At 54.3% G+C, this 57,671-nt stretch carries 57 protein-coding genes (2 of these 57 running past the window's edge); 34 read left to right on the top strand and 23 right to left on the bottom strand.

What is annotated here, in order from left to right; genetic code table 11:
- The 4 genes from Q8A57_RS05110 to Q8A57_RS05095 form a co-directional block, all read right to left on the bottom strand.
- A protein-coding gene (locus Q8A57_RS05110; RefSeq protein WP_305169912.1) for a uroporphyrinogen-III synthase crosses the window boundary here: on the bottom strand, positions 1-753 show its 5' portion. 36 nt of this gene lie to the left of the window's left edge; 753 of the gene's 789 nt are visible here — the first part of the coding sequence; the start codon lies at positions 751-753; its stop codon lies beyond the left edge, outside the window.
- Positions 753-1,688, bottom strand: coding sequence for a hydroxymethylbilane synthase (hemC, locus tag Q8A57_RS05105; protein ID WP_305169911.1), 936 nt, complete (start codon positions 1,686-1,688; stop codon positions 753-755). Before hemC ends, Q8A57_RS05110 begins: the two co-directional genes overlap by 1 nt.
- 89 nt (positions 1,689-1,777) lie before the next feature.
- A complete protein-coding gene (locus Q8A57_RS05100; RefSeq protein WP_305169910.1) occupies positions 1,778-2,515 on the bottom strand; it encodes a LytR/AlgR family response regulator transcription factor in 738 nt (245 codons plus the stop codon).
- 10 nt (positions 2,516-2,525) lie between these two features.
- A complete protein-coding gene (locus Q8A57_RS05095; protein WP_305169909.1) occupies positions 2,526-3,605 on the bottom strand; it encodes a sensor histidine kinase in 1,080 nt (359 codons plus the stop codon).
- 117 nt (positions 3,606-3,722) lie between these two features.
- Here Q8A57_RS05095 and argH point away from each other — a divergent pair, with 117 nt between their 5' ends.
- The gene (gene argH, locus Q8A57_RS05090; protein ID WP_305169908.1) at positions 3,723-5,123 is read left to right on the top strand and encodes an argininosuccinate lyase; all 1,401 of its coding nucleotides are present in this window, start codon (positions 3,723-3,725) and stop codon (positions 5,121-5,123) included.
- Between the two features lie 55 nt (positions 5,124-5,178).
- Here the strand turns inward: argH and Q8A57_RS05085 are convergent, their stop codons facing one another.
- Positions 5,179-5,829 (bottom strand): hypothetical protein, encoded by a 651-nt coding sequence (locus tag Q8A57_RS05085; RefSeq protein ID WP_305169907.1) that lies wholly within the window; start codon positions 5,827-5,829, stop codon positions 5,179-5,181.
- Positions 5,795-6,883 carry an NHL repeat-containing protein gene (locus Q8A57_RS05080; RefSeq protein ID WP_305169905.1) on the bottom strand — a complete coding sequence of 363 codons (1,089 nt, stop codon included), beginning with the start codon at positions 6,881-6,883 and terminating at the stop codon, positions 5,795-5,797. Before Q8A57_RS05080 ends, Q8A57_RS05085 begins: the two co-directional genes overlap by 35 nt.
- Positions 6,884-7,130: 247 nt before the next feature.
- On the opposite strand from Q8A57_RS05080, the gene Q8A57_RS05075 reads away from it, so the two are divergent.
- Positions 7,131-8,579 carry a circularly permuted type 2 ATP-grasp protein gene (locus Q8A57_RS05075; RefSeq protein WP_305169904.1) on the top strand — a complete coding sequence of 483 codons (1,449 nt, stop codon included), beginning with the start codon at positions 7,131-7,133 and terminating at the stop codon, positions 8,577-8,579.
- Positions 8,576-9,532, top strand: coding sequence for an alpha-E domain-containing protein (locus Q8A57_RS05070; protein WP_305169903.1), 957 nt, complete (start codon positions 8,576-8,578; stop codon positions 9,530-9,532). Before Q8A57_RS05075 ends, Q8A57_RS05070 begins: the two co-directional genes overlap by 4 nt.
- Positions 9,533-9,596: 64 nt before the next feature.
- On the opposite strand, the gene Q8A57_RS05065 is transcribed toward Q8A57_RS05070, so the two are convergent.
- Complete coding sequence (locus Q8A57_RS05065; protein ID WP_305169902.1) at positions 9,597-10,343, bottom strand: proteasome-type protease; 747 nt, start codon at positions 10,341-10,343, stop codon at positions 9,597-9,599.
- A 383-nt stretch (positions 10,344-10,726) separates the two neighbouring features.
- On the opposite strand from Q8A57_RS05065, the gene nirB reads away from it, so the two are divergent.
- Together nirB and nirD are read left to right on the top strand one after the other, a co-directional pair.
- Positions 10,727-13,264 (top strand): nitrite reductase large subunit NirB, encoded by a 2,538-nt coding sequence (gene nirB / locus Q8A57_RS05060; RefSeq protein WP_305169901.1) that lies wholly within the window; start codon positions 10,727-10,729, stop codon positions 13,262-13,264.
- 12 nt (positions 13,265-13,276) lie between these two features.
- A complete protein-coding gene (nirD, locus tag Q8A57_RS05055; RefSeq protein WP_305169900.1) occupies positions 13,277-13,630 on the top strand; it encodes a nitrite reductase small subunit NirD in 354 nt (117 codons plus the stop codon).
- A gap of 242 nt (positions 13,631-13,872) precedes the next feature.
- On the opposite strand, the gene cyaY is transcribed toward nirD, so the two are convergent.
- The gene (cyaY, locus tag Q8A57_RS05050; protein WP_305169899.1) at positions 13,873-14,193 is read right to left on the bottom strand and encodes an iron donor protein CyaY; all 321 of its coding nucleotides are present in this window, start codon (positions 14,191-14,193) and stop codon (positions 13,873-13,875) included.
- A 119-nt stretch (positions 14,194-14,312) separates the two neighbouring features.
- On the opposite strand from cyaY, the gene lptM reads away from it, so the two are divergent.
- The 7 genes from lptM to Q8A57_RS05015 all read left to right on the top strand — a co-directional run bounded on the left by lptM (position 14,313) and on the right by Q8A57_RS05015 (position 19,639).
- Positions 14,313-14,465, top strand: a complete 153-nt coding sequence (lptM, locus tag Q8A57_RS05045; RefSeq protein WP_305169898.1) for an LPS translocon maturation chaperone LptM — start codon at positions 14,313-14,315, stop codon at positions 14,463-14,465.
- 20 nt (positions 14,466-14,485) lie between these two features.
- A complete protein-coding gene (lysA, locus tag Q8A57_RS05040) occupies positions 14,486-15,736 on the top strand; it encodes a diaminopimelate decarboxylase (protein ID WP_305169897.1) in 1,251 nt (416 codons plus the stop codon).
- Between the two features lie 56 nt (positions 15,737-15,792).
- Positions 15,793-16,623, top strand: coding sequence for a diaminopimelate epimerase (gene dapF / locus Q8A57_RS05035; protein ID WP_305170153.1), 831 nt, complete (start codon positions 15,793-15,795; stop codon positions 16,621-16,623).
- Positions 16,620-17,315 carry a DUF484 family protein gene (locus Q8A57_RS05030; RefSeq protein ID WP_305169896.1) on the top strand — a complete coding sequence of 232 codons (696 nt, stop codon included), beginning with the start codon at positions 16,620-16,622 and terminating at the stop codon, positions 17,313-17,315. Before dapF ends, Q8A57_RS05030 begins: the two co-directional genes overlap by 4 nt.
- A gap of 17 nt (positions 17,316-17,332) precedes the next feature.
- Positions 17,333-18,247: a tyrosine recombinase XerC gene (gene xerC, locus Q8A57_RS05025; RefSeq protein WP_305169895.1), complete on the top strand. Its 915-nt coding sequence runs from the start codon at positions 17,333-17,335 to the stop codon at positions 18,245-18,247.
- 114 nt (positions 18,248-18,361) lie between these two features.
- Positions 18,362-19,072: an SIMPL domain-containing protein gene (locus tag Q8A57_RS05020; RefSeq protein ID WP_305169894.1), complete on the top strand. Its 711-nt coding sequence runs from the start codon at positions 18,362-18,364 to the stop codon at positions 19,070-19,072.
- Positions 19,073-19,087: 15 nt separating this feature from the next.
- The gene (locus Q8A57_RS05015; RefSeq protein ID WP_305169893.1) at positions 19,088-19,639 is read left to right on the top strand and encodes a 2-thiouracil desulfurase family protein; all 552 of its coding nucleotides are present in this window, start codon (positions 19,088-19,090) and stop codon (positions 19,637-19,639) included.
- 14 nt (positions 19,640-19,653) lie between these two features.
- Here Q8A57_RS05015 and glnK read toward each other — a convergent pair whose 3' ends face one another.
- The 4 genes from glnK to Q8A57_RS04995 all read right to left on the bottom strand — a co-directional run bounded on the left by glnK (position 19,654) and on the right by Q8A57_RS04995 (position 22,776).
- Entirely contained in the window at positions 19,654-19,992 is a 339-nt protein-coding gene (glnK, locus tag Q8A57_RS05010) for a P-II family nitrogen regulator (RefSeq protein WP_305169892.1), read from the bottom strand.
- Positions 19,993-20,163: 171 nt separating this feature from the next.
- A complete protein-coding gene (locus Q8A57_RS05005; protein WP_305169891.1) occupies positions 20,164-21,420 on the bottom strand; it encodes an ammonium transporter in 1,257 nt (418 codons plus the stop codon).
- A 20-nt stretch (positions 21,421-21,440) separates the two neighbouring features.
- Complete coding sequence (locus tag Q8A57_RS05000) at positions 21,441-21,779, bottom strand: P-II family nitrogen regulator (RefSeq protein WP_305169890.1); 339 nt, start codon at positions 21,777-21,779, stop codon at positions 21,441-21,443.
- Positions 21,780-21,837: 58 nt separating this feature from the next.
- The gene (locus tag Q8A57_RS04995; protein WP_305169889.1) at positions 21,838-22,776 is read right to left on the bottom strand and encodes a TorF family putative porin; all 939 of its coding nucleotides are present in this window, start codon (positions 22,774-22,776) and stop codon (positions 21,838-21,840) included.
- Positions 22,777-22,924: 148 nt separating this feature from the next.
- Here Q8A57_RS04995 and Q8A57_RS04990 point away from each other — a divergent pair, with 148 nt between their 5' ends.
- From Q8A57_RS04990 to Q8A57_RS04970, 5 genes are all read left to right on the top strand, one after another.
- Positions 22,925-23,182 carry an accessory factor UbiK family protein gene (locus Q8A57_RS04990; RefSeq protein WP_305169888.1) on the top strand — a complete coding sequence of 86 codons (258 nt, stop codon included), beginning with the start codon at positions 22,925-22,927 and terminating at the stop codon, positions 23,180-23,182.
- Between the two features lie 75 nt (positions 23,183-23,257).
- Positions 23,258-24,751, top strand: coding sequence for a YifB family Mg chelatase-like AAA ATPase (locus Q8A57_RS04985; RefSeq protein WP_305169887.1), 1,494 nt, complete (start codon positions 23,258-23,260; stop codon positions 24,749-24,751).
- Positions 24,752-24,843: 92 nt separating this feature from the next.
- Complete coding sequence (locus Q8A57_RS04980) at positions 24,844-26,631, top strand: PHA/PHB synthase family protein (protein ID WP_305169886.1); 1,788 nt, start codon at positions 24,844-24,846, stop codon at positions 26,629-26,631.
- Positions 26,632-26,709: 78 nt separating this feature from the next.
- A complete protein-coding gene (gene rep / locus Q8A57_RS04975) occupies positions 26,710-28,740 on the top strand; it encodes a DNA helicase Rep (protein ID WP_305169885.1) in 2,031 nt (676 codons plus the stop codon).
- 83 nt (positions 28,741-28,823) lie between these two features.
- On the top strand, positions 28,824-29,009 hold the full coding sequence (locus Q8A57_RS04970; RefSeq protein WP_305169884.1) for a hypothetical protein: 186 nt from the start codon (positions 28,824-28,826) through the stop codon (positions 29,007-29,009).
- Positions 29,010-29,022: 13 nt separating this feature from the next.
- Here Q8A57_RS04970 and sfsA read toward each other — a convergent pair whose 3' ends face one another.
- Positions 29,023-29,727, bottom strand: coding sequence for a DNA/RNA nuclease SfsA (gene sfsA, locus Q8A57_RS04965; protein ID WP_305169883.1), 705 nt, complete (start codon positions 29,725-29,727; stop codon positions 29,023-29,025).
- 7 nt (positions 29,728-29,734) lie between these two features.
- Positions 29,735-30,898, bottom strand: a complete 1,164-nt coding sequence (locus Q8A57_RS04960; RefSeq protein ID WP_305169882.1) for a pyridoxal phosphate-dependent aminotransferase — start codon at positions 30,896-30,898, stop codon at positions 29,735-29,737.
- A gap of 230 nt (positions 30,899-31,128) precedes the next feature.
- On the opposite strand from Q8A57_RS04960, the gene dksA reads away from it, so the two are divergent.
- The 7 genes from dksA (at position 31,129) to panB (ending at position 37,758) form a co-directional block, all read left to right on the top strand.
- A complete protein-coding gene (gene dksA, locus Q8A57_RS04955; RefSeq protein WP_305169881.1) occupies positions 31,129-31,575 on the top strand; it encodes an RNA polymerase-binding protein DksA in 447 nt (148 codons plus the stop codon).
- A 39-nt stretch (positions 31,576-31,614) separates the two neighbouring features.
- On the top strand, positions 31,615-32,502 hold the full coding sequence (gene gluQRS, locus Q8A57_RS04950) for a tRNA glutamyl-Q(34) synthetase GluQRS (RefSeq protein WP_305169880.1): 888 nt from the start codon (positions 31,615-31,617) through the stop codon (positions 32,500-32,502).
- A gap of 125 nt (positions 32,503-32,627) precedes the next feature.
- Positions 32,628-33,992 carry a sigma-54-dependent transcriptional regulator gene (locus Q8A57_RS04945; RefSeq protein WP_305169879.1) on the top strand — a complete coding sequence of 455 codons (1,365 nt, stop codon included), beginning with the start codon at positions 32,628-32,630 and terminating at the stop codon, positions 33,990-33,992.
- A 403-nt stretch (positions 33,993-34,395) separates the two neighbouring features.
- Positions 34,396-35,757, top strand: coding sequence for a polynucleotide adenylyltransferase PcnB (gene pcnB / locus Q8A57_RS04940; protein ID WP_305169878.1), 1,362 nt, complete (start codon positions 34,396-34,398; stop codon positions 35,755-35,757).
- Positions 35,750-36,259: a 2-amino-4-hydroxy-6-hydroxymethyldihydropteridine diphosphokinase gene (gene folK / locus Q8A57_RS04935; protein WP_305169877.1), complete on the top strand. Its 510-nt coding sequence runs from the start codon at positions 35,750-35,752 to the stop codon at positions 36,257-36,259. Before pcnB ends, folK begins: the two co-directional genes overlap by 8 nt.
- Complete coding sequence (locus tag Q8A57_RS04930; RefSeq protein WP_305169876.1) at positions 36,243-36,926, top strand: deoxynucleoside kinase; 684 nt, start codon at positions 36,243-36,245, stop codon at positions 36,924-36,926. The genes folK and Q8A57_RS04930 overlap by 17 nt, the downstream gene beginning before the upstream one ends.
- Positions 36,927-36,969: 43 nt before the next feature.
- Positions 36,970-37,758 (top strand): 3-methyl-2-oxobutanoate hydroxymethyltransferase, encoded by a 789-nt coding sequence (panB, locus tag Q8A57_RS04925; protein WP_305169875.1) that lies wholly within the window; start codon positions 36,970-36,972, stop codon positions 37,756-37,758.
- Here panB and Q8A57_RS04920 read toward each other — a convergent pair.
- The 4 genes from Q8A57_RS04920 to Q8A57_RS04905 form a co-directional block, all read right to left on the bottom strand.
- The gene (locus Q8A57_RS04920) at positions 37,755-38,630 is read right to left on the bottom strand and encodes a prenyltransferase (RefSeq protein WP_305169874.1); all 876 of its coding nucleotides are present in this window, start codon (positions 38,628-38,630) and stop codon (positions 37,755-37,757) included. The two genes, panB and Q8A57_RS04920, sit on opposite strands and share 4 nt — an antisense overlap.
- A 31-nt stretch (positions 38,631-38,661) precedes the next feature.
- On the bottom strand, positions 38,662-39,231 hold the full coding sequence (locus tag Q8A57_RS04915) for a ferritin family protein (RefSeq protein ID WP_305169873.1): 570 nt from the start codon (positions 39,229-39,231) through the stop codon (positions 38,662-38,664).
- Positions 39,232-39,333: 102 nt separating this feature from the next.
- Positions 39,334-39,972: a glutathione S-transferase gene (locus Q8A57_RS04910; RefSeq protein WP_305169871.1), complete on the bottom strand. Its 639-nt coding sequence runs from the start codon at positions 39,970-39,972 to the stop codon at positions 39,334-39,336.
- Positions 39,973-40,634: 662 nt separating this feature from the next.
- The gene (locus Q8A57_RS04905) at positions 40,635-41,243 is read right to left on the bottom strand and encodes a DNA-3-methyladenine glycosylase I (protein ID WP_305169869.1); all 609 of its coding nucleotides are present in this window, start codon (positions 41,241-41,243) and stop codon (positions 40,635-40,637) included.
- Positions 41,244-41,428: 185 nt separating this feature from the next.
- On the opposite strand from Q8A57_RS04905, the gene Q8A57_RS04900 reads away from it, so the two are divergent.
- Entirely contained in the window at positions 41,429-42,088 is a 660-nt protein-coding gene (locus tag Q8A57_RS04900; protein WP_305169868.1) for an alpha/beta hydrolase, read from the top strand.
- A gap of 3 nt (positions 42,089-42,091) precedes the next feature.
- On the top strand, positions 42,092-43,120 hold the full coding sequence (locus Q8A57_RS04895; protein WP_305169867.1) for an MBL fold metallo-hydrolase: 1,029 nt from the start codon (positions 42,092-42,094) through the stop codon (positions 43,118-43,120).
- Between the two features lie 5 nt (positions 43,121-43,125).
- On the opposite strand, the gene Q8A57_RS04890 is transcribed toward Q8A57_RS04895, so the two are convergent.
- The 3 genes from Q8A57_RS04890 to mpl are packed head-to-tail and all read right to left on the bottom strand — an operon-like array spanning position 43,126 to position 45,705.
- The gene (locus Q8A57_RS04890; RefSeq protein WP_305169866.1) at positions 43,126-43,740 is read right to left on the bottom strand and encodes a DUF2238 domain-containing protein; all 615 of its coding nucleotides are present in this window, start codon (positions 43,738-43,740) and stop codon (positions 43,126-43,128) included.
- Complete coding sequence (locus Q8A57_RS04885) at positions 43,740-44,348, bottom strand: flavin prenyltransferase UbiX (protein WP_305169865.1); 609 nt, start codon at positions 44,346-44,348, stop codon at positions 43,740-43,742. The genes Q8A57_RS04890 and Q8A57_RS04885 overlap by 1 nt, the downstream gene beginning before the upstream one ends.
- Positions 44,341-45,705, bottom strand: a complete 1,365-nt coding sequence (mpl, locus tag Q8A57_RS04880) for a UDP-N-acetylmuramate:L-alanyl-gamma-D-glutamyl-meso-diaminopimelate ligase (protein ID WP_305169864.1) — start codon at positions 45,703-45,705, stop codon at positions 44,341-44,343. The genes Q8A57_RS04885 and mpl overlap by 8 nt, the downstream gene beginning before the upstream one ends.
- Positions 45,706-45,903: 198 nt before the next feature.
- Between mpl and Q8A57_RS04875 the strand changes: the two genes are divergently transcribed.
- Positions 45,904-47,166, top strand: a complete 1,263-nt coding sequence (locus Q8A57_RS04875; protein ID WP_305169863.1) for a 6-phosphofructokinase — start codon at positions 45,904-45,906, stop codon at positions 47,164-47,166.
- An 88-nt stretch (positions 47,167-47,254) separates the two neighbouring features.
- Entirely contained in the window at positions 47,255-47,914 is a 660-nt protein-coding gene (locus Q8A57_RS04870) for a hypothetical protein (protein ID WP_305169862.1), read from the top strand.
- 81 nt (positions 47,915-47,995) lie between these two features.
- Here the strand turns inward: Q8A57_RS04870 and dtd are convergent, their stop codons facing one another.
- A complete protein-coding gene (gene dtd / locus Q8A57_RS04865; RefSeq protein ID WP_305169861.1) occupies positions 47,996-48,433 on the bottom strand; it encodes a D-aminoacyl-tRNA deacylase in 438 nt (145 codons plus the stop codon).
- A gap of 12 nt (positions 48,434-48,445) precedes the next feature.
- Positions 48,446-49,411, bottom strand: coding sequence for a D-2-hydroxyacid dehydrogenase (locus Q8A57_RS04860; protein ID WP_305169860.1), 966 nt, complete (start codon positions 49,409-49,411; stop codon positions 48,446-48,448).
- A 67-nt stretch (positions 49,412-49,478) separates the two neighbouring features.
- On the opposite strand from Q8A57_RS04860, the gene Q8A57_RS04855 reads away from it, so the two are divergent.
- The 6 genes from Q8A57_RS04855 to Q8A57_RS04830 form a co-directional block, all read left to right on the top strand.
- Positions 49,479-49,760, top strand: a complete 282-nt coding sequence (locus Q8A57_RS04855) for an Rdx family protein (protein WP_305169859.1) — start codon at positions 49,479-49,481, stop codon at positions 49,758-49,760.
- Positions 49,761-50,035: 275 nt separating this feature from the next.
- On the top strand, positions 50,036-52,579 hold the full coding sequence (locus Q8A57_RS04850; protein WP_305169858.1) for an efflux RND transporter permease subunit: 2,544 nt from the start codon (positions 50,036-50,038) through the stop codon (positions 52,577-52,579).
- A 111-nt stretch (positions 52,580-52,690) separates the two neighbouring features.
- Positions 52,691-54,340 carry a Na/Pi cotransporter family protein gene (locus Q8A57_RS04845; protein WP_305169857.1) on the top strand — a complete coding sequence of 550 codons (1,650 nt, stop codon included), beginning with the start codon at positions 52,691-52,693 and terminating at the stop codon, positions 54,338-54,340.
- Positions 54,341-54,427: 87 nt separating this feature from the next.
- On the top strand, positions 54,428-55,534 hold the full coding sequence (locus Q8A57_RS04840) for an S-(hydroxymethyl)glutathione dehydrogenase/class III alcohol dehydrogenase (protein ID WP_305169856.1): 1,107 nt from the start codon (positions 54,428-54,430) through the stop codon (positions 55,532-55,534).
- 15 nt (positions 55,535-55,549) lie between these two features.
- Positions 55,550-56,383: an S-formylglutathione hydrolase gene (gene fghA / locus Q8A57_RS04835; protein WP_305169855.1), complete on the top strand. Its 834-nt coding sequence runs from the start codon at positions 55,550-55,552 to the stop codon at positions 56,381-56,383.
- Positions 56,384-56,398: 15 nt separating this feature from the next.
- On the top strand, positions 56,399-57,671 hold the 5' portion of the coding sequence (locus Q8A57_RS04830) for an FdhF/YdeP family oxidoreductase (RefSeq protein ID WP_305169854.1). It continues 923 nt past the right edge of the window; the window shows 1,273 of its 2,196 coding nt (coding positions 1-1,273); it begins with the start codon at positions 56,399-56,401; its stop codon lies beyond the right edge, outside the window.

The raw sequence follows: 57,671 nt of genomic DNA, 5'->3' as shown, positions 1-57,671 counted from the left end.
AACCATGTCATCTGGCAAGGCTGAATTTGCCTCCAATACCTCACGACAACCAAGATCTCTGGCCATATCCGCCACCCGCTGACCGGGCACAAGCACAGGCAAAGCCTGTAGTTGATGGCGACTGCCAGCTACAACACAAGAAAAGAGCTGCTGCAGTAATTCACCACTATGGGCAACCACAATATCCACCTGCGACTGTTGTAGCAGGTGATTAATTTCATCAGCGTGCCGGACTGTGCCACAGCGCTCATAAAGCTCACAGCGGTCCACCTCCGCACCCCGTTGCCGCAGTGTCTGAGCCAGCACCTCGCGCCCACCCTTTCCGGTAAAGATCAGCACCTTTTCACCCGAGACAGTTTGCAGAGATGGCAACGCAAGCAGCCCCTCACTATCAGCACGCCCTATCGGGGTCTCCACTGCAAGCTGATGTTCGCGTAGTAACTCAGCCGTGCTTTGGCCGACAGCATAATATCGCACCCCGTCAGGCAACATCGGCCAGTAATTGTACAACCAGTCCAGTCCATATCGCGCCGCATTTTTGCTGATAAAAATAGCGATTTGATAATGATCAAAGTCCAATATCCGGGATTTGATAGCCTGCATTTCAGGCCGGCCCACCACAGGTGCAATATCCATCACCGGGCAGCGAAAAACTTGAGCCCCGATGCCGATGAGCTTATCAACAAACTCATCATTCGGCTGTTCAGCCCTGACCAGCAATACACTCCTGGACTGGCGAGAGGATGATGGCATCAACCGTTTCCGTAAACCTCGTTAAGAATCTCTGCCGCACCCTGGGCCAGCAAGGTTTCCGCCAGCAGGATTCCGATCGCTTCCGGATCCTCAGGGCTGCCGGTAACCTCCGCCCTTAGCACCCTGGCACCATCAGGTGAACCCACCAACCCCCGCAACCACAATTTTCCATCGGGAACGGGTATCGCATAACAACCTATTGGCACCTGGCAGCCGCCCTCTAACCTGCGATTCATGGCGCGTTCGGCGCGTACGCAGATTGCCGTTACCTCATGGTGTAGAGGTTGTAAAAGGTTCTGCAGTTCTTCGTCATCCACCCGGCACTCGATACCCACCGCACCCTGACCACCCGCGGGCAAAAAGACTTCAGGGGCAATGCGCTGTTGAATGCGATCTTCCATTTCGAGTCTGACAAGACCTGCCGTAGCAAGAACAATGGCATCAAACTCACCCGCATCCAGCTTACTCAAGCGGGTCTGCACATTGCCTCTGAGGCTTCCAACGGTGTGCTGGGGAAACCGTTCCAGAAGCTGCGTCTGCCGCCGCAGACTGGAAGTGCCCACATGACTGCCCGGAGGCAAATCTTCCAGGGATGAAAACCTGTTTGAGACAAAAGCATCACGTGAGTCTTCCCGCTCACAGATCACGCTTAAACCCAATCCTTCAGGAAATTCCATGGGCACGTCTTTCATGGAGTGGACCGCGATATCTGCCCGACCTTCCAACATGGCCACTTCAAGCTCCTTCACGAATAGCCCCTTACCCCCCACCTTTGCCAGAGGGGTATCCAGAATCTTGTCCCCACGGGTAGTGAAGGTCACCAGAGATATTTGCAGATCAGGATGTAATTGCAGCAGATGTTCTTTGACATATTCTGCCTGCCATAGGGCCAGTGGACTTTTACGGGTGGCAATACGGAGATGTCTGGAGGTCATGAATTCAGGCCTTATTGTTTGAGGCCACATGATAACAGAAGCAGCTTAATTCTCCTGCTCCACAGCCCCGGGAAAGAGCACCTTACCTGCTAGATTTGTTCTAGTAGTTTGCGCAGTGGTGCCACATGGCGGCGGCTCACCTGCGGGCGAATATCCATATTGTGCAGACGTACAAAGAACTGTCCGTCAATATTGCGCTCCAAACCCTCAATATGCGGTATAGATACCAGGGCATTGCGGTGAATTCGCACAAAGCGTCCTTCAAACTCGTCCTCGAGCTCTTTCAGGGTTTCGTCCAACAGGGCTTCGCCTTCCGTATGATAGGCTGTGACGTATTTATGGTCCGCCTGAAACAGGCGAATATCGGCCACAGCCACCAGATCGATACCGCGGCGATTCTTGGCAGCGATGTGGCTGCGCCCTTCGGACTGGAAGAAAGGGGAGTCCTGTAATTCAGAGAGCTGCGCCTTGTTAATGCGCTTGGTGCGCATGATGGCATTTTCCAGCTCCACCTGTTTGATCGGTTTCAGCAGGTAACCGATGGCCTCGGAAGAGAAGGCCTCCACTGCATAATCGTCGTAGGCGGTGCAGAAAATCACCGCCGGCGGCGGATTGAGCTCCGCCAGGTATTGAGCTGCCGCGAGTCCATCCATGCCCGGCATGCGCACATCCATAAAAACAAGATCGGGGCTCAGCTCTTCCGCTGCTCCCAGCGCCTGTTCGCCACTGCCAGCTTCACCAACAACCTCACAGCCACCGATAGACGACAACATCCTTTTCAATCGGTCGCGAGCCAGCGGTTCATCATCAACGATCAACACTCTCATCTGACAGGCCCTACCATCCTATGGGGTAGCTAATACGGGTAATATAGCAACTTTCGCTGGGTTCCGCAGTGACCTTGGCCGCGTTCCCGAAATGGGCCTTAAGGCGCTGCCGCACGTTGTGCAATGCCATTTTGTTGCCGCGGTGCTGCTGTAATGCCCGATGTAGAGCGTTGGAGACCACAATTTCAATCCGGTCGTTGATGCGCTTTACCGAAATAGACACTTCACCACCTTCCTGCAGCAGTTGAATGCCATGATAAATCGCATTTTCGAGCACCGGCTGCAACGTCAGACAGGGAATATGCACCCCCTCCCCGTAATCCCCGATTTCCCAACGGGCGGTCAGACGGTCACCTAGTCGCAGCTTTTCCAGTGACAGGTAGCGACGGCAGAGCGCCAATTCCTCCCTCAGCGGCACCAGCGTGTGAGAATCTGTCAGCGCATAGCGAAACAGATCAGACATGTCCTCCACAACACGTTCAGCTTTTTCCGGATCAGAACCGATCAGGCTTGCGATCATGTTCATACTATTAAACAGAAAGTGCGGCCGAATACGTGACTGTAACGCCTGGATTCGAGCCTCCAACTCTGCCCGCTGTTGCAATCTGAGCTGCTGCTGAAGAAACAGATATCGCAGCAAAATACCGGCAGGAATGGCCGCTAATAGCAGATACTCTACGACGTTCCAGAGATTGTAGCCGCGACTGTCCCGAGGTCCTGAATACCAGGACATGACCCCTTCTGCCACCACCCCGCAAATTAACGTCACCAGCAAAATCAACAGGAAAGAAACCAGTGCAGCCGTGACAAGACGCGTCCCGGAAAGCAATCGGTTAGAAAGACACAGCACTGCCGCGCTGAGCAATGCAATCCATAAAGACAGCAGCGAGATCTTGGCAAATGCCACCCAATCGAAATGCTGCAACCCGGTATCGGATATAGTGACCAGAAGCGCCAGCAATTCGGAAATAACCACAACCGCCAACAACCCCTGCCCTCGACACAGGTCAGGCAGAAAATGGTCTCCCTCGCTAAAGAGCATCCGCGCCGGTTTCTGACCACCGGCTTTCCACTTACTCAGCCAACCCATTCAGGCATTTCCATACTGGTCATTCGCTAACTATCCCTCTTTGCTATAATCCCGCCGTCGCCGGACTCTGCGATACTTTATCCTTCGCCACATCAGTAATAAAGGGCCTATTTAGCCATGAGCGATTCAAAAGATACCAACCTGTCCTGGGGTGGACGATTCAGCGAGCCCACCGACGAATTTGTGGCCCGCTTCACCGCCTCGGTAGACTTCGACCAGCGCATGGCCATGCAGGACATTCAGGGTTCCATGGCACACGCTGCCATGTTATCCAGTGTCGGCGTTCTCAGTGAAGACGAACTCCAGTCTATCAAGACCGGCCTGACCGAAATTGTGACGGACATAGAAAATGGCACATTTCAGTGGAGCCTGGCACTGGAAGATGTGCACATGAATATAGAGGCTGCACTGACCTCTCAAATAGGCGTCACCGGAAAGAAACTGCATACCGGCCGCTCCAGAAATGATCAGGTAGCCACCGATATCCGCCTTTGGTTGCGGGAAGAAATTGATGTCATCGCCAGGGAGCTAACGCGGTTGCAACAGGGCATTTTGCAGCTGGCGGAGAAAGAAGCGGACACTATCATGCCCGGCTTTACCCACTTGCAAACCGCCCAACCGGTGACCTTTGGCCATCATCTTATGGCCTGGTTCGAAATGCTCGAAAGGGACTACAGCCGACTGCAGGACTGCCGCAAACGCCTCAACCAGTCACCTCTCGGTGCCGCCGCACTGGCCGGAACTACGTACCCCATCAACCGACATATGACAGCCGAATTACTTGGCTTTGATGGTCCCACCCGCAACTCACTGGACTCCGTCAGCGATCGGGATTTCGGCATAGAATTCTGCGCCTTTGCCAGCCTGCTGCTAATCCACCTATCCCGTGCGTCGGAAGAGCTTGTGCTCTGGACCTCGGCACAGTTCAACTTTATTGAGCTGCCGGATCGGTTTTGCACCGGATCCTCCATCATGCCCCAAAAGAAAAATCCCGACGTACCGGAACTGGTGCGGGGAAAAACCGGCCGAGTTAACGGCCACCTGGTGGCACTGCTGATGCTGATGAAGTCCCAACCCCTGGCCTACAACAAAGACAACCAGGAAGACAAGGAACCCCTGTTCGACACTGCCGATACGGTCCGTGATTGCCTGCGAGCCTTCGCTGATATGGTGCCTGCCATTGAAGCCAAAAAAGACAATATGCGAGAGGCCGCGCGGCGCGGGTTTTCCACGGCCACCGACCTCGCTGACTACCTGGTACGCAAGGGCATTGCCTTCCGCGACTCTCACGAGATTGTCGGCAAATCCGTGGCATACGGCATTGCCAACAACCGAGATCTGTCAGACATGTCCTTACAGGAGTTACAACAGTTCTCCGATGTCATCGGACAGGATGTGTTTGATGTATTGACGCTGGAAGGTTCTGTTGCCGCTCGCAACCACATTGGCGGTACAGCGCCGGAACAGGTCCGACAGGCTATTGCAGATGCAAAAGAGCGGCTAGCTCAACGCGGGTAACAGCCAAGAATAAAAAAGCCGGTATCTGCCGGCTTTTTTTATGCTTAATGCCCTCCTACACCATCGCAATGAGCGCTTGCACCCACTCCAGAACTGCGTCTCTTTCCAGGTAAATAGCCATTGCACAGAATACGGCAATGACCAGCGGGAATGAATTCATCAAACCCTCAGGACTGCGCCATTGATACTTCATCATGGTCCAATCCCCCACCTTGTTTTCTGACAACAACCTGGGTACAAACCAACGCTGAACTTCGTTTTGAGGAAAAAACCCGTGCTTATCTGCCCCCAGCGGAAGTACGAAGTCACCGACCTTGCAGGCACCCTGTCTATTGCAGTACACATCTTCAAATGTCGTGCGGTGGCGCTGACCCGAAAAATCTATCAACTCAATATGCGAGGGGAATATACCCAAACGCATTTTTGTCATTTTTAACATCGGCCTCGCAATCAACAGCAAAGGAAGCGCCAGAAAAATACTCATCATCATCACGTCATGGGAAATAGCATCCTCATCCCACACAACTGGAAGAGCAAACACAGGTAGTAAAACCACCATCAATATCAACACATAGGGCAACCATTTTGCCGCCCGGGAGGCCTCTATCCAGATCCCAGTCGTCGGGACCGATTCCATGCCATTATCGGATTCGATGAGTGATTCGTTATCCTCAGGGATAGTCTGTTTCTGTTGACGAATTGCCACACACCAGCAACCCAAGCGCAAAAATCGCCCAACATGAATATCCCGCATAACGCCAACGCTCAATTTCTGCTCTCTTTTCATTAATCAGCGCAGCGAGAGAGGGCGTGGAAAAATCCACCTGCCGTACACCCCTGCGGTCATAGCGATAAAATGCTAATCGTCCATAGTCAGCCACCAGGATATTATCCCCCCACAACGCTAGGGAAAGCGGGTCAGCCCCAGAGGGCATATCAAGCTGGTCCAGCTCAACACCGGTATCGGTGTAGCGCACCACACGCCCGTAGGACATATTGTCCCCCATCGCCAAGACCCACCAATCCCGGTCAACCTGCACAAAGGCCGATGGCCAAATGTGCAGACTATCGGGGGTTATAGCTATTTCCGACAACACCTTACCGAAGGACTCTGTTTTGGGTGAAACAGCCACAAATCGGTGATTATTGGTGTCCGCAATCCACAGTTTATCGTTCACCAGAGCAATCTGGTTGGGAAACTTAAATCCTTCGGCCGTTGCCAGCAATTTCCCGGTGCTGTCTAGTTTTAGAATACGGTGACGGCTTGTATCGGCGAGATACACGGTATCCGTATCGCGCTCGATAAATACCCTGAAGGCACGATCAAATCCGGGCAAATCGGTGCTAAATTCCTGGCACTTTCTATCACCGAGCTGACAGCGGGCAATAAAGTTACCATCAGCTTGCTCATAATTATGATTGGTGGATCGCATCACCACATCCCACGCCTCCACGATCGACGTCGGGGCAGCTCCCAATCTCAACAGAAGGTCGCCGTTGTCAAAGAAATCGAAATTTCCGATATTGTCAGCAAATCCCTGTCCATCGAGGTCAACGACAACCTCATCACCAGAGTCGCCGTCTATCAGGAACAATTGCCGACCAAATTGGATGGCCAGATGACCATCAGGGGTATTGGTGATAAACGTTGGACGCTCTACCTCCAGCATGTGCTGATTAAAGTAGAAGTTCAGTCCGATTAGGCCACCAAAAAACAAGATGACAAGAAGTGCCACCAGCGGGTTTACCGACTTATTCATATCACATCCCTGTTGCGTTTCTTTGAGTGTCATTACTCATCACAAGCCGCATTATGAATTTATGACGCATCAAAATCCACGTCACATTGCCCTTTGACTATGCGGGCTTTTTTTGATTGGCTCATAAACACGCCTTACTAACTATTTTATGAATCTACTACTATTGGCATAGCTATTGCTATTTTGTCTCTAAGGGCTCATAACATGTACGAAGCCTTCCGTCACGCTAGGAGGTATGTGACAACCTATGAATAAAAGTTGGAAATCCTACGACTCAGGCTCATTTTTTGACGAGCTGCTTACCTCCACAGGCAACCCCCGTTTAGCAGCGAGGGGGATCATGAACTTTTTGCGAAACCTCCCTGGCGGCGAACTGGAAGAACGAAGAGCCGCAGCCGAGCTGGCCATCCGCGACATGGGCATCTCGTTTACGGTGTATACCGAAGGCGGCAACATCGACCGCAGCTGGCCTTTTGACATTATTCCCAGGGCCATTTCAGCTAAGGAATGGCACCGGGTAAGCACTGGTCTAAAACAGCGCAGCCGTGCCCTGAATTGTTTTATTGATGACGTTTACAACAAGCAAAAAATCCTTAAAGACGGGCTAATACCAGCAGACATCGTGCTTGAGTCCACCAATTACAAACCCCAATGCCAGGGCGTTTCGCCCCGATATGGTGCATGGGCCCACATCTGCGGCTCTGATCTGGTGCGGAACAAGGATGGAAAATTCTATGTTCTGGAGGACAACCTGCGCGTACCCTCCGGTGTCTCCTACATGCTGGAAAACCGTGAAATCACAAAACGCGTTCTGCCCGAGCTGTTTGAAAATTACAGCATCATGCCGGTAGATGATTATCCGACACAGCTCTACAAAACACTGGCTTCACTGTCACCACAACAGAACCGCAAACCCTGTATTGCCGTCCTTACGCCGGGCATTTACAACTCAGCATATTTTGAACATGCCTTTCTCGCCCAAAGTATGGGTGCCGAACTGGTAGAAGGAAGCGACCTGTTTACAGACGATGACGATTGCGTCTACATGCGCACCGTAGATGGCCCAGTGCGGGTTGATGTTATTTATCGCCGGATTGATGAGGACTTTATCGACCCTGAAGTTTTCCGGGAAGACTCGAAGCTCGGGGTCCCCGGAATCATGCGCGCCTGGAAAGCCGGCAACCTTGCCATTGCCAACGCCCCAGGTAGTGGAGTTGCAGACGACAAGGTAATCTATGCCTATGTGCCGGAGATGATTCGCTACTACCTCAAAGAAGAACCTCTGATGGAAAGCGTCAAAACCTACCTCTGCATGCTGGAGAAGGATCGCGAATACGTCCTCAAAAATCTCGACAAACTCGTGGTCAAGCCGGCCAATGAATCCGGCGGGTACGGCATGATGGTTGGCCCACATGCCAGCGCAGAGAAACGCCGTGAATTTGCCAAACTGATCGAAGAAAATCCTCGCAACTACATTGCCCAACCCACCCTGTCACTCTCCACAGCCCCGACCTGCATTGACCACAAAGTCGAACCGCGGCACCTAGACCTGAGACCCTTTATTCTGCAGGGCAAGGATGTATGGGTTACCCCGGGTGGCCTGACGCGTGTGGCCATGGTGAAAGGCTCGCTGGTGGTGAACTCTTCACAGGGCGGAGGAAGTAAAGATACCTGGATTGTGGAGAGCAACAAATGACTATGCTGTCTCGCGTCGCTGACCGCCTGTACTGGATGTCCAGGTACCTTGAGCGCGCAGAAAACACGGCCCGCTTTACCAGTGCCTACACCCACCTGATTCTGGACTTGCCCAGAGGTACCGAACTGGGTGGCTGGCAGGTTCTGGTGGACATTCTCGACGCCGAACCTGTTTTCAAAAAACATTACCGCGTCTTCAACGAACAGAATGTGCTGAGGTTTTTAATCGCTGACCTCAACAATTTTTCCAGTATCAATTACGCCATCAAGGCCGCACGCGAAAACGTGAGAACGACCCGCGACGTACTACCGGAAGAAACCTGGGAGCATGTCAACGAACTGCACATTATGTGCAAAGACATGGCCGAGAAATCTGTCGGCAGACGGCACCGCTACGAGTTTCTGGAGCAGATCATTTCCCGCTGCCAGATGATTAATGGCTTGCTGATGACCACGTTGTGCCGGGACCACCCCCACCGCTTTATCAAGCTGGGTCACCTGATGGAACGCGCCGACATGACCACGCGGATTGTCGATGTCGGGGCAGGCGCTATTCTCGAGCGGGAGAACAATAACCCGGCAGAAGACACCTTGCTGTGGAGCAGTATGCTGCAGTCCCTCTCTGCCATCAGCGCCTACCGGCAGAAAATTGGCCCCCTCGTTGAACCCGACCCGGCAGTCAATTTTATTTTCAAGGAACAGACCCTGCCACGAACGGTGGCCTTCTGCCTGAAGGGTATCCTCGAAGAGCTTCAGCCCTTGAAGAATAATGAAACTGCTATTGGTATTGCCGAATCAGCATTGCGCAAACTGACCCGTTTTGATGTTAAGAAAAAGAGCTATGAAGAGCTTCACCAGTTCATCGATCAGTTCCAGATCTACCTTTGCGACCTGGACGATGCTATTACCAACACCTGGTTCCTGCCAATCCCCACGGAACCACAAGAAGCCTGAACCCAAAAGCCCCCGCTGCTGAATTTACGGCAAAAGGGGGCTTTAGCCTTATCGTCTTCTAAGCTCAGATGTCTGCGCCAAAAACCAGAGACAGTGGCGGCAGCTCATTAAAGGCTCTGCGAATATTCTCGTCCCAGCTGTGACGCAACTTCACAAGATAGGGATCATTTTCCTCAAACTTATAGTAATGGGATGTATTGGAGAGGCTGTCTGTGGGGTAAAACAGCAATTCTATGGGCGGTCCCACTGTGGCATTACTGCGCATAGTGGAATCCAGTGAAACCAGCGCACAGCGCATGGCTGTTTCATGGGGTGTAGCGGGCCTGATGATCCGGTCCAGGATAGGCTTTCCATATTTGGTCTCACCAATCTGCAAGAATGGGTACTGCTCCGAGGCCGTAATATGATTCCCCTCCGGGTAAATCATGTACAACTCGGGGTCACCGCCCTTGATCTGACCTCCCAGAATAAAGGTCGCCTCGGCATTAAAGCCACCGCCGACTGCACCACCTCTATGTTTGCCCTGCTCTCTGAGACTGAGAGAGCCCACATAATCGGCAATATCTGCCACGTAACTGGCTTTACGCAGATTAAACTCCGCATCCTCTTTCAAATCGCGCTCTATCTGGGCAACCACCGCCTGACTGGTCGCCAGATTCCCAGCGGTAACCATCATCAACTGCCGATCACCATGAATGGAAAAGCGATGCAGCTTGCTGTAGGTACTTACCCTGTCAGGACCTGCGTTTGTGCGCGAATCTGAGCAGAAAACCAATCCTTCATTTAATTTAATGGCAACACAATAGGTCATGGTGACAAGGAGGCTCCAGAGTTTGGGATGAAGGATTTTAAAAATGGGCTGAAAAGAATAATTCCTCCCCCCGATAAAAGCCATATATCAAACATCAATTATCCGATCATGGCCCACAGACAGAATGTCACCAAACTGCGCCGACAAGAAGCCACGGCACCAACATAACGCACAACCGCTGGCCAAGTTGGTGCAAAAACAGATTCACTCCCGACCTTTTTTAAAAAAAACCATACAAATCAAAACCCTGTTTTGTGGCACATAAATTGCTTTATTAGATCACTACCTTTTATTGCACAACGAGGTGCGTGTCAGATAACCCCTGACGCCCGCACCTACACCAACCGGTGCAAAAGGCGTCAGACAACTGAGAGAGATGCAATATGTCACTCATAAATGTCGTCGTCATAGGCAACGGGATGGTGGGCCACCATTATGTGGAACAACTAGCCACCTCAGACGTTTCAGCCAACATTACCGTACTCGGGGCCGAACCACGTCCCGCTTACGACAGAGTCCATCTGTCAGAATTTTTCGCCGGACGCAAACCGGAAGAGCTAGCCCTGACGACCCGTGAACATTATGAAGAGCTGGGTGTCACCGCCCATTTTGGCGACGCCGTAGTCGCCATCGACCGCGATGCCAAAATTGTCACCACAGACAGTGGCCGCACTTTTTCGTATGACAAACTGGTTATGGCCACGGGTTCCTACCCTTTTGTTCCGCCAATACCCGGTTCTGACCTCTCAGACTGTCTGGTATATCGCACCATCGACGACCTGGGCCTGATTCAGGCAAAAAGCAAAAATGCCAAAATAGGTGTCGTTGTCGGTGGCGGCCTGCTCGGACTCGAAGCGGCCAATGCGCTCCAGAACCTCGGCCTTGAAACCCACGTGGTGGAATTTGCTCCCGGTCTGATGGGGGTGCAGCTCGACGGTGGCGGCAGCTCCATGCTACGCCGCAAGATTGAAACTTTGGGCGTTCAGGTGCACACCAGCAAGGCAACCCAGGCCATTGAAGAAACAAATGGCGAGGGCGATACCCGGCTGGTAATGAAGTTTGCGGATGGTGAAACCCTAGAAACCGACGTTATCGTGTTCTCTGCCGGCATTCGTCCCAGTGACCAACTGGCAAAAGATTGCGGTCTGGAAGTCGGCCCTCGCGGGGGCATCGATGTTGACTACCACTGCCGCACCAGCGATTCCGATATTTATGCCATCGGCGAATGCGCCCTATATGGCGGTATGATCTATGGTCTGGTAGCACCCGGTTACCGCATGGCAGAGGTAGCCGTGAGTCAGCTCACCGGTGAACACAATACCTTCAAAGGGGCTGACATGAGCACCAAGCTAAAGCTGCTCGGTGTGGATGTAGGCTCCATCGGCGATTCCCACGGCAAGACCCCGGGCTCCATCGCCTATACCTTCAGCGACGAACGCGCCGAGGTGTACAAGCGCATGATCGTCAGCGCAGACGGCAAGACCGTGCTCGGCGCCGTACTGGTGGGCGACTGCTCCGACTACGACACCCTGCTGCAATATTACCTGAACGGCATCGAACTGCCGGAGAACCCGGAAACCATGATCCTGCCGGCCAGCGAAGGCGGTGCACCACTGCTGGGTGCGGCCGCCCTGCCCGCCACGGCCACCATCTGTTCCTGCCACAACGTCAGCAAAGGCGACATCATCAACGCCATTGAGGGCGGCTGCTGTTCTCTGGGGGACGTGAAGTCGACAACCGCCGCCAGCACTGGCTGTGGCGGTTGCGCCGCGCTGCTGAAGAATGTGGTGGACGACGAGATGGCCGCCCGCGGCATGGAAGTGAACAAATCCATCTGCGAGCACTATAACTTCACCCGTCAGGAGTTGTTCCACATCATCAAGGTGGAGTCCATCAAGTCCTTTAAGGATCTGATCAAGAACCACGGCAGTGGCCGTGGCTGTGAAATCTGCAAACCGGCAGTAGGGTCTATTCTCGCCTCCCTGTGGAATGACTACATTCTCGAAGAGAAGCATGTGGGTCTGCAGGACACCAACGATACCTTTCTGGCCAATATGCAGAAAAACGGCACTTACTCCGTGGTACCCCGGGTACCCGGCGGCGAAATCACCCCGGACAAGCTGATTGTGCTCGGCGAGGTCGCCAAGAAGTACAACCTCTACACCAAGATCACCGGCGGTCAGCGCATCGACCTGTTCGGCGCCCGTGTCGAAGAGCTGCCGGAAATCTGGAAAGAACTGATCGACGCCGGCTTTGAGACCGGCCACGCTTACGGCAAGGCGCTGCGCACTGTGAAATCCTGTGTCGGCAGCACCTGGTGCCGCTACGGCGTACAGAACAGTGTCGGTATGGCGATCTACGTTGAGGATCGTTACAAAGGGCTGCGCTCTCCCCACAAGCTGAAATCCGCGGTTTCCGGCTGTACCCGGGAATGTGCGGAAGCACAGTCCAAGGATTTTGGCGTGATCGCCACCGAGCATGGCTGGAATCTTTACCTGTGCGGCAACGGCGGCATGAAGCCCCGCCACGCCGACCTGTTCGCCACTGATCTGGATGACGAAACCCTGATCAAATACATCGACCGCTTCCTGATGTTTTACGTACGCACCGCCGACCGGCTGCAGCGCACCTCGGTGTGGCTGGATAACCTGGAGGGCGGTCTCGACTACCTGAAGGAAGTTGTTATCGAAGACAAGCTGGGCATCTGTGCCGAGTTAGAAGAACAAATGAACAGCATCGTCGGCACTTACCAGTGCGAGTGGAAAACCACCATTGAGGACCCGGAAAAACTGAAGCGCTTCCGCCAGTTCGTCAACGTCCCGGACGCAAAAGACGAAACCGTCGTGTTTGTTGAGGAGCGCGGTCAGGTCCGCCCCGCCAACGAAGACGAACTCCAGAACATCATCGCCAAGTCAGCGTAGGAGGAATTGCTGATGAACACTGCAGAAAACAGACTCTCTGAAAACGCGCTGGTGATATGCCAGCACGAGGACCTGATTCCCAACTCCGGTATCTGCGCACTGGTGAACGGCCAACAGGTCGCCATTTTTTACCTGCCGGAAGAAGAGCCGCAGGTCTACGCCATCGGCAATTGGGACCCTATCGGCAAGGCGAACGTGCTGTCACGGGGAATTGTCGGCGATGTCCAGGGGCGAATCGTGGTCGCCTCGCCACTCTACAAACAACATTTTGACCTCACCACCGGCGAGTGCCTGGAAAACGAAGACACGCCTGTGCCGGTTTTTCCTGTTGAATTGATCGATGGGCAGGTAATCCTTAGGGGATGATCCCGGTATAACAACAACTGAACCGAGAAAGTGCCACGCCAGTTGGATGCAAGTACCGGAAGCCCATTGTCATTACGGCAAAAAAGTGAAGGAGTGGAAATACACCACCTGTAACCACTGATCTACCGGCTGCTACATGGAGATTGGCCTTAACGAGGAAGACAAAATTGTGACCTGGCGGGGCATGCAGGTGCCGGCCTGAACCCTGCTTTCCCGGCCAAAGCTGATGCCGTGGATCTGTCCTAGAAGTTCAGTTCCACCGCCTCGCCAGCCTGCTCACTGCAGACACGACTTAGCAATTCTGGCAGGGTCTCGCCGGTTGTGGAGCACTGCCATGAAACACCATCGAAGTTGAAATGATAACCGCCGGACTTTGCCGCCACCCAGATCTGCGACATGGCCGGCTGACGGGAAATAATAACCTTTGAATCGTCGGCCTCGATGGTCAACGTCATAACTCCGGCAGAGGTTTCATAATCAATATCGACACCACAATTATCGAGCGACTCTTCGATCAACAGCATCAGATCATCGGCCAGGTCGCTGAACTCTGTTTCATTCACGATGAAAACAACTCCGAGATAGCATAGAAAAGTGATTCCCAGAGTATACGCGATTGAGTGCAACCAACTACAGCCGGTATACTCGCGGGCTTGTCATCATTCAAATTACGGGTTTTTCCATGCAACAATTTTTTGCATTGGTGCTGTTGGTAGCGCTGTCTCTCATTGGTCTGACTGGATGCGGTAACAAGGGGCCTCTGTATCTGCCGCCCGAACCGGTTGAGGAAATTCCCGCTGAGGTGGAAACACCTACAGATACCGAACCATCCTGATTGCCAACAAGACATCTAACATGACTCATTTCTCCTACCGTGACGGCGAACTGTTTGCCGAAAAGGTATCGTTGACTGCTATTGCCGAACGCTATGGCACGCCAACTTATGTCTACAGCCGTGCCGCGCTCACGGAACACTTCAGGGCCTACAGCGAAGCCCTGAACGATTACCCGCATCTTGTCTGTTATGCCGTCAAAGCCAATTCCAATATTGGGGTACTGAATATTCTGGCCAGGCTTGGCGCCGGTTTTGACATCGTCTCCGTTGGAGAACTGGAGCGAGTACTGGCTGCTGGTGGTGATGCTAGTAAAGTCATTTTTTCCGGTGTCGGGAAATTACCCCATGAAATGGCGCGCGCTCTGGAAGCTGGTATTCACTGCTTTAATGTCGAATCCGAGGCAGAACTTGAAGTGCTGAATGAAGTGGCAGGTGAATGTGGCACCGTTGCCAATATCTCACTTAGAGTGAATCCTGATGTGGATGCCAAAACCCACCCCTATATATCCACCGGGTTGAAAGAAAATAAATTTGGTATCGATATTCATCGAGCACCCGATGTCTACTCACGGGCCAGCGAGCTGCCCAACATCAATATCGTCGGAGTCGACTGCCATATCGGTTCGCAGTTGACTGACACCTCACCCTTTATTGATGCGTTGCAACGGGTGCTGGCATTGGTTGATGAGCTCTCAGCCAGAGGCATTGCATTGCAACATCTGGATCTGGGCGGTGGGCTGGGCGTTCGTTACCAGAACGAGCAACCCCCTCACCCTGCAGAATATATTGCTGCCTTGCGCCGGGAGCTGGGCGATCGTGACCTGACACTGGTGCTGGAACCGGGCCGTTCCATTGCCGCCAATGCCGGCGTGCTCCTCACCCGGGTGCAGTATTTAAAACCGGGGGATGAAAAGAATTTTGCCATCGTCGATGCCGCCATGAACGACATGATACGACCAGCTCTGTATCAGGCCTGGTTGAGCATTGATCCCGTGATCCCGAGGGAAGAAGGGAACTCACGACACTGGGACATCGTCGGCCCGGTGTGCGAAACCGGGGATTTCCTCGGCAAGGATCGGGCGCTGGCCATTGAACCCAACGACCTGCTCTGTGTCGGCTCTTCGGGTGCCTACGGGTTTACCATGAGTTCGAATTACAACAGCCGGGGTCGTGCCGCCGAAATCATGGTGGATGGCGATCAGGCTTATGAAGTACGCCAACGGGAGAGTCTTGCGGATTTGATTCGCGGCGAAACCATTCTTCCTGTATAAACGACAAGGACTGTCAGGCAGGCAAAATGAACACTCGGCGACACAATCAAAACGGCATGCTATTACGTTTTACTAAAATGCATGGACTGGGTAACGACTTCGTTGTGATCGATGGCGTTTCCCAGGGTGTCACTATGACCCCTGAGCTGGCACGCAAGCTGGGTGATCGGCGCTTTGGCATTGGCTGTGATCAGATCCTGCTGGTGGAGCCACCCACAACCCATGACGTAGATTTCCGCTACCGTATTTTCAATCAGGACGGCAGCGAGGTGGAACAGTGCGGCAACGGCGCACGCTGTTTCGCCAAATTTGTTCGCGATCGCCACCTCACCGGTAAAAGCGATATTCGGGTGGAAACGGCTTCAGGTATCATCACCCTGCATGTTCGCCGCAACAATCTGATTGAGGTGAATATGGGAGTGCCGGTTCTGGAGCCAGAGAAAATACCGTTTCTGGCCGATCACAGGCAAACCCGCTACCCCATTGAAGTGCTTGGACAACAATTGCTGGTCGGTGCCGTTTCCATGGGTAACCCCCACGTGGTGCTCAACGTGGAAAGTACAGCGACAGCACCGGTAGACACACTGGGCCCGGCGCTCGAAGGTCACGCCCTATTCCCCAACCGGGTCAATGTCGGTTTCATGGAAGTACTCAATCGCCATGAAATCAACCTGCGTGTCTACGAACGCGGCGCTGGGGAAACCCTGGCCTGCGGCACCGGTGCCTGCGCAGCAGCGGTAGCCGGTCAGTTGCAAGACCTGATAGACTCAACGGTAACCGTAAACCTGCCGGGAGGGAGCCTGGAAGTGAGCTGGTCCGGCGAAGGAGAGCCGGTCATCATGACAGGAAGCGCCACCACGGTGTTTCACGGGCGGATAAGAATATGACAACAGAACAACAAGCGCCGGCAATGGCCGATCTGGATACCGAACAGGTCAAAGCCTATCTGCAGCAGCACCCCGATTTTTTTGAAGACCATCCCGAACTACTGGAAATGATCAGTCTTCCCCACGAAAGTGGAGCGGCGGTTTCCCTGGTGGAACGTCAGATTGCAGTACTGCGTGAACGCAATCTGGAAATGCGGCAACGTCTGAATGGCATGCTCGACTCCGCCAAGGTCAATGACAAGCTGTTTGAAAAGACGAAGCGCCTGATTCTCACCCTGCTGGAAGCCGGCGACCGGCAAGCCGTGCTCGAGGCGGTTTCTACGAGTCTGGCCAGTGATTTCCAGGTCGAATTCCACAGTGTTCTGCTATTTGCAGATCAGGCCCAGGGGCTGCCATCCCCCCACACGCGGATTGTCAGCCACGAAGATGCCAAATCCCAGATTGGTACGCTGCTGCGCAACAGCCGCATCATCTGCGGGGTTTTGGGTACTGATGAACTGTCTTTCCTGTTTGGCGATGCCGCCGGCGATGTGGGATCCGTTGCAGCAGTGCCACTCATACAGGGTAGCCCTTTTGGCTTCCTCGCTATCGCCCACAGTGATCCCAACTACTATCGCAGCAGCATGGGCACACTGTTTCTCAGTTATATTGCCGAGGTCCTGAGCCGGGTCATTCCCCGGCTGGATCGCTAAAGGCTGAGTACGACTCCATGGGCAGCACACTTCCTGAGCAGCTGGCCCGGTTTGAAGAACACCTGCGTAGCGAGCGCCGACTGTCACCCTATACCGTGCAGAGCTATGGCCGCGATCTGCAAAAACTTGCTGACTGGTGTCAGCGGCAGCAACTGTCCGATCTGTCCCGACTGAATAGCCAGCATATCCGCCTCTGCCTCTCCGAACTCCACCGCCAGGGTCTCGGTGGGCGCAGCCTGCAGAGGTGGCTGTCATCATTGCGAACTTTTTTTAACTACGCACTGAAACAACAATGGGTCAAAACCAACCCCTGTGCCGGCCTTAACGCACCCAAATCGCCAAAAAAACTGCCTCGAACACTGGATGTTGATCAAGCCAACCAATTTGTCAGCACACCAGGTGATAGCTGGATAGACTGCCGGGACCACGCCATCATCGAGCTGTTCTACTCCTCTGGATTGCGTCTTTCCGAACTGATTTCTCTGAACCTGGTGGATATCGACTTCGCTGACCAGGTAGTCAGGGTCACCGGTAAAGGAAGTAAAACCAGACAGGTGCCCATTGGAAGCCACGCCATCAAGGCATTGCGGCAGTGGCTGAAACGCCGCCAGGAAAATCAGTCAGATGCGGATCAGGAAGCAGTTTTCATCTCAGCCCGCGGCAAACGCATTGCACCGCGCACAGTGCAGGAGCGCCTGCGCCTGATCAGTTTACAGCAGGGCATGCAGGGCAAGGTTCACCCTCACATGCTGCGCCACTCATTTGCCAGCCATCTGCTCGAGTCCAGCGGAGACCTCCGCGCCATCCAGGAACTACTGGGACATGCCAATTTGTCCACCACTCAGATCTATACCCATCTGGATTTCCAACACCTCTCGAAAATTTACGACCAGGCCCATCCCCGCGCTAAACGCAAAAGCGATCCGGAGTAAACGGTTCTCTTTTGCCTTTATTGTTTACATGGCAATTTAAGTAATTTTTACAAAACTTTTTCCACGCTGGGGACTCTAACCGTAGTTGCTTTGCACCCCTACACGGAGTACCTCGTGCGCCAATTACTGATTATTACCCTGGCTCTTTTTTCAATATCCTGTCTTGCCGATGATGATAACCGCCGCCTTATCTCTACTAATGGATACGGCGAAATCAAGGCCAGTGCCGATACGGCCATTATCGATCTGAGCATTCGCGCAACCCGCAAATCCGGACAGGATGCCAAGCAGGAAGTGGATGATCGCTTCAACAATTTTCTCGACCAACTGCAATCCATGTCCATTGATCGCAAGGATGTCATTGCCTCAACATTGCGCGTCTATCCCCGCTACGAACACAGCAACGGTAGCCGTCATTTCAGTGGCTATGAAGCCATCAGAACCCTGTCTGTCACCCTGCACAAGCTTGACCAACTGACCCACGTGATGGATCAAGCTTTGGCGCAAAAGCTGGAAGGCATCGATAACATTCGCTATGAGAGCAGCCTTGCGGAGGAATACCGCATGAAGGCACACCAGCAGGCGATTGAGGATTCAAAACTGAAAGCCGCCGCCCTGGCAAAAGCCTACGGCGCAGAACTGGGGCCTATCGTGCGCATTGATTACCACCGCAATACGCCCATGTATGCGTCAAAAATGCAGGATGGTATGGAGTCGGCACAGATGTTGCGCGCCGCATCATCCAGACCCGGTACTTATCTGCCGGATGAGCTGACCTACAGCGACAATATCCAGGTGGTCTTTGACCTGATCATTAACCCATAACAATAAAGTATTACCATGACCGATCTCTCTGCCATACATATGACCCCACACCGTGAGTACCAACCCAAAGTGGGTATCAGTGCCTGCCTGGCAGGCCATGCGGTGCGCTACGATGCCGGACACAAATATCACGATCTGATTATGCGAGAACTTGGACCATGGCTTGACCTACAGGTTTTCTGCCCTGAAGCTGATGCCGGGCTAGGAATACCAAGACCGCCCATCAGGCTGGTGGAAACATCGGAGGGGGCGATCTCCGCAATTGGCGTGGAAACACCTGAACTGGATGTCACATCAGCGCTTAAAGAGGGGACAAAAGGGTTTGCCTTAAAACAGGCACAGGAATTGTGTGCTTATATCGTCAAGTCCCGCTCACCCAGTTGCGGTTCAGGGTCAACGCCCGTTCACGATGAGACTGGATCAATAAGCCGGGACGGTGATGGCCTTCTGGTCAGCGACCTGAAAAAGGCCTGCCCCGGACTATTGATTATTGAAGAATCTGATCTGGATTCTGTAGAGAAGTGCCGGGCGTTCCTTGAAGAATGCTATGCATTGAGTGAACGTTAAGCTCCGGCAACTACTTAAACCGCGTCACTGCCGGTTTCACCGGTACGGATACGGATTACCTGCTCAAGCTCTGAAATAAAGATTTTGCCATCACCGATCTTGCCGGTCTGGGCAGATTTGGTGATCGCGTCCACCACAGTTTCTGCATGGCCATCTTCTACAGCAATTTCCAACTTAACCTTGGGTAGAAAATCCACAACATATTCTGCGCCGCGATACAGTTCTGTATGGCCTTTCTGGCGGCCAAAACCTTTTACTTCGGTAACTGTAATACCCTGGATACCCACCTCGGCCAGCGCCTCACGGACATCATCCAGTTTAAAGGGTTTAACAATGGCGGTAATAAGCTTCATAGGAGTTTACCTTGCTCTCTTTTCGTTGTTATTGGGATAGCGGAAAAAGATACACCTTCCTTTTGAAAATTGCACCTTTTGGGAACGTCACTAACAGGTTGTGGAGGTCTCTTACAGGCAAAAAAACAGGGGATTGACCATGCGGCCAACCCCCTGCAACCGAGAACAGGCTTACTTACCGCTTCCAGCGAACTCAGGATAGGCTTCAATGCCACATTCAGACATATCCACACCTTCGTACTCTTCCTGCTCACCAACACGGATACCCATGGTGGCTTTGATGATCGCCCAGACAATCAGGCTGGTCACAAAAGTCCAGACAAAGATCACACCGATACCGGTCAACTGACCAATCAGCGTGGCGTCTTCATTGCCTGACAAGCAAACCGCGAGGAGGCCCCAGATACCGACAACACCGTGTACGGAGATAGCACCAACCGGGTCATCGATTTTCATCTTGTCCATAGTGATAACAGCGAAGACAACTATCACACCGCCAACAGCACCGATAACTGTTGCACCGATACCACCCCAGTTCAGAGGTTCAGCAGTGATCGCAACCAGACCAGCCAATGCGCCGTTCACAGCCATGGTCAAATCCGCCTTGCCAAACACCAGGTGAGCCACAATCAGAGCAGCAATCAAGCCGCCACACGCCGCAGCGTTGGTGTTGACGAATACGTCAGCAACCGCGTTAGCTTCACCGATATCAGAAACTTTCAGCTCCGAACCGCCGTTGAAACCGAACCAGCCCATCCACAGAATGAACATACCGATAGCAGCCAGAGGCATATTGGCACCAGGAATCGCATTGATACGACCGTCAGCAGTGTATTTACCCTTACGAGGTCCAAGCAGCAGTACGCCAGCAAGTGCTGCGGCCGCACCACACATATGAACTACACCGGAACCGGCGAAATCCTGGAAGCCCGCAGCGTCAAGGAAGCCACCGCCCCATTTCCACATACCCTGCATTGGGTAGATGAAGCCAGTCATCACAACGGCAAAGGCCAGGAATGCCCACAGCTTCATCCGCTCAGCAACTGCACCAGATACGATAGACATGGCCGTTGCCACAAATACTACCTGGAAGAAGAAATCTGAAGCACCGGAGTAATAGGTATCACCGTTGCTGGCAAGCACTTCTTCTGCTGTAGCATTAGCAATAGCGTTACCAAACCAGGCATCAGGCAGAATGCCACCTTCACTGCCTCCGTACATGATGGTGTAACCCATCAGCAGGTACATGGTACAGGCGATCGCAAACAGCGCGACATTCTTGGTTAGAATTTCAGTGGTGTTTTTGGCGCGAACCAGGCCCGCTTCCAGCATGGCAAAACCTGCTGCCATCCACATCACTAGTACACCGGATATCAGAAAGTAAAACGTATCCAGCGCGTATTTGACTTCAATTATCTCAGGACTCATTGTTGTAGTCTCCCGTCTCGTTAAACCGCTTCGGCACCGGTTTCACCGGTACGGATTCGAATTACGTCTTGCAAATCCGAAATGAATATTTTGCCATCGCCAATCTTGCCGGTCTGGGCAGCCGTGGTAATCGCCTCGATGGCGCTATCGACCATTTCATCCGCAAGGGCCAGTTCCAGTTTTACCTTGGGCAGAAAGTCCACAACATATTCGGCACCGCGATAGAGTTCTGTGTGCCCTTTCTGACGACCAAAGCCTTTGACTTCTGTGACGGTCACGCCCTGCACGCCGATGGCAGCCAGTGCTTCACGCACATCATCGAGCTTGAAGGGCTTGACTACTGCTGTAATCATTTTCATCGCATTGCTCCTTAGGAAAAAACGGCACCCTGCCTGCTGACAGGGTGCCGACGGTCAATTACATGCTTTTGCTGACAGAGAAAACAACAGAGCTGTCACACCAGTCAGTGCCCCAGCATTCATCATCGTCCAGAGAGGTATCGACCCAGCTCAGCGCGAAATCAAGACCAACATAAGACTTGCTGAGAGTAATAGAGAAATCGGTGTAGCTGTCTTCGCCATCGCCCAAGAATGCTTCAGAAGCATCTTCTGCATCACTGTCATCAGAATCGAATTCGAAATCGTTGTAACCGATGTGGAAACCCAGGCCAACACCAGCGGGCAGTTCGAAGCCATAATCAGCATACACGTAGTAGAACTCACCTGTTTCCCACCAGTAATCATCGGAGTATGCAAAACCGACTGTCAGGTCACTGAAGGACAGGCTCGCGTAGAACTCTTGATAGTCCAGGTCACGGTTACCGAAACCGGCATCTACAGCATTAGAAGTCGGGTAATCGTAGTAGATGTAGCCAACGTCATAGCTGAGGCTATCAGTTAAATCACCAGCAAAACCTGCGTAGTAATCCAGCTCCATGCTCGCATCTGCATAATCAGATCCGTCATTGGTATCGAAATCAACTGTTGAAGACCAGATCCCTGCGTAGAAGCCGCTCTCAAAGCCCACATCAAAACCGCCTTGAATAGCAGGGGCAGTATCTGATTGAGAAATACCACGGAACTTATAGTCGGTGGTCAAAGTAACGTTAGCGGAAGTTTCAAAAGCCTGTGCAACATTGGCAGCCAAAGGCATGGTCAGCGCAATAGAGGTTGCAATCAGTGATTTTTTAAAAGTGTTCATATGCTTCTCCAAAAATATAAACAACAGCAAATAATTAAATAAATTCAGTGGTGCGATAGGATTTAAGGTCGCACGCCAAGGGTTAATGCATTTGGCGTGCCAACAATCTACCGCCCGAAAAGACACTAAAATCAGCAGAAAAAACTTTTTCTGCACACATGTGGTGCATTAATTTTGTAATCGGGCACAGAGAAGCACCAAAATAACGCGATATCTGTTTTCGCAAGCTTTTCCGTATCCCATCCTGTACAGCCTCGACAAAGCCACTAAAATAGGCAGCACTTATCACCATGGAATAAACGTTGTGAAGCCAGACCAGTTACTCCATCAGTTCCTGCAGCAGTTAAATGCCGTGATATCCCCGGGCGCAGACGTACTGGGGAAGGAAGCTCAGCAGAAAATCAAGGCGGCGGCACAGGCCACATTTGACAAACTGGACCTGGTGACCAGGGACGAGTTTGATGCCCAGCGCGCTGTGCTCGCGCGTAGTCGCGAAAAAATTGAACAGATGGAAAAACTGCTGGCTGAGCTGGAAGCGCGCCTGGAAAATCAGCAAAACTAACCCGTCATCGTCCGGCGAAGGAGAAAATCGCAGGCTATGACGCACCGCTAGAGAGCACTACCAAGGAGGGTAGTCATGGCACTGGCCATTGTTCACAGCCGGGCAAAAATCGGCGTTGATGCACCATCAGTTACCATTGAGGTCCACCTGTCCAACGGTTTACCCGGGCTGACCATTGTCGGTATGCCCGAGACCGCAGTGAGGGAAAGCAAGGACCGTGTCCGCAGCGCCCTTTTGAACTCCCACTTTGAATTTCCAGCCCGACGCATCACGATCAATCTGGCACCTGCCGACCTCCCCAAGGAAGGTGGGCGCTTTGATCTCGCCATAGCTTTAGGCATTCTCGCAGCCTCAGAACAATTGCCAGCAGAGCAACTCGCTGACACTGAGGTCATTGGCGAACTGGCGCTTTCCGGCGAACTGCGCTCTATTGACGGAGTGCTGCCCACCGCCCTTGCCTGCGCCAGAGCCGGAAAAAGCCTGATCGCACCCATAGGCAATGCCAGCGAGGCAGCACTCAGCAAGAATACGGTTGTCTACGGTGCTCAACATTTACTGGAGGTTTGTGCGCACCTCAACGGCAAGCAACCTCTAGTACCCAGTACGACGAGCATCCCGGGATCAATCGACGTTCCTGCAGGGGATATCAGCGATATTGTCGGCCAGCATCAGGCCAAACGCGCTCTGGAAATTGCTGCAGCCGGTGGACACAACCTGCTATTTAAGGGCCCACCGGGTACCGGTAAAACCATGCTGGCTTCACGCCTGCCCAGCATCCTGCCACCGCTCTCGGCAGACGAGCTGCTGGAAGTTGCAGCCATCCACTCTGTGGCCGGCCTGGGACTTCGCAGTGCTCTGTCACAACCCCCCTTTCGCTCACCCCACCACACGGCCTCGGCTACCGCGCTGGTTGGAGGTGGCAGTGTGCCCAGGCCAGGGGAAATTTCTCTGGCCCATCACGGCGTTCTGTTCCTGGACGAACTTCCGGAATTTCCCCGCAAAGTGCTGGAAGTACTGCGTGAGCCCCTGCAGTCGGGGGAAATCATGATCTCCAGAGTACAGGCGCAAACCCGCTACCCGGCCAGATTTCAACTGGTTGCCGCCATGAATCCCTGCCCCTGTGGTTATCAGGGAAGCGAACGCTGTCGCTGCACCCCGGACCAGGTGCGCCGTTACCGGGAAAAAATTTCCGGACCATTACTGGACCGCGTAGACCTTCAGGTAGATGTGCCGGCCCTGCCTAGCAAGGAGCTCATGCAGGGCAACCCGGAAAGTGAACGCAGTGACGTGGTGAGACAACGGGTCACACTGGCCAGAGACAAACAGAGGCAACGAAACAATGTGCTTAACAGCCAACTGAGCAGTCAGCAGCTCCAGCGGTACTGTCCATTGCAAGCTGATCAAAAACAGTTGCTCCAACGGGCCAGCGAGCGAATGGATCTTTCCGCACGAGCCATCCATCGCGTCCTGAAAGTGGCCAGAACTATTGCCGACCTGGAATCGAGCGAAACCATAGAGGTCACTCACCTCAGTGAAGCACTTAGCTACCGCTACAAATTCAGTCATTGATTTCTACCACGTCACAGTGGCAATCTTGATGACATTGCCACGAAAATGACACGTGGCCAGTGGTAAAGTCCACACAAACTGAGGATCAATACGTGGCCGAAAAACCGGACAGAACCATCTCCAAGGTGATCGATGAGCTCGACAACCTGATCGCTGAAATACCCCGCCTGAACGATGACACCGTTAACAAAGTTGATACCCGCCTCCGCGCCATCATCGGCAAAAGCGCCAAGGGACTATCGCCCATACAGATGATCCTCGCCTATACGGACTGGCTGGCACACCTGTCCATCTCCCCGGCGCGCCGGGTACAGCTTTTACAGAGCTTCGCGGAAAAAGTGCTGTATCTGACCACATCAACTGCACGTCAGCTGGCGGAACGTTCCGAGGAACCCCTGCCCCGCTCTTCCTCCCTGTTCAAACATGAGCTGTGGAAGAAATTACCCTTCAACATGATGGCCAGGAGTCACGGCCTGGTAATGGAATGGTTGCGGGAAGCCGATACCGAAGTGCCCGGCATGGATCGACTCAATGTCGAGCTGGTCAATTTCATGAACGAGCAGTTGCTTGATATCGCCTCTCCTTCCAACTTCTTGCCCACCAACCCCGAGGTACTCAAGGTCACCTGGGATAACAAAGGAAAGAACCTGCTGGAAGGCATTGGCAACATGCAGCGGGATATCCAGAAAAAACTGCTCAAAGATGATCGCCCGGATATGGGCGACTACAAGGTGGGCGAGAACCTCGGGGTCACCCCGGGCCAGGTGATTTATCAAAACCACCTTATTGAGGTCATCCAGTACAGCCCGGCAACAGAAACAGTCGCAAAAGAGCCACTGCTGATCGTCCCCGCCTGGATCATGAAATACTACATTCTCGACCTGCTGCCGGAAAATTCCATGGTGAATTATCTGGTTGGCCAGGGCAAAACTGTATTTATGATCTCCTGGAAAAACCCTGACAAGGACGACCGCGAGCTGGACCTGGATGATTACCTTAAACACGGTTTTCTCGCAGCTCTAGATGCCGTCAAAGCCGTGGTTCCCGACACTAAAATCAACACCATGGGGTATTGCATCGGCGGTACCCTGCTTTCCATTGGCGCGGCTTATTTGGCCAGAGAAGACGACGACAGCCTGAACAGCGTCACCCTGTTGGCAGCACAGGTGGATTTCACCGAAGCCGGAGAGATTACTCGCTTCCTCGGCGCCAGCCAGCTGGCATTCCTTGACAGCATGATGTGGACCGACGGCTACCTTGAAGCAGCCAGTATGGGCGGTGCCTTTAAAGCACTGCGAGCCCAGGACATGATCTGGAATCCCGCCGTGGAACGCTACTACATGGGCCGGGAGTCAAAACCCATTCCACTGATGGCCTGGAATGCCGATGGCACCCGAATGCCCGCAGCCATGCACAGCCGCTACCTGCATGAACTCTTCGTGGAAAACCGCCTGACGCAATGCAAATTCCTGATCGATGACAAGCCCATTGCTATTCAGGATGTTCGCGTGCCGTTTTTTGTAGTCGGCACTACCGCCGATCACGTTGCACCCTGGGTATCTGTTTACAAAATACATCACATCGCACGCAGTGATATCACCTTCCTGCTCACCAGCGGCGGCCACAACGCCGGTATCGCCTGTGGCCCGGAACACCCCCGGCGCACTTACCAGGTGGCGTTTCGGGAGTCCACCGACAAGTACATCGACCCCGACAGCTGGGTGGCATCGCAGGAAACACACACCGGCTCCTGGTGGCCTGTGCTTGACCTGTGGCTCGACCAGCAGTGCAGTGAAGAAGTGGCACCACCCCCCATCGGCGCACCTGATCAGGGTTACAACGTGTTGTGGCCGGCGCCGGGAAAATACGTGTTTGGATAATGCCACTCAAGCACTGGCATTCTGATGCCCGGTTGCTACAATCCGCCGCCCGACAAACTCACCATTGGCTGACCAGCTTTGACGACGCTGAATCCACAACAACGCGCTGCCGTTAAATACATTGACGGGCCCTTGCTGGTACTGGCCGGTGCGGGCAGCGGTAAAACCAGTGTGATCACCCAGAAAATTGCCTACCTGATCCAGCAATGCGGCATCAGCGCCCGTCATATTGCCGCGGTGACCTTTACCAACAAGGCCGCCAGGGAAATGAAGGAACGCGCAGGCAAGCTGGTCAAGGGTAATGAAGCCAGCGGCCTGACAGTTTCCACTTTCCACAACCTCGGCCTGAATATTATCCGTCGAGAAATCAGACAGCTGGGATACAAACCGGGGTTTTCCATTTTTGATGCCGAAGACGGGAAAACACTGCTGCGTGAGTTGATGGTCAAGAGCTCCGACCTGGATTCAGATCACCTTGACCTGATGCAACACCAAATATCCCAGTGGAAGAATGATTTACAGACACCGGAAGACGCACTCTCAAAAGCCGGCAGTGGCGGCGAGCAGGCCATGGCCTTGGTCTACAAGCGCTACACGGAAGCACTGCGCGCCTATAACGCCGTGGATTTTGACGACCTGATTCTTATCCCTACGCTGCTGTTCCAACGGTCTCCAGAGACTCTGGAAAAATGGCAGAACCGGATTCGCTACCTACTGGTGGACGAATACCAGGACACCAACTTTGCCCAGTACCAACTGGTAAAACTTCTGGTGGGCACTCGCCGCTCTCTGACCGTGGTCGGCGATGATGACCAGTCCATCTATGCCTGGCGTGGTGCCCGACCTGAAAACTTGCAACAGCTGCAGGATGACTTCCCGGAACTTCATGTGATCAAACTGGAACAGAATTATCGTTCCACCGGGCGTATTCTGCGAGCGGCCAACCGCCTGATCGACAATAACCCCCACCTGTTCAGCAAGGCTCTGTGGAGCGAACTGGGACCTGGGGATCCACTGCGGCTGATTCGCACCGATAACGAAGATGCGGAAACGGAGCGGGTGGTGAATGAAATTATCAACCTGCGCCTGCGAAAAAGCTGCCACTACCGTGACTTCGCCGTACTCTACCGTGGCAATCACCAGGCTCGATTACTGGAATTGAAACTCCAGGCTCAGGGAGTTCCTTACCACCTCAGTGGCGGCACTTCGTTTTATGCCCGCACGGAAATCAAAGACATCATGGCCTACCTGAGGCTGATGGTGAACAGTGCCGACGACAACGCTTTCCTGCGCATTATTAACACCCCTCGTCGCCAGATCGGGACCAGCACACTGGAAAAGCTGGGCACCTATGCGAACCAGAGGGAAATCCCCCTGATGGAAGCCATTGACGAGGTGGGGTTTCAGTCCCAACTGTCGCCACAACACCTGGAACGCCTACAGCGTTTCCGCCACTGGATAGAACAGGTGGCGCGCCAATGCAGCAACGGCGACCCTGTGGCGGCGATAAAGGAGATGATCGACGACATCGATTACGAGGGATGGCTGCATCAGAACGCCAGCAGCTCAGCAGTGGCCGAAAAGCGCATGGAAAATGTTCACTTCCTGGTAGCACAAATCAAACAGCTGTTGCTTAAGGATGACTTGGATATTCCGGGAGAAGAAGGCAGTGGCGACACCGCCGTGGAAGATGCCATTGCCAAACTGATTCTGCGAGACCTCCTCGACCGCCAGGAAGAGGACTCCGCCGATGACAAAGTGCAACTAATGACACTACATGCGGCAAAAGGCCTGGAATTTCCCCACGTATTTCTGATTGGCATGGAAGAGGGGATACTCCCACACCGAAACAGCATTGACGAAGAGAATATTGAAGAGGAGCGGCGCCTTGCCTATGTCGGTATCACCCGCGCGCGCTTGACCCTGACCATGACCATGGCGGCACGGCGTAAATTGTTCGGGGAAGTCTCGGAAACCACGCCAAGCCGTTTTCTCGACGAGCTACCCCAGGAAGATCTGGAAACAGAGGGTATGGGTAATAGCGATCCGGAAGTCGGTAAAAAGAAAGGCCGGGAATCTCTGGATGCCTTGAAAGGCCTGTTTGCTTAATCGAGCTTAGCAACCTGCTGAAAAACAAACTTTCTAATTACTGCGCTATTCTCACTGCGGCTGATCGAGTAAGCGTCCTGGCCATGTCCAGGCCTGAACTCGAAAACGCCGACGAAAGCGAATGCGCAGACTGTATTAAAACCCTGTTTGCCGACATCAACGGAAATGGGATTTTTCTCCCTCATCAATTCGTTGCGCAGGCCTACAGCGGTTTATTGCAAGAAGCCGCTGAACTGACCTCATCATTGGGCATCAGCCAAAATAGCTAAAGGGTCAACCCTGCTATAAATAAAATGGCAGGGCCGACCTCAGGCTGATCTCCTCTGCAGAAAGATCACAACCATAGGCCAGCACTTCCACACCGGCATCCATCGCTTCCCGTAAAGTCTGCCCGTACACCGGATCAATCTCATCCGCTGGCCCCACCGATTGCGCACCGCTGTGTTGTACACAGAAGACCAGTACGGCCCGGTGCCCCTGCTCCACCATCGCCATCAACTCCCGCAGGTGTTTGGCTCCCCGAGTTGTGACTGCATCCGGAAATAGTACGCGCCCATCTCCAACACCCAAGGTAGTATTTTTCACTTCCACGTAGCAGCGCCGCTCGCCGTCGATCAACAACAGGTCGATACGGCTGTTCTCATCCCCGTACTTCACCTCAGGGCGAATTTCACTGTACTCCTGCAACTCGGCGATCACCCCACTCTCAATGGCTTCACGCACCAGCTTGTTGGGCCGCCCGGTGTTCACCCCGGCAAGAAATCCATCCGGTGTGCTGGTAATTTCCAGAGTACCGGGCAACTTGCGTTTCGGGTCATTGGAACGGGAAAACCAACATGGAGTTTCCGGTGCCCAGCAGTTCTTCATGGAACCGGTGTTGGGACAATGAATGGTCATCTCTTCACCATTTGCTAAGCGGATGTCCGCAAGAAAGCGCTTATAGCGCTTCAGCAATATTGCCTGCTCCAGTGGCGGCTCTATCTTCATAACTTCTTTATCCTTTTAACGCCCGTCGCAAACGATCTACTGCCACCTCCAGCCGCGGCAATGATTCCGTATAGGCAAAGCGAATATGTTGGCGGGCCTTGTGATGCCCAAAGTCAGTCCCCGGCGTGCAGGCAATGCCGTGCTCACGAAGCAACTGCCAGCAGAACGCCTCGCAATCATCAGTAAAGGTGGAGACATCGGCATAAAGATAAAAGGCACCCTCAGGCACACGATCAATACGAAACCCCAGTTCTCGCAGGGCCGGCAGTAAAAAATCACGACGCGCCTGGAAGGCCTGACGCCGTTGCTCAAGAATCTCTCGAGTGTCCGGTTGAAATGCGGCCAGCGCGGCATACTGGGCAATACTGGGGCTGGCGATATAAAAATTCTGCGCCATCACGGTCAGGGTATCGATCACTGGCTCGGGGACGACCATCCAGCCAAGCCGCCAGCCGGTCATGCCGAAGTACTTGGAAAAGCTGTTAATGACAAACAGGTCGTCGGCCACAGACAGTGCTGAGCTCAATGGCACATCACTATAGGTCAGACCATGGTAGATCTCATCAACGATCAAGATCCCCTGTTGCGCCTTCACCTGACGATAAAGCTCCGCCAGTTGCTGTTGATCTATCACGGTACCGGTTGGGTTACTCGGAGAAGCCACCATAGCGGCCACCGAATTGGGGCGCCAGTATTCCTCCACACTGGCGGCACTGAGCTGGTAATTCTCATCCGGCCCCACCGGCACCAACTGCGGCTCGGCATCCAGGCGTCTCACAAAATTGGCATTACAGGGATAGCCCGGGTCGGCCAGTAACAACCCGTCGCCGGGATTCAGCAATAGCTCACAGACCATACCCAGCGCCGCACTGCTGCCGGTAGTAACAATCACGCGGCGAGCATCAATCGCGACCTCGTACTGTTCTGCGTAGAAATCGGCAATGGCCTGACGCAGCTCGGGAATCCCACAGGAAGGGGTATAACCCGTGCGCCCCTCCGTCATAGCCACCCTGGCGGCTTCGAGAATTGGCGCAGCGGTTTCAAACCGCGGCTCGCCAATTTCCATGTGAATAATATCCCGCCCCTGCGCTTCAAGAGACTGTGCCGCCTCTAGAAAATCCACCACTTTAAAGGAGGTGAGGTTGCGGGTGCGGTTGGCCAGTTTCGTCACTGCAGCTCCATCATGATCAGGGAATGCCATTCTCAAGCAAGGCTATGGCACGGCATTATGTCCTGAATGCCGGACAAAGCCTACAGCGCCCAACCCCCGCCAAAGGCCCACCGGGTCGGGTGATTTGACCTTACACTGACACCACTAATCAAAAAAGCACGTTTTTACTTGAAAAATTTCTCCGCTGGCACTATAAACGCGGGTCTCGTAACTCACCGAGACTGAAAAAGATGCCAAAAAAAGCAGAAACTGCCACCGTTGCTTCCCTTCACGGCTTTTCTCCCTATAAGGAGAAAAAGAGTGAGGAGTACATGAATGAGAACCAGCGTGAGCATTTCAAACAAATTCTGCTGGCCTGGAAAAGAGAACTCATGGAAGAAGTGGACCGCACCGTCTCTCATATGAAAGATGAGGCTGCCAACTTCCCTGATCCAGCTGACCGGGCGACACAAGAAGAAGAATTTAGCCTTGAACTGCGCACCAGGGATCGCGAACGTAAACTGATCAAGAAAATTGACAGCACCATGGAGCGTATCGAAAACGACGACTATGGTTTCTGCGATCAGTGCGGTATCGAAATCGGTATTCGTCGACTCGAAGCACGCCCTACAGCCAACCTGTGCGTGGACTGTAAAACCCTCGACGAAATCAAGGAAAAACAGCTCACCGGCGGCTGATCCTGAAGGAAGCGGCACTGCCGCTTCCAATCCCCTCGCATGGTATCCCCTGCAACGCCCTATATCGGACGCTTCGCGCCTTCACCCACCGGCCCCCTGCATTTTGGCTCCCTGGCTACTGCTGTCGCCAGCTATCTCGATGCCCGGCATTACCACGGGCAATGGCTGCTGCGCATGGAAGATATCGACCCCCCACGGGAAATGGCAGGTGCCGCAGATCTGATTCTCCAGCAATTGGAAATTCATGCCCTGCACTGGGATAGCAAGGTACTTTTCCAGAGCACACGCAGTGATGCCTATCGGGAGACGTTAAAGCAGCTCGAGGCTGATGGCTTAATCTATCGCTGTCATTGCAGTCGCCAGCAACTGAAGGAACGAGGTGGTCTTCACCCCCGCCGCTGCACCTACACCGGTAACCCGGATAAGCCCCATGCATTGCGCCTGGCCGTGGCCGACGAGAGCGAAATCACCTATACCGACCTTTTCCAGGGCCAGCAGCACCAGCACATCAAACAGGAAGTCGGTGACTTTGTGTTGCACCGTAAAGACGGCTTATTCGCCTATCAGTTAGCGGTGGTACTGGACGATGCCTTTCAGGGCGTAAACCACGTCATACGCGGCAGCGACCTGCTGGATTCCACAGCACGACAGATCTACCTGCAGCAACTGCTGGGTGTCGCTTCACCTCAGTATGGCCACCTACCTGTTGCCGTGGATACTGCAGGTAACAAACTCAGCAAACAGAACATGGCCCCCCCTGTTGAAAGAACCACTCCCACACTTAATCTCTGGGTCGCCATGCAATGGCTGGGGATGACTCCGCCTCAAGCCCTGCAACAGGCAACACCGGGCGAACTGATCACCTGGGCCATACCCCACTGGGATCGCAAGGCCGTTCCGGGCCTCATCCAGCAGCTGGCACCATAAAGTCTACAATTGCCCCTGTCACAGGGAGGTGTGCTACCAGCAAGTTATTCCCCGGGCTTGCATCCAGGTAACAACAAGGTAACACTAACAACGGCACGAACATTCCCCTTTGCGGCAGGCGTTTCATGGATTCCATCCTGATTGTCGAAGACGAAGACAGCATTCGAAGCTCTATCAAGAAACTGCTTAACGGCCAGCTCTTTGAAACCAGCGAGGCCAACAGCATCCAGGATGCACTCGACAAATACGATCTGACAGACTTCTCGCTAATCATCAGCGACTTGCGACTTCCGGGTGCCCCCGGCACCGACCTGATCCAGCTAGCCGGCGATGTGCCAGTGCTGATCATGACCAGCTATGCAAGCCTCAAGTCCGCCGTGGAAACCATGCGTATGGGCGCCGTGGACTTTATTCCAAAGCCCTTCGATTCCAAGGAACTGCTTGATGCCGTGCGGCGAATTCTGGACAACCCCAAGCCAGCTCATTCTCTCAAGGCACCGGACCTGTCCGGAAGAGGCATGATCGGCTCCAGTGCCGCGATGAAGTCCGTGTTTAATATTATTCAGAAAGTGGCGCAGACCGATGCCACGGTACTGATTCATGGCGAAACCGGCACCGGTAAGGAACTTGCCGCCAGCGCCATACACAACGAAAGCAATCGCTACCGTCGCCAGCTTATCTGCGTCAACTGTGCAGCCATTCCCGAAACACTTATCGAAGCGGAACTATTTGGCCATGAAAAAGGCGCATTCACCGGCGCATCCTCAGCCCGCAAGGGCCTGGTCACGGCGGCGGATGGCGGCACTCTGTTTCTAGACGAGATTGGAGAACTTCCCCTCGAAGCCCAAGCGAGGCTACTGCGCGTTCTACAGGAAAAAGAAGTTCGCCCTATCGGTTCAGTGAAGTCACACAAGGTGGATGTACGACTGGTCGCGGCAACCCACCGCAACCTGAAAAAGCTCTGCGAACAGGGCAGCTTCCGGGAAGACCTTTTTTACCGCATCAATGTTGTCAATCTCGACCTGCCCCCGTTGCGAGAACGCGGTAAGGACGTTCTGGAGATTGCCGATATGCTGCTGGAAAAGCAGTGTGAAAAACTTAAAAAGCCCCATCTCAAACTTGCCCCTGATGCCATTCAGGCAATCACCACCTACCACTGGCCAGGCAATATCCGTGAGCTGGAGAACTCCCTGGAACGCGCCACCATTCTCTGCGACGAAAACGAACAGATCACCCACGACCTGCTAGGCATTGACCTGTCGCTGGTTGAGATTGACGAGGAGTTGGAACAGCGCAGCAGCCATACATTCCGTCAGACCAATATCGATCCCCCGGAAGGGCTCTCACTGGAAGACTATTTCACCCGGTTTGTACTCGAACACCAGGAAGCCATGAGTGAAACAGAGCTGGCCAAAAAGCTGGGCATCAGCCGTAAGTGCCTCTGGGAACGCCGCCAAAAACTGGGTATCCCGCGCAAGAAAGACGCCTAACCCACTAAAGTGTCACCTAATTTGTTACTTTTCTCCGCACCCATGCGTGTATATAGGTAACACTTTTAGCCCAAAAAGTGTGATCTGCGTCTCAAAAAAAATTTAACTTATTGTATGATAAATAAATTTTATTTTTGGCACACTTCCTGCTCTATCACATGTACAATAAAAACAGCTGATAATTAAAAAAATAAATAATAAAAATAAACAATTGGATGGATTGCTAACCGGTTGATTAGGGGGGGTAGACCCGTCGACCTATAGCCTATGGGATACAAGGGAAGCTTTCGGGCTTCCCTTTTTTAATGCCAATCGCCAGGGTCTCGACACCAATATCGTCAACAGGAGCGTCCTTCGCACCCCCTGTGCTAGAATGCGTCTTTCCCGTTTAAGCACATCACCAATGCTGAAAAAGATCGCCAGCTACTTCCGCAAAGACCCGCTACCCATCCTCCCGGGGGAACCCCATACAATCCCCTCCGGCGACCACCCTATTAGCCCCCGTCAAATCACTTCCGGTGCAAAAAAAGTGGTGGAGCAGTTGGTCAGCGATGGCTATGAAGCCTACCTTGTCGGCGGCTGTGTACGCGACCTCCTGTTGGGTATGCAACCCAATGATTTTGATGTCGCCACTGACGCCACTCCTGAAGAGGTCAACCGACTGTTTCGCCGCGCGCGTATCATTGGCAGACGCTTCCAGATTGTTCATGTACGCATGGGCAAAGAAGTCATCGAGGTCACCACATTCCGCGCCAGCCACACGGCAGAGCACAAGGGACGTGATCAGTCACGACGCTCTTCCAAGGGTCTGTTGTTGAGAGACAATATTTTTGGCTCGGTAACTGAAGATGCCTGTCGCCGTGACTTCACCATGAATGCCCTGTATTACCACCCACAGGACAACAGCGTTTTTGACTATGCCGATGGACTGAGTGACATTCAGCAACGGCTGATACGCGTTATCGGCAACGCCGAAGAGCGTTACCGGGAAGACCCGGTGAGAATGCTCAGAGCTGTCCGCTTTGCCGCCAAGCTGGGATTCAGGATCGAAGAAAACAGCGCCCGAGCCATTGGCAAACTCGGGCACCTGCTCGCCGATATCCCTCCCGCCAGACTATTTGATGAAGTACTAAAGCTGCTGATGCATGGCCATGCACTGGCCACCTTCCGGCTGCTGCGGGAGTTCGGCCTGTTCAAACTGCTGTTCCCCGCCACGGAAGAAGCGCTGTCAAAGGACCCCGGCTATTACCTCGAATTTCTCGAGCAGGCCATGACCAATACCGACAAGCGCATTCGTGCGGATAAACGGGTGACACCCGCTTTCCTGCTGGGCGCCATCCTCTGGCCTGCCGTTCTGGAAAGACGCAAGGCCTTTGAAAGCGGTAACAGCTCCCCCGTCTACGCCCTGCAACAGGCGGCCGGCGAAGTGGTTCACCGAGCCTGCCAGCGCATATCCATTCCGAGACGCTTCAGCATGCCTATGAGGGAGATCTGGGAACTGCAACTGCGCCTGCCGCGCCGCGCCGGCACCCAGGCATCCCGCCTGATGGAAAACAACCGTTTCCGCGCCGGCTATGACTTTCTGCTGTTGCGCGAAGACGCCGGAGAAATCGAGCCCGGTCTGGGTGAATGGTGGACCCGCTTCCAGGAAGCCAATGAACACACGCAAGAGGAAATGACCAGCAACCTGGATCAACCCAAATCGCGCCGCCGTCGCCGCCGCCCGCGCAAACGTTCCTCCGCACCCCAGGGCGACCATGACTGAAGTGGTCTATATTGGCCTCGGCAGTAACCTGGCCGACCCACTGGATCAATTGCAACGCGCCTCCCTCGCCCTCAGCAATCTGCCAGACACCACCCTGTCCGCCTTATCCAGCTGGTACCAGACACCACCCATGGGGCCACAGGACCAGCCCGACTACCTCAATGGCGTGGCGCAACTGAACACTACCCTCCCCCCTACCCAACTGTTACAGGCACTGCAGGCCATTGAGCAGGATCATCAACGAGTACGGGAACACCACTGGGGACCGAGAACGTTGGATCTGGATATTTTGCTCTACGGCGATCAGGTCATTGACCTTCCGGAATTAAAAATTCCTCACCCGGGTATATACCAGAGAAATTTCGTGTTGTTGCCGCTGGCGGAGATCAATGCTCAACTGAGATTCCCGGACGGCAACACCCTGGCAATGCGCTTGGAAAATTGTCCATCTGAAGGTATCGTTCGCCTCTCGCCTGGAGATTTCTGTGGAACAACTGGCTAACGATCTGGATCTTGCTCTCGAGGATTACAAGCTGCCGGGCTTCATTGCCGTGGAAGGTCCCATCGGCGTGGGGAAAACCACACTGGCCAAGCGTCTGGCCAGCAGCTTCAACTACGAAACCCTGTTGGAACAGGCCGAGCAGAACCCGTTTCTCGAACGCTTTTACGAAGACCCCCGCAGCGGTGCATTGCCCACCCAACTTCACTTCCTGTTCCAGCGCACCAAACAGATTCAGGAGTTGCGCCAGGGGGATATCTTCCAACAGGTACGGGTGGCAGACTTCCTTATCGATAAAGACCAGCTTTTCGCCCAGGTCACCCTCGACGACGACGAACTCAAACTCTATCAGACGGTATATCAGCAGCTCACGATCGACGCACCAAAACCCGATCTGGTGATCTACCTGCAAGCTCCCACTGAGGTGTTGCTGGAACGCATACAGCGCCGCGGCATTGAGATCGAGCAGTCCATTGAGGCCCGCTATCTGGAACAACTCAACGAAGCTTACACACGTTTTTTCTATTATTACGATGATGCCCCCCTGCTGATCGTTAATGCCACTGACATCGATCTCAGCAGTAATGAGGAGGACTACCAGAATCTGGTGAGCTACATGCTCAACATCAAGTCCGGGCGCCATTACTACAACCCCCAGGCAAGCCTCTGAACGCCTCCTGGGTACCGAGCCATCCAATGGAACCGATTCGTCCATGAAAACTGTCACCATCCACACCCTGCGCGACCTCAAATCCCGGGGAGAAAAGTTTCCGGTCATCACCGCCTATGACGCCTCCTTTTCCCGCTTGATCGAACAAGTCGGTATCGAAGTGGTGTTGGTGGGGGATTCCCTGGGCAATGTTATTCAGGGTCAGGACAGCACCGTACCGGTGACCATGGACGACATGGCCTACCATGTCAGCGCCGTGCGCCGCGGCAACAGCAAGTCCCTGATCATCGCCGACCTGCCGTTTATGGCCTACGCCAGCGAAGAACAAGCGATGATGAATGCTGCCGAGCTGATGCAGGCCGGTGCGCACATGGTGAAACTGGAAGGTGGCGCCTGGCTCGAACACACCGTTTGCCTGCTTGCCGAACGCGGTATTCCGGTATGCGGACATCTGGGACTGACCCCACAATCTGTCAACAAACTGGGCGGCTACAAGGTTCAGGGCCGGGATGAACAGGCTGCGGAAATGATGCTGAAGGATGCCAAATTGCTGGAGCAGTCGGGTATCGACCTGCTGGTGCTGGAGTGCGTACCAGCCGCCCTGGCGAAACAGATTTCAGAGGAATTGTCCGTGCCGGTAATCGGCATCGGCGCCGGTGCCGATACCGACGCCCAGGTTCTGGTAATTTACGACATGCTCGGCCTGTCCCCTAAAGTGCCGAAGTTCTCACGCAACTTCCTGGCGGAAACCGGCAGTCTCGAAGGAGCCCTCAATGCCTACGCCGCAGCGGTCCGCGACGGCTCATTCCCGGGACCTGAACACGGCTTCTAGGTCCACAGCAGCGGCCACAGGAGAACACTCCCTGTTGCCACCAGAAATACCAGTGCAGCGCACAGCATCATGCGTTTGGGGTTGGGGCCAATTCGCTGGATATAGACAATCGCCAGCGCCGATAAGAATGCAAGCGGCTTGGCAAGCGTCACCGCCTGCGGCCCCAGCCAACTTCCCAGCACCAATAGCCCCAGCGACAACGACCACAGTAGCGAAGCAGCACGATAGGTGCTGTCGGCGCCGTGGCGCACCGCGAAGGAGCGCTTGCCCGACTGGCGGTCCGTTACAATTTGTGGCGGCTGGTGGGAAAACAGCAGTGCCGTGGCAAACGCCGAAAATGCCAAGGTACCCAGCAATGCAATTAGGCCCGGCGGTTGCCCACTGACAAACCATAACCCGCTGAATACCCCGCCGTAACAGACTGCCGTAGCCCACTCCCCGGCGGGGCTATAAGAAAGCGGTCGCTTCCCGACGTTATACAACACCCCCAACACCGCCAGGGGCAGGGCAAACCCGAGAATCCACAGCTGCTGAAACAGTAACAGCACCAGCAGCCCCAAAGCGCCGCCGACGGTCAGGCTGATCACGCCATGATAGAAAGCTGTGCGCACACTGCCACCGTGGGCGCGCACCCAGGAATCATACTTTTCGGTATCGGCACCCAACTGCCAATCTTTGGCATCGTTGAGCAGATTGATGCCATGTTGCAACAGCACCACAGCCAGAGTCGCCGGCCACAGCACCTCGTGATTGACCGACGCCTGCGCCAGCAACCACACCGCCACACCGGGCAAAATGGACACCAGGTAGATGGCAGGGTTGAGCGCCTGCCACCACCGGGTTGGAGAAGGGTCCGCAACGACTACCGTCAAGGCGCGAACCCTACGGAAAGGCAAAAATGAATCAGACTGAGACCTGAGACTGGGATTGCTGCTGGGTACGGAAGTTAACCAGGGCCGCCTCAAACCACAGCGCGTGCTCGCGCTCAGAGTCGATCACCTTCTGGTAAACTTCGGCGGTATCGGCATCATTAGCCGCCAGCGCCTGATCACGGAAACGGGGATAGATATCGCGGTATTCACGCTCTTCCACGCGAATCGCCACTTCCAGTGCTTTCTCCACCACACCTTCAGGGTTCATGGCAATCAGTTCATCGCAGTTGGCACGAATGGTCTCCAGAGCATCGATAGCCCGCTGGGTATCTTCGCCACGCTGGGGCACACCAATATCACTGTACAGCGCCCGCAGCCACACGGCGTGCAGCTTTTCTTCGCCCGCCACTTTTCGAAACAGGGTCGCGAGTTCAGGATAGCCCGCAGAACTCGCCCAGCGGGCAAACTCCGGGTACATCACCCGGTTCTCGTATTCCTCCACGTCCACAAACGATTCAGCCGTTTTGGCCATATCGTCAGATTGGCACGCTGCCGCAAAGCATTGAAAAATCATCTCTTCCGTAATGTCTGCCTTGGCCATTTTTTTCCTCCGGAAAATGGTTGGGTTTGAACAAGGTTAAATCAGGTCTGTTACGTTAACGTGTAACAGCGTATTGAAAAAGTGCTTTTTCGACTCCCGATCCTAGACAGGGAAGAGTTGCGGAACATCACCTTCTTTCCACACCGGATACTTGGCCATCGCTGCCAAAAACAGGTCCGAAAGCAGTAGCCTTTGCAGCCACGCTTGCAAGTTGGGGTATGGCGCACTGTCGAACCAGCCCTTGTCCACAAAGGCGAACTGGCGGACAAAGGGAAAGATCGCCACGTCGGCAAAACACAATGTATCCCGCAGCAGGTAGGCGTGTTGCTGCAAGCGTGTTTCCAGCATCTGCAAAAATAGATCGCCTTGGCTGCGGTAGTACTCAGCAGAATATTCCGGATGGCGGTCCGCATACTTATAGCGGTCCAGCCACGGTTTGAACTCAACATCATTCTGACGCACCAGTTCGTCAATCTGCTCCACCAGCGAATCGTCCAACCAACTGTCGGGGTCATTTTGTGCCAACGCCCAGCGCATCACATCGTAGCTTTCATCCAGCACCGTGCCGTCTTCCAGCACCAGCACCGGCACCGTGCCTTTTGCCGAGGCTTCCAGCATCGCGGCGGGCTTGTCCTTAAGCAGCACCTCCCGCAGTTCGACCTGAATTTCGGCATAGCACAGCGCCATTCGAGCGCGGATGGCGTAGGGGCAGCGGCGGAAGGAATAGAGAATCGGGAACATGAAATATCAATGAGGCTAACGGGATATTAGGAAAATAAGTCTTGGCCTAAAAAATCGTTACGACCTTCTCAGCCTTTTTCATCAGAAAATTATAATCTCTTACCCCTGTAAATAATACTGACCTTATTATCGCCCAGCACCTCCCCATCTATTAATGAAATAAACTTCCAAGATGTCAAATAAATCAAAAATGCGTGGCCAAATTCTTTATTTTTCATAGAAATCAATGTATTTACCACCCCCAAATAGACAATATAAGAAGTACAGAAAAGACGTGATAGAATGCCCTTCTTTTTCCTTAACAGATCATGAGATTTGTTGACTCTTTTAATATGATTAACAAATGTTTTTTTGTGTCTATCAGGAACAACAAATACGATTTTTTCCTTGCCTAAGAAGCTCATGAACTTCCGCAAGATCCTTAACATATAAAGGTGGAAAACTCTCAATTTTCATAAATAACAACTAGCCATAAGAGCCGAGGCGACGAACTGATTTTGTAACAACCTCTTAATACAAGAAACAATATAGCCATTCAGGATTCAAGACCTACAGATAAGGAGGAGCTTTTGATCAATCGCCACTGCCACACCCCTGACACAAAATCGGCTAGCGCAAACCTTTTCATGTTCATATCTTTTTTATTTATAGCTGTTTTACTTTTATTCCGGCCTGACAAAGTGTTTGCGGGCGGCTTCCACTTCTTCCCTGATGGCGCAACCCTCGGTATGGTCGTTGATCAAGCCCATTGCCTGCATAAAGGCGTATGCGGTGGTTGGGCCGACAAATTTCCAGCCAAGTTTTTTTAATGTTTTGGAAAGTGCCACGGATTCTTCCGAGGTGGACTGAGTTTGTGGTGCCGGCAGTGTTTCTATGTCCGGCTCAAAGCGCCAGAAGAAAGCAGCCAGGGAGCCCTCGGATGCAGCCATCTCTCTGGCCCGCTGGGCGTTGTTGATCACCGCCTGAATCTTACCGCGATGGCGAACGATGCCCTTGTCCTGCAACAGGCGCTCCACATCCAGCTCGGTGAATTCAGCGACCTTGTGAAAATCAAAGTGCTGGAACGCGGCGCGGAAGTTTTCCCGCTTGGCGAGTATGGTTCGCCAGCTCAAGCCAGACTGAAAGCCTTCGAGACAGATTTTTTCAAACAGGCGAACGTCGTCGGCAACCGGGAAGCCCCACTCCCGATCGTGATATTCAACATATTCCTCAGTGGCGGCACACCAGGCACAACGCGGTTTGCCATCGGGGCCAATAAAGTTTGCAGACATATCTAATTCCTTTTTCCTAACGGGTATCGAGACATCCTCAACGTACTGTCTCAGGACCCTCTACCCGAACGCCGTGCGACGCCGAAACAGAGGGCACACTCAAGACTAGAGCATCCGGGTATCAAAGCAAGTCATAACCCCTATAATGCCGGTTCATCCAATTCATTTTAATTTGAGGGCTACCCATGAGTCTTTTGCCCTGTGTGGAAGTTGAATCCGCACAACCCGCCACCGCTGCGGTGATCTGGCTACACGGCCTCGGTGCCAATGGCCACGACTTTGAACCCATCGTTCCAGAGCTGCGACTGCCCGCGGATTTGCCGGTACGCTTCGTATTTCCCCACGCGCCGCAACTGCCTGTGACCATCAACGGCGGCTATGTGATGCCTGCCTGGTACGACATCCTGGAAATGAGCCTGGAGCGCAAGGTCGATGAAAAGCAATTAAAGGCCTCCGCCCGCTGTGTGCATGATCTGATCGACCGCGAGATTCAGCGCGGCATCGACAGCAATCGCATTGTGATCGCTGGATTTTCCCAAGGCGGCGCGGTCGGTTTTGAGGCAGCACTGAGCTATCCCAAACCGCTGGCAGGACTGTTGGCAATGTCGACTTACTTCGCCACCGCCAATTCCGTCCAAGTTAATCCGGCCAATGCCAAACTGCCGATTCAGATTTTCCACGGCAGCTACGATGACGTGGTACCGGAATTCCACGGCCAGAACAGTGTGAAGGTACTCACTGATAAAGGCTTCGAGCCTGGCTATCAGACCTTCCCCATGGACCACTCGGTATGCATGGAGGAGATCACCGCCATTTCCGACTGGTTGCAAAAGCTACTGAAGTAACCCATGAACAATAGCCCGAAGTATCCATTTTCCAATCCACCCGAACAGGGCCAACCACAGCAAGTAGCCGACGGCGTCTACTGGCTACGGATGCCGCTGCCGTTCCGCCTCGATCACATCAACCTGTGGCTGCTGGAAGAGGACGATGGTTGGACGATTGTCGATACTGGACTGGCCTCCGATGACACCACCGAACTGTGGCTGAAGCTGTGCCCGATGCTTTCCGAGGAGAAACCGATCAAGCGCCTCATCGGCACCCATATGCACCCGGACCATATCGGCCTGGCGGCCTGGCTTTGCAAACACAGCGGTGCGGAATTCTGGATGTCACGCGGCGAGTACATGCACTGCCGCATCCTGTTGGAAGACAGTACCCGGCAAGCGCCGGACGAGGCCGTCAATTTCTATCACGCCGCCGGTTTCAACGACGAACAGCTTAACTACTACCGCTCAAAATTTGGCGCCTTCGGCAATATGATTCGCGGCATGCCGAGCATCTACCACCGGCTGCGGGACGGCCAGATTTTTACCATCAACAACCGCGAGTGGCACATTGTGATGGGGGAAGGCCATTCACCGGAGCACGCCTGCCTGCACTGTCCGGAACTGGGGCTACTTATTTCCGGCGACCAGTTGCTGCCCACTATTTCATCCAATGTCAGCGTCTGGCCCATCGAGCCCGCTGGCAACCCATTGCAGGACTGGATCGATTCCTGCCACAAACTACGGAACCTGCTGCCAGAAGATACCTTGGTGTTGCCTTCCCACGGCTTGCCGTTCACGGGAGCGCTGCCAAGACTGCAAAGCCTGATCAACGAACACGAGCGGGATTTGCAGACTGTGTTGGATAACTGCGGTGAGGCAAAGCGGGTGGTGGACCTGTTCCCGCTGATTTTCAAATCATCAATACCCCATTCCATGCTGACGCTCGCCACCGGTGAGAGCTATGCACACCTGCACTGCCTGATGGCACGGGGTCAGATCAAAATGGAAAAAGATGCCGACGGAGTAAACTGGTATCGGCGTAGCTGAAGCCGTCAGCGCCCGCTCACCAGTGCGATTTGGCGATGGTGGAATCGCCCCAGCAATAGTTGGGCTGCAATAGCGCCAATCAATGCCATCATCATGTCCCACTGGGCATCCCAGACATCCCCTTGGGTACCGAGAAACTCGATGGAGCCATCCCCACCGATCAACGCCGTCCACCACTCAATCAACTCATAGAAAGCACTGAATGCCAGACAGAAACAGGTGGTAAGGAAAAACAGCCAACCTCTGCGAGTGACGGCACCGGTGCGCCAGAGAATTTCACGGGCCAGAATGGCCGGCACAAAGCCTTGGGCCAGGTGACCAATGCGGTCGTAATGATTGCGAGAAAAATCAAACCAATCCGCCATCCAGAAGCCCAGCGGCACCCGGGCATAGGTGTAATGGGCGCCCACCACCAGAATGACGGCGTGCACAAAGATCAGGTAGTAGGCGAGCCGGGTCAACGGGAAGCGATTGCGGGTCCAGGCCAGCAGCGGGAGCGCCACCACCACGGGAATGGCCTCAAGCCACCAGGTGGCGCGATCGAAAGGGCCGATCCAGGACCAAGCCATAACGGCCAGTAACAATACCAGTAGAGCCAACAGCTCACGGTTGGACGCCATCAGTTGCCCCAGCGCGGCAACAGGTTCTGCTCAATATCCAGATGATCGAGAATGCGCGCCACCACGAAGTCCACCAGGTCATCAATGCTTTGCGGGTTCTGGTAAAAGCCCGGCATGGCGGGCATGACGGTGACACCCATTTTTGCAAGTTTCAGCATATTTTCCAGGTGAATTTCAGACAGGGGAGTCTCCCTGGGCACCACAATCAGCTGCTGTTTTTCCTTGATGGCGACATCCGCCGCCCGCTCGATGAGGTTATTGCTGGCACCACAGGCTATCGCAGAGAGCGTGCCACCGCTGGCGGGACAGATGACCATGGACGAAGGTGCCGAGGAACCGGAAGCCACCGGGGAAAACCAGTCGCGGGAGCTGTTCACGATGATCTGGCCCGGTTCTGCATCAAAGTTGAGGGTGAGAAATTCCTCAAGAATGTCATCGTTGGGCAATTCCAGATCGGTTTCCGTATCCACCACGATACGGGCTGCCTCTGAGATTAGGAACTGTACCTGGCAGTTAGCCTGCACCAGACACTCCAGCAGACGCAACCCATACTGGGCACCGGATGCCCCGGTCATGGCCAGGGTGATGGAACGGTCAAAATCAGCCACGGGATTTTCCCTCCAGCAGGTCTACCAATCGACGGTGGAATCCACTGAAACCGCCATTGCTCATGATCACCACATGGCCATTGTCACCGGCTTGCTCAAGGGTTCTCAGCAGCAGGCGGTCAATACTGTGTACCACTTCTGAAGGAACAGCGCTGCGGTCAACCACATCCTGCAACGACCACTCTATGTTGTCCGGCTGGAACCAGAACACCTTGTCAGCATCCATCACGGACTCGGCAAGCTGGTTTTTATGCACACCGAGTTTCATGGTGTTGGAGCGAGGTTCAATGACCGCAATGATCTTTTCGTCCCCAACGCGCTTGCGCAAACCCGCCAGGGTTGTGGCAATGGCCGTAGGGTGGTGGGCAAAGTCATCGTAGACGCGAATGCCGTTCACGGCGGCGATCTGCTCCATCCGCCGCTTCACCCCCTGGAATTCACTCAGTGCCTCGCAGGCTACTTCTGGAGTGACTCCCACATGCCGCGCCGCCGCAATGGCCGCGAGCCCATTAAACATATTGTGCTCACCCGTCTGGTCCCAGCTGACAATACCCCGTTGCTGGCCCTGAAAACTGACACTGTATACGGAACTGTCCTCTTCCAGAGGCTGGGCTTCCCAACTGCTGGCGAGCCCTAACGGCTGATATTCCGACCAGTGCCCCATGGCCAGCACTTCCTGCAAATGGGCATCGGCAAAGGGTGCCACTATCAGGCCATGGCCAGGAATGGTGCGCACAAAGTGGTGGAACTGGGTCTGAATGGCTTTCAGGTCGGGGAAAATATCCGCGTGGTCGAATTCCAGATTGTTGAGAATGGCGGTGCGAGGACGGTAGTGGACAAACTTGGAGCGTTTGTCAAAAAATGCGCTGTCGTACTCGTCGGCCTCAACCACAAAAAAAGGCGAACCCCCAAGGCGGGCAGAAACACCGAAATTGTTGGGCACACCACCGATCAGAAAACCCGGCTCCATGCCTGACCACTCCAGAATCCAGGCCAGCATACTTGACGTAGTGGTCTTGCCATGGGTACCGGAAACAGCCAGCACCCAACGATCGCGCAGGAAAAAATCACCCAGCCACTGGGGGCCGGAAGTATAGGGAATACCGTTGTCGAGTACGTATTCCACGGCGGGATTCCCCCGGGATAGTGCGTTGCCGATCACCACCAGGTCCGGCGGCGGATCGAGCTGTTCTGTGCCGTACCCTTCGGTGAGTTCAATACCGGCATTTTCCAGCTGGGTACTCATGGGCGGATAGACATTGGCGTCACATCCGGAAACCTCATGACCCGCAGCTTTCGCCAGCTGTGCCAGCGATCCCATGAACGTGCCACAAATACCCAGAATATGAATATGCATTGTTACTTCCCTACTCGCTTTCTTTATTTGTCTTACTCGGCGGTTCTCGCCCTTTTATCGCACACAACATAGCCTAAATTGGCGTCACTGCATATCCGGTGCCTCCTACAAAGGGAATTTGGCCATAAAAAATGAAATCCCCGCCGCTTTCCAGTATTATTCGCGGCTGCTGAAATGGGCGGTACGACGAGGATATCCATGCCAAAAAAGAACGCGTTTTACGCCCAGTCTGGTGGCGTTACGGCAGTCATTAATGCCAGCGCCTGCGGGGTGATTGAAACGGCTCGCCAACACAGTGACTCTATCGGCAAGGTCTATGCTGGCCACAACGGCATTATCGGCGCCCTGCGTGAAGACATGATCGACACCAGCCACGAGTCAGATGCCACCATTGCAGCTCTGCGCCACACCCCTTCCGGGGCTTTTGGCTCCTGTCGCTACAAACTCAAAAGCCTGGAAGAAAACCGCGCCGAATACGAGCGTTTGATTGAAGTCTTCAAGGCCCACGATATCGGCTACTTCTTTTATAACGGCGGCGGCGACTCGGCCGACACCTGCCTGAAAGTCTCGCAACTTTCCGAGAAAATGGGCTACCCGATTCAGGCCATACATATTCCCAAAACCGTCGACAACGACCTGCCCTTTACCGACAACTGTCCTGGCTTTGGCTCAGTAGCCAAATACGTGGCCGTGTCCACCAAGGAAGCCAGTTTGGATGTCGCCTCCATGTGCGAGTCATCCACCAAGGTATTCATTCTGGAAGTGATGGGCCGCCACGCCGGCTGGATTGCCGCGGCCGGCGCACTGGCCGCCGATTCAGCCGGAGAACCACCCCATATCATTCTTTTCCCGGAAGTCCCCTTTAATGAGAAAGAGTTTCTTGCCCTGGTGGACAAGACCGTCAAGGAAAAAGGCTACTGTGTGATCGTCGCCTCAGAGGGTGCGCAGTACAACGATGGCACCCTGATCGCCGGCTCGGCCCATACCGATGCCTTCGGTCACAAACAACTGGGTGGCGTGGCACCCACGCTGGCGGCTCTGATCAAGCACGAACTGGGTTACAAGTACCACTGGGCTCTGGCGGACTATCTGCAGCGCTCTGCACGCCATATCGCCTCCGCCACCGATGTCGAACAGGCCTACGCGGTCGGCAAAGCTGCGGTGGAGTATGCCCTGGCAGGGAAAAACTCAGTGATGGTCACCATCGAGCGCCACAATGGCAACGGCTACCGCTGGGAGCTTGGGGAGGCCCCCCTGGACCAGGTGGCCAATATTGAAAAGAAAATGCCCAGCGACTTTATCAGCCGTGACGGCTTTGGCATTACCCAGCTAGCCCGGGATTATCTAAGCCCTCTGATAGCCGGTGAGGATTATCCACCCTACAAAAATGGCATACCGCAATATGCCAAACTAGCCAAGGTAGTGGTGGCGAAAAAGCTCAACACACCGTTTGACATCTAAAGGGTGGTAAAGACAATAGTCATTCGCGCCTCAGGCCGACTGTAACTGCACATGGATCTATGGATACGTGAAAATAAAGGAGTCTGTTGTGACTGCCAGTAAACGTTCTTTTTTTATCTGTCTTGTCCTCGCTGCGACCAGCCTCATCAATCCAGCAATCGCCGCTGAGAAGCCCTGTGTAGCCATCGCACCACCCAAGGCCCAACTGGGACAGGGTGCAACCGGTCAGGATGTGTCCGCGCCGGTACAAAACATGCTTATCTCCTATCTGAGCGGCCCGATGCTGGAGGTGGTCAACCTGCAATCCAGACTGCCAGCGCAGCTGGAAGCCGAAGCGAAACAATCCGGCTGCTCATACATGCTGTCCACCGATGTTGAGTACAAGAAGAAAAAGAGCTGGGGCAAGGCGCTGTCCATTGGCGCCGGGGTGATTTCTTCAGCACTACCCTATGCGGGCGTCGGGGGCGGCGTAGGCACCTTTGTGGCAGCAACGACTGCGGCAAACGTGGCTAACACTGCAGCCAATGTGCAGATGCAGCAGGAATCCATGGAAAAACTGACGGCGGCCCAGGGCACCATCCGCAAGGGAGATTCAATCGCCCTCAGTTACAAGCTGAAAAGTATCTCCAACGGTAAAAAAGTTATCGGCAATGATCTGCAAACCAAGGCAGAGCAGGATGGTCAGGACTTACTGATTCCGATGATCGAGCAAACCGCCACAGAAGTGTTCAACAAACTGACCCAGTAACACCCAAATATTCGATCAACCCTAAAAAGGCGCTATCTTGTTGGATGGCGCCTTTTTTATTCTGGATTTTTATTCTGGGCTTCAGCCCTCCAGCAAAAACGTCACCGGCCCGTCGTTGCACAGGCTGACCTGCATATCGGCGCCAAAAATGCCCGACGCAACATCCGGGTAGAGGTGCTCTACCCGGTTGATGAAATAATTGTAGAGTTTCTCGGCCTGCTCGGGAGCCGCGGCAGACGTAAAACTGGGACGCAGCCCCTTGCGGGTATTGGCTGCCAGGGTAAATTGCGACACCACCAGCAGTCCACCACCCACCTGCTCCACATTCAGGTTCATCCGGCCCTGCTCATCGGGGAAAATTCTGTACTGCAACACCTTGTCCTGAAGACGGTCGACATTTTCTTCCGTGTCGCCCACCTGGATGCCCAGCAGCAATAAAATACCGTGACCGATCTCCCCAACCTTGTCGCCGTTGACTTCCACATGGGCATAGCTGACACGCTGAATCAAACCCAACATCTACTCACCACCCTATTCTTTTTTATTCACCACGTTGACCGGCTGACCGGCCAGAAAGGCCCGTAAATTATCGGCAGCCTGCTGCACCAGCCGCTGCCGGGACTCCCGCGCTACCCAGGCACTGTGAGGTGTAACAATCAGGTTTGGCAGTTCAGGGTTCAGCAGGGGGTTGCCATTAACCGGGGGCTCCTCAGTGAGCACATCCACACCGGCTCCGGCAATCTCACCATCCTCCAGCGCCTCGGCCAGGGCCGTCTCATCCACCAAGCCACCGCGGGCACAATTAATCAACAGGGCCTGGGATTTCATCATCGCCAGTTGGCGGCGACCGATCAGCCCCCGGGTCTCGTCGGTCAACGGACAGTGCAGGCTCAATACATCCACTTCCCGCAACAGTGTTTCCAGCGGTACCCGGCCAGGCTGGTCACCGTGTCGCCACGGCAGGGATGCCACATTGACCTGCATCCCAAATGCCCGGCCAATCTCTGCCACGGCCTTGCCCAGTTGGCCATAGCCAATAATACCCAGAGTTTTCCCCGCCAACTCCGTCACCGGGTAATCCATCAGGCAGAAGCGGCCGCTGCTGGACCAGCTGCCATCCAGTGCGGCCACATTGTAGTCCGGCAAACGGGTAACCAGTGCCAGAATCATCGCCCAGGTGTGCTGCACCACTGACCCGGTGCCGTAATTAGTGACGTTGCTGACAACCACACCCCGGGCGGTGGCCGCTTCAAGATCAACCACGTTGGTGCCCGTGGCCAGTACGCCGATATATCTCAGCCCTGGAGCTGAATCCATCTCCTTGGCACCAATGATGACCTTATTGGTCAACACTACGTCAGCATTGGCCAGGCGTGCGTCAACCTGCTCGGGATCGCTGGTCTCATAAACGTTCCACTGCAGCGGCTGACCGGTGAGGGGTGCCAGGCTGACATCATCGTTTCCCAGCGTATCTGCATCGAGAATGACCGCTTTCATCTTGGCTGCCCGGAGGTTATCTTGACCATGCTTTTTACTTTCCACCCTGATACCCGGAGTGTACCCGATGTCCGCAAAACCGCGCATTGTGATCGTCTACTGCCCGCGCTGCCATTGGTTGTTACGTTCTGCCTGGCTCGCGCAGGAACTGTTGACCACGTTTATGGATGACCTGGCAGAGGTTACTCTGCGGCCCTCTGAAACCGGTGGCGCTTTTGAGGTTTTTCTCGACGAACAATCCATCTGGGAGCGCGTTCGCGATGGCGGCTTTCCCGACGCCAAAGAGTTAAAACAGCGAGTACGTGACGTGATTGACCCGGAACGCTCTCTGGGCCACAACGACCGATAGGGCCTGTTAATACTCGTGGGGGTATCACTGCTGGGAGTCATTTTTGCTTCCAGCAAGGCAAAATGAGAGACGTTTAGTGATTCTAAATGAACGAATTTCAACGCAGTTGGGGGCTAAAATGGCCCCAGCCCTCCGGGTTGTGTCAAAAAAAGTGCTAACCCCACGAGTATTAACAGGCCCACACAATTCCATCGCCGACAGTGCACGCAATTTGCCCAGTTCTGGCATAATACGGCGCTTTCGCCCACTCCATAGAATAAGAAGGAAATAGTCGGATGTCTGAGAGGCTTCTGGGAATCTACGAAAAACTGGTTTTGCGCCATCCGCTGGCAGCAATTATCTTCATCATTCTGCTGGCCGTTGGCATGGCGTTCGGGCTACCCAATTTCAAATTGGATGCTTCCGCCGACTCCCTGACCCTGGAGCACGACACCTCCCTCGATTACTTCCGGGAAACCCTGCAGCACTATGGCAGCAGCGACTTTCTGGTGGTGACCTACACCCCAAATGAAGGCGACCTGTTTGATGACGCCTCACTGAACACACTGGCTCAAATGAGCGACGAATTGAAAACCATCAGTGGCGTCGCCAACGTCACCTCGATTCTCGATGTACCGCTACTTTACAGCCCCAAGGTCACCGTATCCCAGCTCAAGGAAGAACCCCGCACACTTAGAAACCCGGACACCGACCGCGATCTGGCCCGCAAGGAATTCCTGGAAAGCCCGATTTACCGCAAACTGATTCTCAGCCCCGACGGCCAGACCACCGCATTGATGGCCACCATGGAACTGGATCGGCAATACCTCACCCTGGTTCGTCAACGGGATTCCCTGCGTCTCAAGCGGGACACCGAGGGCCTCACCGCCGAAGAGGAAGTTGAACTGGAACGGGTGAGTAAAGAGTTTTTAGACTACCGCACAGCACGGGCAGTGGAAGAGCACCAGCGGGTAGCGGAAATCCGTGAAAAAATGGCCCAATTCAAGGACCGCGCACAAATCTTTCTGGGTGGCCCCAGCATGATCACCGCGGACATGATCGAATTTATCAAAAGTGACCTGAGGGTGTTTGGTACCGGCATTGTGCTGTTCATCATCGCCACCCTGGCCATTATTTTCCGCCAGATACGCTGGGTTGTTCTACCGTTGCTGACCTGTGTGCTGTCGGTGGAAATCATGCTCGGCTACCTCAGCTGGATCGATTGGCGCCTGACAGTTATCTCCTCGAATTTTGTCGCGCTGTTGCTGATTATCACCTTGGCCCTAACGATCCACTTGATCGTGCGCTACCGCGAACTGCAGACGGATAATCCCGAGCAAAGCCAGCTGGAACTGGTACGCGGCACCGTGTCCTATATGGCTCGCCCCTGCCTGTACACCGTACTCACCACCGGCGTTGCCTTTGTATCGCTGGTGGTCAGCGATATCCGCCCGGTCATCGACTTTGGCTGGATGATGACCATGGGTATTGCCCTGGCATTGACCCTGGCATTTATCGTGATTCCCGCCGGCATGATGCTGATTGGCAAGGGCAAAAATAACGACAAGGGTGACAACTCCGCCGCCTACACCATGATTTTTGCCCGCTTTACCGAAAACCACGGCAAGCTGGTGCTGACACTGGCATTACTGGCCGGCGTCATCAGCTGCTGGGGCATTTCCCAACTGCAGGTGGAAAACCGCTTTATCGATTACTTCCGCTCCGACACCGAGATCTATCAGGGTCTGTCCGTTATTGATGAAAAACTGGGTGGTACCACGCCCCTGGATATCATCCTCGATGCACCTCCGGTTCCGCCCATGCCCACCGTGACCGAAGACGATCCGTTTGCGGAGGAAGACCCCTTTGCGGCCGATGATCCGTTCGCCGCGGATGATCCATTTGCCTCTGACGATCCCTTTGGTGATGAGAGCCCAACAAGTAATGATGACAAGCCCAACAGCTACTGGTTTACCGGCGTGGGCCTGCAGGATCTTTCAAAGATTCACAATTACCTGGATTCCCTGCCGGAAGTGGGCAAGGTCAGCTCGCTGGTGACCATTGCCGATGTCGCTGAAGACCTGATGGAACACAAGCTTAACGACCTGGAACTGGCGTTTGTGCGCAGAAGCCTGTCCCCCGAAAACGCGGCACTGTTATTTGACCCCTATATCGATGACGAACTGAATCAGGCACGCATCACCTTGCGCATCAAGGAAACCGGTAGTGAGCTGAAACGTCCCGAGCTGTTGGCCAATATCCGCAGCTACATCGTCGATGAAGTGGGCCTGCAGGACGACCAGGTACATTTCACCAGCCTGCTGGTGCTTTACAACAACATGCTGCAAAGCCTGTTCCGCTCACAGATCCTCACTCTCGGTGCGGTATTCCTGGGCATCATGGTGATGTTCATGGTGCTGTTCCGCTCCATTTCCATCTCGCTGATTGCCATGCTGCCCAACATGCTGGCAGCCACCGTGGTACTGGGAGGCATGGGCCTGGCGCGTATCCCGCTGGACATGATGACCATCACCATTGCCGCCATCACCGTGGGTATCGGAGTGGATAACTCCATTCACTACATCACTCGCTTCAAGCGGGAGTTCGCTGTCGATAGGGATTACCTGGCCGCTATGCATCGCGCCCATGGCAGTATTGGTCGCGCACTGTTCTATACCGCCATTACCATCATCGTCGGCTTTTCCATTCTGTCGTTGTCGAACTTTATTCCCTCGGTCTACTTTGGCCTGCTCACCGGTCTCGCCATGCTGACCGCCCTGCTGGGCTCCATGACCCTGCTGCCCAAGCTGATCCTGATTTTCAAGCCACTGGGCAAATAAACCCTCCAATCCCCGCGGCAGTCTGTCTGCCGCGGGTAATTGGCCCTTCCCACCGCCGGGCTGACTGCTAAACTTTCCTCAAGAGTCCGATCGGGAAAACGCATACAGATCATGCAGCCGGATATACCGAATTTTGAACCTTGGGAGCTGGTGGCAGGGCTGGGCCTGTTCCTGTTTGGCATGACCATGCTGGAGCAGGCACTGAGAACGCTTGGTACCCGCTCCTTCCGACACCTGCTGCGGGATTACACCAAAACCCCGGTGCGGGGGGTATTCATCGGCATTATCAGCACTGCCTGCCTGCAGAGCAGCTCCATGGTTGGCCTGTTTGTCCTGGCTTTCGTGGGCGCGGGCATCCTGTCCATGACCAATGCACTGGGTGTGATTTTTGGCGCCAACCTCGGCACCACCTTTACCGGCTGGATTGTCGCGACCATTGGTTTCAAGATGAGTCTGACAGAATACGCCATGCCGTTGCTGGCACTGGGAACACTGGGCGTGGTGTTTCTCAATCCCGACTACAGCCGCCACAGCCAGGCACGACTGCTGCTGGGGCTGGGGTTGTTGCTGATGGGCCTGGATTTCATGAAAACCAGTATGGGCTTTCTATCCGATCACATCTCCCCGTCAGTTTTCAGCGAATACCCGATACTACTCTACGTTCTTGGCGGCGTGCTTTTTACCGCACTGATCCAGTCCAGCTCCGCCACCATGATGATCGTACTAAGCGCTATCCATGCCGGTGTCCTGCCCCTCACCACCGCAGCGGCCATTGTGATTGGCGCTAATCTCGGCACCACCAGCACAGTGATCATAGGCGGCGTGAAGGGTTCGTCCGACAAGCGCCGGGTCGCCCTGTCGCATTTTATTTTCAACCTGGTCGTCAGCTCCGTGGCTCTGCTGCTGATGTACCCACTGCTGAACTTCATCACCGACAGACTGGATGTAACCGATCCCATGTATGTGCTGGTGCTGTTTCACTCTCTCTTCAATGGCCTGGGCATTCTGATGTTCCTGCCCATCGTGTCACCTTTTGCCAAATGGCTGCAGGGTCGTTTCGCCGATGATGACCTGATTGGCTGTCAGTACATCACCAAGGTATCGCCCACGGTCAGCGATGCCGCTAGCGAAGCAATCCGCCAGGAAGTGATTCGGCTCTATTACAAGGTGACAATTCTCAATCTACGGGTGTTGCGCATTCGTCCGGAAGAATTGCTGCTTGGCTTCAATGGCCTGGAAGTCTACGAACAGATCAAGCAGGCTAAATCCAGCTACGATGATCAGTATTCCGAAATCAAGCATACCGAGCAGCAGGTTCTGCAATATGCCAACCGCGTCCTGCGTGAAAAGTCAGGGGAAGGGGTCACAGCTAAGGTCTCTCAACTGGTCCACGCCTCCCGCGATCTGGTCTACGGTGCCAAGAGTCTCAAAAATGTGCGTCAGAATATTGTGGAGCTGCGCACTCAGTCCGACGATGAGGAGTTGATCGAAACCCTGCGTCATGACACGCGCAATATTTACCGGCATTTACTCAACCTGGTGGAACATACCGACCCAGTACTTCTGGAAGAAAAGCATGTTCAACTCCAGGAAGAAATCAACCTATCCCATGACCGGCTGCACCAGTTGATGACCCGCTATGACAGTAGTGATGCCATTGGTATTCCCCTGTCCTCACTGCTTAATATCAACCGGGAACTGTTGGTCTCCAATCAGATGCTGGCCAGCGCTGTCAGGGACCTGGTGATGATCAAGCCTTAAAATCCACACCAAAATGGCATTTACTAACCCGCTGGCAACTGTCTATAGTCAGCCAACCGTAAATGTCGACTCAATCAGGAGTACAGAATGAAAACACGTGCGGCGGTCGCTTTTGGCGCAGGAAGTCCACTGGAAGTGGTCGAAGTAGATTTACAGGGACCCAGGGCCGGTGAGGTTCTGGTGGAAATCAAGGCCACTGGTGTTTGCCACACAGATGCCTTCACCCTATCCGGCGATGATCCGGAAGGCGCGTTTCCCGCCATCCTCGGCCACGAAGGTGCCGGCGTGGTTGTCGACGTTGGCCCCGGCGTCAAAAGCCTCAAGCCCGGCGACCATGTGATCCCCCTGTATACACCGGAATGCCGGGAGTGCGACTACTGCCTGCACCCGAAAACCAATCTCTGCCAGGCCATCCGCAGCACACAGGGCCAGGGCCTGATGCCCGATGGCACCAGCCGCTTTTCCCTGGATGGCAAACCCATCCTTCACTACATGGGCTGCTCCACTTTTTCTAACTACACCGTGCTGCCGGAAATCGCTCTGGCCAAGGTCCGCGAGGACGCCCCTTTCGACAAGATCTGCTATATCGGCTGTGGCGTCACCACCGGTATCGGCGCCGTGGCTTTCACCATGAAAGTGGAACCGGGCTCTACCGTGGCGGTATTCGGGCTCGGTGGCATCGGCCTGAACGTTATTCAGGGAGCCAAGATGGTCGGCGCCACCCGCATCATCGGCATCGACCTGAACCCGTCCAAGGTGGCGCTGGCGAAACAGTTCGGCATGACTGACTTCGTGAACCCTTCCGAGGTGGATGACGTGGTGGGCCACCTGGTTGAAATCACCGGCGGCGGCGTTGACTACAGCTTCGAGTGCATTGGCAATGTCAATGTCATGCGCCAGGCACTGGAGTGTTGCCACAAGGGCTGGGGAGAAAGCTGCATTATCGGCGTAGCCGGTGCTGGTCAGGAAATTTCCACCCGGCCATTTCAGCTGGTCACCGGTCGTTCCTGGCGAGGCACGGCCTTTGGTGGCGCACGTGGTCGCACCGATGTACCGAAAATCGTCGACTGGTACATGGAGGGGAAGATCAACATTGACGCGCTGATCACCCACACCATGCCCCTGCAGGACATCAACCGCGCCTTTGATCTGATGCACAGCGGCGAAAGCATTCGCTCTGTAGTGCTCTACTGAGGGCAGGGATAACCAATGGAACAGATCGACGTCCACCGCTGTTTCGGCGGCCAGCAACTGCGCTTTCGGCACCCCTCTGCGGTGCTTAACTGTGACATGACCTTTTCCATCTACCTGCCGCCGCAGGCGGAGCAGGGGGTTGTGCCAGTGCTGTACTGGCTGTCCGGACTCACCTGCACGGACGAAAATTTTGTTACCAAGGCTGGCGCCCAGCGCTATGCGGCAGAACACGGCATCGCCATCGTAGCGCCGGATACCAGCCCACGCGGGGAAGGGGTACCCGATGATCCTGAAGGCAATTACGATTTTGGCCTGGGCGCGGGATTCTATGTCAATGCCACCCAGGCGCCCTGGTCCAACCACTACCGCATGTACGACTACGTGGTGGAGGAACTACCAGCCCTGATTAACGAGCACTTCCCGGTGGATGGAGACAAGATGGCTATCAGCGGCCACTCCATGGGTGGCCACGGCGCGCTGACCATCGCCCTGAAAAACCCCGGCCGCTACCGCTCGGTATCGGCCTTTGCCCCCATCTGTTCCCCCATGCACTGCCCCTGGGGTGAAAAAGCCCTCGCTAACTACCTGGGAAGTAATCGTGAAACCTGGAGCGACTACGACAGCAGCGAACTGATGAGGAGTGCGCAGCGACAGCTCCCCATGCTGATAGACCAGGGGGATGCCGACAACTTCCTGCAGGAACAGCTCAAGCCAGAGCTATTACAGCAAGCGGCAAAGGAGGCGGGTTACCCCCTGCAGTTGCGAATGCAGCCAGGCTACGACCACAGCTACTTTTTCATCGCCAGCCTGATCGGCGACCACCTGCGTTTTCACGCGCAGTACCTGTAACGCACAGTCGTCATCATGAGTCGCCAGCCGCCCAGAACCCCATCCGATCATATTGTTGGCGGTGGCCCAAAGAAGGTGCTCTACACCCTCAGTACCGTTCGCAAAATTGGTCTGCTGAACTCATCCAAGGCTCTGCGTGCCAATAATGCCTGCAAGGCCTGCGGGCTGGGCATGGGCGGTCAACAAGGTGGGATGACCAATGAGTTGGGAGAATTTCCCGCCGTCTGCAACAAGAGCATTCAGGCGCAATCCACCGATATCCAGCCGGCCATTCCTTCAGAGATTTTCGATCACCCCCTGGCGCAGCTGCGGGAATTGAGCGGCCGCGAGCTGGAACACTTGGGGCGGCTCGGCAAACCCATTTACAAGGGGGCCGATGAGACTCGCTTCCGTGAAGTGAGCTGGGACTGGGCGCTGGATTATGCCGCTGGCAAGTTTGCCGAGACCCTGCCGTCACGCAGCTTCTTCTATTCCTCCGGACGTTCCTCCAACGAAGCCGGATTTGTGTTGCAGTTGCTAGCGCGACTCTACGGCACCAACAACATTAATAACTGCTCCTACTACTGCCACCAGGCCACCAGCGAGGCCCTGGGCAGTACCATCGGCACCGGCACCGCCACAGTGGAGTTGGAGGATTTGAGTCATTGTGACCTGGTGTTCCTGATAGGTGCCAACCCCGCGTCCAACCATCCCCGACTGCTGCACCAATTACAACGATTGCGGGAGCGCGGCGGCCAGGTCATTGTGATCAACCCGGCAAAAGAACCGGGGCTGGTCCGCTTTGCGGTACCCAAAAGCGCCAAATCCATGGCCAGCGGCGGCACCTGGATCGCCAGTCAATACCTGCAACCGGCCATCGGCAGCGATATCGGCCTGTTCAAGGGCATCGCCAAGGCAGTTTTGGCGGGCGGCCATCAGGACAGGGCCTATATAGAGCAGCACACCGAGGGCTTCGAGGCGTTTCTGGATGATATCCAGCAGACCGACTGGGAGGCCATCGAACGGGATACAGGCATTGCCCGCAGCCAGATCGAGCAGGCCGCCAGTGCGTATGCGGCCTCCGAACGCACAATCTTCGCCTGGGGTATGGGTATGACCCACCATCGCCACGGTGTTGAGAACATTGAATACATCGCCAACCTGGCGCTGTTGCGCTGCATGGTGGGCAAACCCGGCGCTGGATTACTTCCTCTGCGCGGCCACAGCAATGTGCAAGGCATCGGCACCATCGGTGTCAAACCGGTGCTCGCAGCGGAAGTATTCGAACGTTTGGAAACAGAACTGGGGG

It is taken from the genome of Porticoccus litoralis (assembly GCF_030676955.1).
Classification (GTDB): domain Bacteria; phylum Pseudomonadota; class Gammaproteobacteria; order Pseudomonadales; family Porticoccaceae; genus Porticoccus; species Porticoccus litoralis.
This window is presented reverse-complemented; position numbering and strand designations above follow the sequence as displayed.

What these genes read in the sequence shown, in the direction of transcription:
- hemC (WP_305169911.1), bottom strand. Translation starts at nt 1,688, where the DNA reads ATGACCTCCAGACATCTCCGTATTGCCACCCGTAAAAGTCCACTGGCC.
- Q8A57_RS05100 (WP_305169910.1), bottom strand. Translation starts at nt 2,515, where the DNA reads ATGAGAGTGTTGATCGTTGATGATGAACCGCTGGCTCGCGACCGATTG.
- Q8A57_RS05095 (WP_305169909.1), bottom strand. Translation starts at nt 3,605, where the DNA reads ATGGGTTGGCTGAGTAAGTGGAAAGCCGGTGGTCAGAAACCGGCGCGG.
- argH (WP_305169908.1), top strand. Translation starts at nt 3,723, where the DNA reads ATGAGCGATTCAAAAGATACCAACCTGTCCTGGGGTGGACGATTCAGC.
- Q8A57_RS05080 (WP_305169905.1), bottom strand. Translation starts at nt 6,883, where the DNA reads ATGAATAAGTCGGTAAACCCGCTGGTGGCACTTCTTGTCATCTTGTTT.
- Q8A57_RS05075 (WP_305169904.1), top strand. Translation starts at nt 7,131, where the DNA reads ATGAATAAAAGTTGGAAATCCTACGACTCAGGCTCATTTTTTGACGAG.
- Q8A57_RS05070 (WP_305169903.1), top strand. Translation starts at nt 8,576, where the DNA reads ATGACTATGCTGTCTCGCGTCGCTGACCGCCTGTACTGGATGTCCAGG.
- Q8A57_RS05065 (WP_305169902.1), bottom strand. Translation starts at nt 10,343, where the DNA reads ATGACCTATTGTGTTGCCATTAAATTAAATGAAGGATTGGTTTTCTGC.
- nirB (WP_305169901.1), top strand. Translation starts at nt 10,727, where the DNA reads ATGTCACTCATAAATGTCGTCGTCATAGGCAACGGGATGGTGGGCCAC.
- nirD (WP_305169900.1), top strand. Translation starts at nt 13,277, where the DNA reads ATGAACACTGCAGAAAACAGACTCTCTGAAAACGCGCTGGTGATATGC.
- lptM (WP_305169898.1), top strand. Translation starts at nt 14,313, where the DNA reads ATGCAACAATTTTTTGCATTGGTGCTGTTGGTAGCGCTGTCTCTCATT.
- lysA (WP_305169897.1), top strand. Translation starts at nt 14,486, where the DNA reads ATGACTCATTTCTCCTACCGTGACGGCGAACTGTTTGCCGAAAAGGTA.
- dapF (WP_305170153.1), top strand. Translation starts at nt 15,793, where the DNA reads ATGCTATTACGTTTTACTAAAATGCATGGACTGGGTAACGACTTCGTT.
- Q8A57_RS05030 (WP_305169896.1), top strand. Translation starts at nt 16,620, where the DNA reads ATGACAACAGAACAACAAGCGCCGGCAATGGCCGATCTGGATACCGAA.
- xerC (WP_305169895.1), top strand. Translation starts at nt 17,333, where the DNA reads ATGGGCAGCACACTTCCTGAGCAGCTGGCCCGGTTTGAAGAACACCTG.
- Q8A57_RS05015 (WP_305169893.1), top strand. Translation starts at nt 19,088, where the DNA reads ATGACCGATCTCTCTGCCATACATATGACCCCACACCGTGAGTACCAA.
- glnK (WP_305169892.1), bottom strand. Translation starts at nt 19,992, where the DNA reads ATGAAGCTTATTACCGCCATTGTTAAACCCTTTAAACTGGATGATGTC.
- Q8A57_RS05005 (WP_305169891.1), bottom strand. Translation starts at nt 21,420, where the DNA reads ATGAGTCCTGAGATAATTGAAGTCAAATACGCGCTGGATACGTTTTAC.
- Q8A57_RS05000 (WP_305169890.1), bottom strand. Translation starts at nt 21,779, where the DNA reads ATGAAAATGATTACAGCAGTAGTCAAGCCCTTCAAGCTCGATGATGTG.
- Q8A57_RS04985 (WP_305169887.1), top strand. Translation starts at nt 23,258, where the DNA reads ATGGCACTGGCCATTGTTCACAGCCGGGCAAAAATCGGCGTTGATGCA.
- Q8A57_RS04970 (WP_305169884.1), top strand. Translation starts at nt 28,824, where the DNA reads ATGTCCAGGCCTGAACTCGAAAACGCCGACGAAAGCGAATGCGCAGAC.
- sfsA (WP_305169883.1), bottom strand. Translation starts at nt 29,727, where the DNA reads ATGAAGATAGAGCCGCCACTGGAGCAGGCAATATTGCTGAAGCGCTAT.
- dksA (WP_305169881.1), top strand. Translation starts at nt 31,129, where the DNA reads ATGCCAAAAAAAGCAGAAACTGCCACCGTTGCTTCCCTTCACGGCTTT.
- gluQRS (WP_305169880.1), top strand. Translation starts at nt 31,615, where the DNA reads ATGGTATCCCCTGCAACGCCCTATATCGGACGCTTCGCGCCTTCACCC.
- Q8A57_RS04945 (WP_305169879.1), top strand. Translation starts at nt 32,628, where the DNA reads ATGGATTCCATCCTGATTGTCGAAGACGAAGACAGCATTCGAAGCTCT.
- pcnB (WP_305169878.1), top strand. Translation starts at nt 34,396, where the DNA reads ATGCTGAAAAAGATCGCCAGCTACTTCCGCAAAGACCCGCTACCCATC.
- folK (WP_305169877.1), top strand. Translation starts at nt 35,750, where the DNA reads ATGACTGAAGTGGTCTATATTGGCCTCGGCAGTAACCTGGCCGACCCA.
- panB (WP_305169875.1), top strand. Translation starts at nt 36,970, where the DNA reads ATGAAAACTGTCACCATCCACACCCTGCGCGACCTCAAATCCCGGGGA.
- Q8A57_RS04915 (WP_305169873.1), bottom strand. Translation starts at nt 39,231, where the DNA reads ATGGCCAAGGCAGACATTACGGAAGAGATGATTTTTCAATGCTTTGCG.
- Q8A57_RS04910 (WP_305169871.1), bottom strand. Translation starts at nt 39,972, where the DNA reads ATGTTCCCGATTCTCTATTCCTTCCGCCGCTGCCCCTACGCCATCCGC.
- Q8A57_RS04905 (WP_305169869.1), bottom strand. Translation starts at nt 41,243, where the DNA reads ATGTCTGCAAACTTTATTGGCCCCGATGGCAAACCGCGTTGTGCCTGG.
- Q8A57_RS04900 (WP_305169868.1), top strand. Translation starts at nt 41,429, where the DNA reads ATGAGTCTTTTGCCCTGTGTGGAAGTTGAATCCGCACAACCCGCCACC.
- Q8A57_RS04895 (WP_305169867.1), top strand. Translation starts at nt 42,092, where the DNA reads ATGAACAATAGCCCGAAGTATCCATTTTCCAATCCACCCGAACAGGGC.
- Q8A57_RS04890 (WP_305169866.1), bottom strand. Translation starts at nt 43,740, where the DNA reads ATGGCGTCCAACCGTGAGCTGTTGGCTCTACTGGTATTGTTACTGGCC.
- mpl (WP_305169864.1), bottom strand. Translation starts at nt 45,705, where the DNA reads ATGCATATTCATATTCTGGGTATTTGTGGCACGTTCATGGGATCGCTG.
- Q8A57_RS04875 (WP_305169863.1), top strand. Translation starts at nt 45,904, where the DNA reads ATGCCAAAAAAGAACGCGTTTTACGCCCAGTCTGGTGGCGTTACGGCA.
- dtd (WP_305169861.1), bottom strand. Translation starts at nt 48,433, where the DNA reads ATGTTGGGTTTGATTCAGCGTGTCAGCTATGCCCATGTGGAAGTCAAC.
- Q8A57_RS04860 (WP_305169860.1), bottom strand. Translation starts at nt 49,411, where the DNA reads ATGAAAGCGGTCATTCTCGATGCAGATACGCTGGGAAACGATGATGTC.
- Q8A57_RS04855 (WP_305169859.1), top strand. Translation starts at nt 49,479, where the DNA reads ATGTCCGCAAAACCGCGCATTGTGATCGTCTACTGCCCGCGCTGCCAT.
- Q8A57_RS04850 (WP_305169858.1), top strand. Translation starts at nt 50,036, where the DNA reads ATGTCTGAGAGGCTTCTGGGAATCTACGAAAAACTGGTTTTGCGCCAT.
- Q8A57_RS04845 (WP_305169857.1), top strand. Translation starts at nt 52,691, where the DNA reads ATGCAGCCGGATATACCGAATTTTGAACCTTGGGAGCTGGTGGCAGGG.
- Q8A57_RS04840 (WP_305169856.1), top strand. Translation starts at nt 54,428, where the DNA reads ATGAAAACACGTGCGGCGGTCGCTTTTGGCGCAGGAAGTCCACTGGAA.
- fghA (WP_305169855.1), top strand. Translation starts at nt 55,550, where the DNA reads ATGGAACAGATCGACGTCCACCGCTGTTTCGGCGGCCAGCAACTGCGC.